This window comes from Bradyrhizobium sp. LVM 105 (assembly GCF_003957705.1).
GTDB lineage: Bacteria > Pseudomonadota > Alphaproteobacteria > Rhizobiales > Xanthobacteraceae > Bradyrhizobium > Bradyrhizobium frederickii.
Window position 1 is genome coordinate 1 of the sequence record NZ_QZMV01000021.1, and the last position, 55,527, is coordinate 55,527.

At 63.6% G+C, this 55,527-nt stretch carries 56 protein-coding genes and 1 pseudogene (1 of these 57 only partly in view); 30 read left to right on the top strand and 27 right to left on the bottom strand.

All coding sequences use genetic code 11. From position 1 onward, the window contains the following. Nucleotides 1-421 precede the first annotated feature (421 nt). Complete coding sequence (locus D6B98_RS34845; RefSeq protein WP_126261526.1) at nt 422-1,318, bottom strand: LysR substrate-binding domain-containing protein; 897 nt, start codon at nt 1,316-1,318, stop codon at nt 422-424. A 203-nt stretch (nt 1,319-1,521) separates the two neighbouring features. On the opposite strand from D6B98_RS34845, the gene D6B98_RS34850 reads away from it, so the two are divergent. Both D6B98_RS34850 and D6B98_RS34855 read left to right on the top strand, forming a co-directional pair. Beyond that, nucleotides 1,522-2,022 (top strand): ureidoglycolate lyase, encoded by a 501-nt coding sequence (locus D6B98_RS34850; RefSeq protein WP_126261527.1) that lies wholly within the window; start codon nt 1,522-1,524, stop codon nt 2,020-2,022. A gap of 34 nt (nt 2,023-2,056) precedes the next feature. Then, entirely contained in the window at nt 2,057-2,896 is an 840-nt protein-coding gene (locus D6B98_RS34855) for a bifunctional allantoicase/(S)-ureidoglycine aminohydrolase (protein ID WP_126261594.1), read from the top strand. Between the two features lie 34 nt (nt 2,897-2,930). Here D6B98_RS34855 and D6B98_RS34860 read toward each other — a convergent pair whose 3' ends face one another. The 5 genes from D6B98_RS34860 to D6B98_RS34880 form a co-directional block, all read right to left on the bottom strand. After that, nucleotides 2,931-3,485 carry a TIGR02281 family clan AA aspartic protease gene (locus D6B98_RS34860; protein ID WP_126261528.1) on the bottom strand — a complete coding sequence of 185 codons (555 nt, stop codon included), beginning with the start codon at nt 3,483-3,485 and terminating at the stop codon, nt 2,931-2,933. Nucleotides 3,486-3,513: 28 nt separating this feature from the next. Beyond that, nucleotides 3,514-3,717 (bottom strand): DUF1289 domain-containing protein, encoded by a 204-nt coding sequence (locus D6B98_RS34865; RefSeq protein ID WP_126261529.1) that lies wholly within the window; start codon nt 3,715-3,717, stop codon nt 3,514-3,516. A gap of 44 nt (nt 3,718-3,761) precedes the next feature. Beyond that, nucleotides 3,762-5,357: a sensor histidine kinase gene (locus D6B98_RS34870; protein ID WP_126261530.1), complete on the bottom strand. Its 1,596-nt coding sequence runs from the start codon at nt 5,355-5,357 to the stop codon at nt 3,762-3,764. Between the two features lie 165 nt (nt 5,358-5,522). Further along, entirely contained in the window at nt 5,523-6,953 is a 1,431-nt protein-coding gene (locus D6B98_RS34875) for a sodium:proton antiporter (RefSeq protein ID WP_245481521.1), read from the bottom strand. A 118-nt stretch (nt 6,954-7,071) separates the two neighbouring features. Next, complete coding sequence (locus tag D6B98_RS34880; protein WP_126261532.1) at nt 7,072-7,944, bottom strand: NAD(P)-dependent oxidoreductase; 873 nt, start codon at nt 7,942-7,944, stop codon at nt 7,072-7,074. Between the two features lie 198 nt (nt 7,945-8,142). On the opposite strand from D6B98_RS34880, the gene D6B98_RS34885 reads away from it, so the two are divergent. From D6B98_RS34885 to D6B98_RS34925, 9 genes and pseudogenes are all read left to right on the top strand, one after another. Further along, nucleotides 8,143-8,580, top strand: a complete 438-nt coding sequence (locus D6B98_RS34885; protein WP_126261533.1) for a VOC family protein — start codon at nt 8,143-8,145, stop codon at nt 8,578-8,580. 129 nt (nt 8,581-8,709) lie between these two features. Next, entirely contained in the window at nt 8,710-9,846 is a 1,137-nt protein-coding gene (locus tag D6B98_RS34890; RefSeq protein ID WP_126261534.1) for an Mrp/NBP35 family ATP-binding protein, read from the top strand. 214 nt (nt 9,847-10,060) lie between these two features. Then, nucleotides 10,061-11,149: a TRAP transporter substrate-binding protein gene (locus D6B98_RS34895; RefSeq protein WP_126261535.1), complete on the top strand. Its 1,089-nt coding sequence runs from the start codon at nt 10,061-10,063 to the stop codon at nt 11,147-11,149. A 166-nt stretch (nt 11,150-11,315) separates the two neighbouring features. Then, nucleotides 11,316-12,404 carry a TRAP transporter substrate-binding protein gene (locus tag D6B98_RS34900; RefSeq protein WP_126261536.1) on the top strand — a complete coding sequence of 363 codons (1,089 nt, stop codon included), beginning with the start codon at nt 11,316-11,318 and terminating at the stop codon, nt 12,402-12,404. Between the two features lie 288 nt (nt 12,405-12,692). Next, nucleotides 12,693-13,035: pseudogene (locus D6B98_RS42025) on the top strand (YunG family protein). A 46-nt stretch (nt 13,036-13,081) separates the two neighbouring features. Continuing rightward, entirely contained in the window at nt 13,082-13,459 is a 378-nt protein-coding gene (locus tag D6B98_RS34910) for a hypothetical protein (protein ID WP_126261537.1), read from the top strand. A 167-nt stretch (nt 13,460-13,626) separates the two neighbouring features. Next, nucleotides 13,627-14,688, top strand: coding sequence for a hypothetical protein (locus D6B98_RS34915; protein WP_126261538.1), 1,062 nt, complete (start codon nt 13,627-13,629; stop codon nt 14,686-14,688). Between the two features lie 216 nt (nt 14,689-14,904). Continuing rightward, nucleotides 14,905-15,579, top strand: coding sequence for a response regulator (locus D6B98_RS34920; RefSeq protein ID WP_126261539.1), 675 nt, complete (start codon nt 14,905-14,907; stop codon nt 15,577-15,579). 1 nt (nt 15,580) lies between these two features. Continuing rightward, entirely contained in the window at nt 15,581-16,999 is a 1,419-nt protein-coding gene (locus D6B98_RS34925) for a sensor histidine kinase (RefSeq protein ID WP_126261540.1), read from the top strand. Nucleotides 17,000-17,104: 105 nt separating this feature from the next. Here the strand turns inward: D6B98_RS34925 and D6B98_RS34930 are convergent, their stop codons facing one another. From D6B98_RS34930 to D6B98_RS34955, 6 genes are all read right to left on the bottom strand, one after another. Then, nucleotides 17,105-18,394 carry a M20/M25/M40 family metallo-hydrolase gene (locus D6B98_RS34930; protein ID WP_126261541.1) on the bottom strand — a complete coding sequence of 430 codons (1,290 nt, stop codon included), beginning with the start codon at nt 18,392-18,394 and terminating at the stop codon, nt 17,105-17,107. Nucleotides 18,395-18,513: 119 nt separating this feature from the next. Further along, nucleotides 18,514-20,169, bottom strand: a complete 1,656-nt coding sequence (locus tag D6B98_RS34935; protein WP_126261542.1) for a TRAP transporter large permease — start codon at nt 20,167-20,169, stop codon at nt 18,514-18,516. A gap of 27 nt (nt 20,170-20,196) precedes the next feature. Further along, nucleotides 20,197-20,778: a TRAP transporter small permease subunit gene (locus tag D6B98_RS34940; RefSeq protein ID WP_126261543.1), complete on the bottom strand. Its 582-nt coding sequence runs from the start codon at nt 20,776-20,778 to the stop codon at nt 20,197-20,199. 169 nt (nt 20,779-20,947) lie between these two features. Continuing rightward, nucleotides 20,948-21,967, bottom strand: coding sequence for a GTP 3',8-cyclase MoaA (moaA, locus tag D6B98_RS34945; protein ID WP_126261544.1), 1,020 nt, complete (start codon nt 21,965-21,967; stop codon nt 20,948-20,950). Nucleotides 21,968-22,076: 109 nt separating this feature from the next. Next, entirely contained in the window at nt 22,077-22,571 is a 495-nt protein-coding gene (locus D6B98_RS34950; RefSeq protein WP_164719068.1) for a hypothetical protein, read from the bottom strand. A gap of 138 nt (nt 22,572-22,709) precedes the next feature. Then, nucleotides 22,710-23,402 (bottom strand): HAD family hydrolase, encoded by a 693-nt coding sequence (locus tag D6B98_RS34955; protein WP_126261546.1) that lies wholly within the window; start codon nt 23,400-23,402, stop codon nt 22,710-22,712. Between the two features lie 155 nt (nt 23,403-23,557). Between D6B98_RS34955 and rpiA the strand changes: the two genes are divergently transcribed. The 3 genes from rpiA (at nt 23,558) to gor (ending at nt 26,348) form a co-directional block, all read left to right on the top strand. After that, entirely contained in the window at nt 23,558-24,271 is a 714-nt protein-coding gene (rpiA, locus tag D6B98_RS34960) for a ribose-5-phosphate isomerase RpiA (RefSeq protein WP_126261547.1), read from the top strand. A 2-nt stretch (nt 24,272-24,273) separates the two neighbouring features. Next, nucleotides 24,274-24,813 (top strand): DUF2059 domain-containing protein, encoded by a 540-nt coding sequence (locus tag D6B98_RS34965; protein ID WP_126261548.1) that lies wholly within the window; start codon nt 24,274-24,276, stop codon nt 24,811-24,813. Nucleotides 24,814-24,959: 146 nt separating this feature from the next. Beyond that, on the top strand, nt 24,960-26,348 hold the full coding sequence (gor, locus tag D6B98_RS34970) for a glutathione-disulfide reductase (RefSeq protein WP_126261549.1): 1,389 nt from the start codon (nt 24,960-24,962) through the stop codon (nt 26,346-26,348). A 291-nt stretch (nt 26,349-26,639) separates the two neighbouring features. On the opposite strand, the gene D6B98_RS40280 is transcribed toward gor, so the two are convergent. Continuing rightward, nucleotides 26,640-26,945: a hypothetical protein gene (locus D6B98_RS40280; RefSeq protein ID WP_164719070.1), complete on the bottom strand. Its 306-nt coding sequence runs from the start codon at nt 26,943-26,945 to the stop codon at nt 26,640-26,642. A 533-nt stretch (nt 26,946-27,478) separates the two neighbouring features. Further along, on the bottom strand, nt 27,479-27,913 hold the full coding sequence (locus D6B98_RS41055) for a hypothetical protein (RefSeq protein WP_126261551.1): 435 nt from the start codon (nt 27,911-27,913) through the stop codon (nt 27,479-27,481). Nucleotides 27,914-28,073: 160 nt separating this feature from the next. Here D6B98_RS41055 and D6B98_RS34985 point away from each other — a divergent pair, with 160 nt between their 5' ends. Then, the gene (locus D6B98_RS34985) at nt 28,074-28,325 is read left to right on the top strand and encodes a hypothetical protein (protein WP_245481522.1); all 252 of its coding nucleotides are present in this window, start codon (nt 28,074-28,076) and stop codon (nt 28,323-28,325) included. Nucleotides 28,326-29,464: 1,139 nt separating this feature from the next. On the opposite strand, the gene D6B98_RS35000 is transcribed toward D6B98_RS34985, so the two are convergent. Beyond that, entirely contained in the window at nt 29,465-30,604 is a 1,140-nt protein-coding gene (locus D6B98_RS35000; RefSeq protein WP_126261555.1) for a hypothetical protein, read from the bottom strand. Nucleotides 30,605-30,980: 376 nt separating this feature from the next. Between D6B98_RS35000 and D6B98_RS35005 the strand changes: the two genes are divergently transcribed. Continuing rightward, on the top strand, nt 30,981-31,289 hold the full coding sequence (locus tag D6B98_RS35005) for a hypothetical protein (RefSeq protein WP_245481523.1): 309 nt from the start codon (nt 30,981-30,983) through the stop codon (nt 31,287-31,289). Between the two features lie 13 nt (nt 31,290-31,302). Here the strand turns inward: D6B98_RS35005 and D6B98_RS35010 are convergent, their stop codons facing one another. From D6B98_RS35010 to D6B98_RS35020, 3 genes are all read right to left on the bottom strand, one after another. Further along, nucleotides 31,303-31,488: a hypothetical protein gene (locus D6B98_RS35010; protein WP_126261556.1), complete on the bottom strand. Its 186-nt coding sequence runs from the start codon at nt 31,486-31,488 to the stop codon at nt 31,303-31,305. 64 nt (nt 31,489-31,552) lie between these two features. Further along, nucleotides 31,553-32,782 (bottom strand): carboxylate-amine ligase, encoded by a 1,230-nt coding sequence (locus D6B98_RS35015; protein ID WP_126261557.1) that lies wholly within the window; start codon nt 32,780-32,782, stop codon nt 31,553-31,555. A gap of 16 nt (nt 32,783-32,798) precedes the next feature. Next, nucleotides 32,799-33,626, bottom strand: a complete 828-nt coding sequence (locus D6B98_RS35020; protein ID WP_126261558.1) for a class II glutamine amidotransferase — start codon at nt 33,624-33,626, stop codon at nt 32,799-32,801. Between the two features lie 527 nt (nt 33,627-34,153). On the opposite strand from D6B98_RS35020, the gene D6B98_RS35025 reads away from it, so the two are divergent. From D6B98_RS35025 to D6B98_RS35050, 6 genes are all read left to right on the top strand, one after another. Then, nucleotides 34,154-34,927, top strand: coding sequence for a cobalamin B12-binding domain-containing protein (locus D6B98_RS35025; protein WP_164719071.1), 774 nt, complete (start codon nt 34,154-34,156; stop codon nt 34,925-34,927). A gap of 488 nt (nt 34,928-35,415) precedes the next feature. Further along, on the top strand, nt 35,416-35,889 hold the full coding sequence (locus D6B98_RS35030; RefSeq protein ID WP_126261560.1) for a tellurite resistance TerB family protein: 474 nt from the start codon (nt 35,416-35,418) through the stop codon (nt 35,887-35,889). Nucleotides 35,890-35,891: 2 nt separating this feature from the next. Further along, on the top strand, nt 35,892-36,254 hold the full coding sequence (locus D6B98_RS35035) for a hypothetical protein (RefSeq protein ID WP_126261561.1): 363 nt from the start codon (nt 35,892-35,894) through the stop codon (nt 36,252-36,254). Further along, nucleotides 36,251-36,886: a TerC family protein gene (locus D6B98_RS35040; RefSeq protein WP_126261562.1), complete on the top strand. Its 636-nt coding sequence runs from the start codon at nt 36,251-36,253 to the stop codon at nt 36,884-36,886. Before D6B98_RS35035 ends, D6B98_RS35040 begins: the two co-directional genes overlap by 4 nt. A 32-nt stretch (nt 36,887-36,918) precedes the next feature. Next, nucleotides 36,919-37,494: a TIGR00645 family protein gene (locus D6B98_RS35045; RefSeq protein WP_126261563.1), complete on the top strand. Its 576-nt coding sequence runs from the start codon at nt 36,919-36,921 to the stop codon at nt 37,492-37,494. A gap of 206 nt (nt 37,495-37,700) precedes the next feature. Then, the gene (locus tag D6B98_RS35050) at nt 37,701-37,964 is read left to right on the top strand and encodes a hypothetical protein (protein WP_126261564.1); all 264 of its coding nucleotides are present in this window, start codon (nt 37,701-37,703) and stop codon (nt 37,962-37,964) included. A 7-nt stretch (nt 37,965-37,971) separates the two neighbouring features. Here the strand turns inward: D6B98_RS35050 and D6B98_RS35055 are convergent, their stop codons facing one another. After that, nucleotides 37,972-38,868: an alpha/beta hydrolase family protein gene (locus D6B98_RS35055; protein ID WP_126261565.1), complete on the bottom strand. Its 897-nt coding sequence runs from the start codon at nt 38,866-38,868 to the stop codon at nt 37,972-37,974. A gap of 181 nt (nt 38,869-39,049) precedes the next feature. Between D6B98_RS35055 and D6B98_RS35060 the strand changes: the two genes are divergently transcribed. From D6B98_RS35060 to D6B98_RS35070, 3 genes are read left to right on the top strand one after another with little or no spacing between them, the layout of a single operon-like run. Then, nucleotides 39,050-40,438 (top strand): class II 3-deoxy-7-phosphoheptulonate synthase, encoded by a 1,389-nt coding sequence (locus tag D6B98_RS35060; RefSeq protein WP_126261566.1) that lies wholly within the window; start codon nt 39,050-39,052, stop codon nt 40,436-40,438. Between the two features lie 4 nt (nt 40,439-40,442). Then, nucleotides 40,443-40,796 (top strand): diacylglycerol kinase, encoded by a 354-nt coding sequence (locus D6B98_RS35065; protein WP_126261567.1) that lies wholly within the window; start codon nt 40,443-40,445, stop codon nt 40,794-40,796. A 23-nt stretch (nt 40,797-40,819) separates the two neighbouring features. Then, a complete protein-coding gene (locus D6B98_RS35070; protein WP_126261568.1) occupies nt 40,820-42,577 on the top strand; it encodes an NAD+ synthase in 1,758 nt (585 codons plus the stop codon). Between the two features lie 195 nt (nt 42,578-42,772). Here the strand turns inward: D6B98_RS35070 and D6B98_RS35075 are convergent, their stop codons facing one another. The 5 genes from D6B98_RS35075 to D6B98_RS35095 all read right to left on the bottom strand — a co-directional run bounded on the left by D6B98_RS35075 (nt 42,773) and on the right by D6B98_RS35095 (nt 47,302). Further along, nucleotides 42,773-43,165 carry a cytochrome C oxidase subunit IV family protein gene (locus D6B98_RS35075; RefSeq protein ID WP_164719072.1) on the bottom strand — a complete coding sequence of 131 codons (393 nt, stop codon included), beginning with the start codon at nt 43,163-43,165 and terminating at the stop codon, nt 42,773-42,775. A 9-nt stretch (nt 43,166-43,174) separates the two neighbouring features. Then, nucleotides 43,175-43,897 (bottom strand): heme-copper oxidase subunit III family protein, encoded by a 723-nt coding sequence (locus D6B98_RS35080; RefSeq protein ID WP_126261570.1) that lies wholly within the window; start codon nt 43,895-43,897, stop codon nt 43,175-43,177. 14 nt (nt 43,898-43,911) lie between these two features. Continuing rightward, nucleotides 43,912-44,616, bottom strand: a complete 705-nt coding sequence (locus D6B98_RS35085) for a cytochrome c oxidase subunit 3 (RefSeq protein WP_126261571.1) — start codon at nt 44,614-44,616, stop codon at nt 43,912-43,914. Further along, nucleotides 44,613-46,391 carry a cbb3-type cytochrome c oxidase subunit I gene (locus D6B98_RS35090; protein ID WP_126261572.1) on the bottom strand — a complete coding sequence of 593 codons (1,779 nt, stop codon included), beginning with the start codon at nt 46,389-46,391 and terminating at the stop codon, nt 44,613-44,615. Before D6B98_RS35090 ends, D6B98_RS35085 begins: the two co-directional genes overlap by 4 nt. A gap of 77 nt (nt 46,392-46,468) precedes the next feature. Beyond that, nucleotides 46,469-47,302 (bottom strand): cytochrome c oxidase subunit II, encoded by an 834-nt coding sequence (locus D6B98_RS35095; RefSeq protein WP_126261573.1) that lies wholly within the window; start codon nt 47,300-47,302, stop codon nt 46,469-46,471. A gap of 554 nt (nt 47,303-47,856) precedes the next feature. Here D6B98_RS35095 and D6B98_RS35100 point away from each other — a divergent pair. After that, a complete protein-coding gene (locus D6B98_RS35100; RefSeq protein WP_164719073.1) occupies nt 47,857-48,762 on the top strand; it encodes a DUF2189 domain-containing protein in 906 nt (301 codons plus the stop codon). A gap of 177 nt (nt 48,763-48,939) precedes the next feature. Here D6B98_RS35100 and D6B98_RS35105 read toward each other — a convergent pair whose 3' ends face one another. Further along, complete coding sequence (locus tag D6B98_RS35105; protein WP_126261574.1) at nt 48,940-50,121, bottom strand: DUF2865 domain-containing protein; 1,182 nt, start codon at nt 50,119-50,121, stop codon at nt 48,940-48,942. Between the two features lie 156 nt (nt 50,122-50,277). Beyond that, nucleotides 50,278-50,583: a hypothetical protein gene (locus D6B98_RS35110; RefSeq protein WP_126261575.1), complete on the bottom strand. Its 306-nt coding sequence runs from the start codon at nt 50,581-50,583 to the stop codon at nt 50,278-50,280. 285 nt (nt 50,584-50,868) lie between these two features. On the opposite strand from D6B98_RS35110, the gene cysS reads away from it, so the two are divergent. The 4 genes from cysS (at nt 50,869) to D6B98_RS35130 (ending at nt 54,931) form a co-directional block, all read left to right on the top strand. Beyond that, nucleotides 50,869-52,251, top strand: coding sequence for a cysteine--tRNA ligase (gene cysS / locus D6B98_RS35115; protein WP_126261576.1), 1,383 nt, complete (start codon nt 50,869-50,871; stop codon nt 52,249-52,251). A gap of 115 nt (nt 52,252-52,366) precedes the next feature. Continuing rightward, the gene (locus D6B98_RS35120; protein ID WP_164719074.1) at nt 52,367-52,858 is read left to right on the top strand and encodes a GNAT family N-acetyltransferase; all 492 of its coding nucleotides are present in this window, start codon (nt 52,367-52,369) and stop codon (nt 52,856-52,858) included. Next, entirely contained in the window at nt 52,855-54,453 is a 1,599-nt protein-coding gene (cimA, locus tag D6B98_RS35125; RefSeq protein WP_126261578.1) for a citramalate synthase, read from the top strand. Before D6B98_RS35120 ends, cimA begins: the two co-directional genes overlap by 4 nt. A gap of 100 nt (nt 54,454-54,553) precedes the next feature. After that, complete coding sequence (locus D6B98_RS35130) at nt 54,554-54,931, top strand: VOC family protein (protein WP_126261579.1); 378 nt, start codon at nt 54,554-54,556, stop codon at nt 54,929-54,931. A gap of 109 nt (nt 54,932-55,040) precedes the next feature. Here D6B98_RS35130 and D6B98_RS35135 read toward each other — a convergent pair whose 3' ends face one another. Continuing rightward, nucleotides 55,041-55,527: the 3' portion of an LOG family protein gene (locus D6B98_RS35135; RefSeq protein WP_164719075.1), read on the bottom strand. It continues 119 nt past the right edge of the window; 487 of the gene's 606 nt are visible here — the last part of the coding sequence; the start codon falls outside the window, past its right edge — the gene reads right to left on this strand; it ends in the stop codon at nt 55,041-55,043.

The following is a 55,527-nucleotide window of genomic DNA, read 5'->3' on the forward strand; positions in this document are numbered from 1 at the left end:
CTCCGTCATTGCGAGCGCAGCGACTTGTCCGCCGAAGCCTTGGCGAAGGCGGAAGCAATCCAGAAATGTGTCCGCAGAAATAGTCTGGATTGCTTCGTCGCAAGGGCTCCTCGCAATGACGGGGAGAGAGCATGTGCGCCACACTCCGCTCTCGTGCCCCGGACGCAGCGCAGCGCCGCTTTGGCGGTGCGCTGCTGAGCCGGGGCCCATGTCGCGGCATTGGACCGTGCCACCCTGGGTCCCGGCTCTGCGCCGCAACGCTTGCGCGTTGTTGCTTGTCCGGGACACGAGCGTGCGGAAGAGGTGCCGACTCACTTGCGTGGATCTCGCAATGACGTGGAGGAGAGTGGGTGCATCCCATTGCCCGGACACGTCGCAGCATCCCAGCGATGCGGAGGAGGCGGGGCCGGCGCCGGCAGCATCAACCCACACCCTTGCGGTAATTCAGGTATCGAAGCGCGAGCTTGATGAAATTGTGCACCACCATCGACGTCTCGTCCGCTCTGAAGACCAGAAACACGTCGGCCGTGGGCGGCGAGGGCCGGATCGGACGGAAGACGATGTCGGCGGTGGTGAAGCGCGCGATCGACTGCGGCACGAGTGCCACGCCGAAACCCGCGGCGATCAGGCTTGGGATCGACTGGGCGTCGACGACCTGCTGGGACACCTTTGGCAGGAAGCCGGCATCGACACAGCAGGTCTGCACGTATCGTGCGAAATCGGAGCTATCGGGATCGAGGACGACGTGGTCCTCGGACGCGAGCTCACCGAGCGCGATGCGCTTGCGGCGCGCCAGCTGATGGGTGCGCGTCATTGCGATGACGACCTCCTCCCGCCACGCGAGCTTGCTGGTCAGGTCGCGCTCGGCGGGAATTCCGCGAATGAGACAGATGTTGGTCGTGCGGCTGAGGAGCGCCGCGATCTGCAGTGCCGGCGCCTGCTCATGCACCGTCATCCTGACCCGCGGAGCGACCTTCCGGTAGGCCGCGAGCAGCTCTGCGAGACGGCCGCGCAGGATCGAGCCGGTCGCCCCGACATCCAGCGTTCCGATCAGGCCGGCTCCGATCGACCGCGCCTCGTCTTCCGCGGCTTTGACCTGTTGCAGGATGGCGCGTCCCCGCACCAGCATGGCCTCACCCGCCTGCGTCAGCTCGACCCTGCGGCTGGTCCTGTAGAGCAGCTGGGTCCCGAGCTCTGCCTCGAGGGCCTGGATATGTTGGCTGAGCGGCGGCTGCGAGAGGTTCAGCCGCCGGGCGGCGAGGGTGAAGCTGCGCTCTTCGGCAACCGCGATGAAGTACCGGAGCTGGCGGAGATCCATAGCGAAAACCTATCAATCGTGTCGTTCTATATATTGGACTTGATGTCGCAGCCGGTCAACGAATGACCGATGGAGCCTTCCGAGCGTCCTGTCGCGGCGAGACGCTCCGCACGCAGTGGACAATCTGCGGGTCGATCCAGCCGGTGCCGATGCTCCCGTCGCGGGCCTGCAGACCCTTTGAACGCGGAGCGCTTGAGTTGGCAATGGTGACACTCTCGATCGAGCCTTTGACGAAGCAGGCGTTCGCTCCGTTCGGAGACGTCGTCGAAACGGAAGGCAACACGCCGCTATCGATCAACCAGGGCTACGCTCAGCGCTTCAACGGGCTTGCCAATATCGACGTTGCCGCGGAAGGCGGACAGGTCAACATCAGCTGGTTTGTCGCCTCGGTGCGGCCCGCGCCGATCGCGATCCGCCTGATGGAGCGCCATCCGCTTGGGAGCCAGATGTTCATGCCTCTGAACGGCGCCGACTGGCTGGTCGTCGTCTGCATGGACCCCGCCATCTCCGCGAGCTATCGGGCGTTCGCGGCAAGAGGCCACCAAGGCGTGAATTATGCCCGGAATTGCTGGCACCATCCGCTCCTGGTTCTCAAGGACGCAAGCGCGTTCCTCGTTGTCGACCGCAAGGGGGATGGCGCCAATCTCGAAGAACATTGGCTGAGCGAGCAGCTGCAGCTGGGTGTCCAGTCGGCTGCAAGCTGATAGGTTCCCATAGGTAACTTCACGAGGCTTCATGATGTCATCGCGCACCTATCACGTACCGCAGGGCGGCCTTCCGTCGCAGACGGACCTGCTGAGCGGCCGCGCGGTCTTTACGAACGCATACGCCGTCATTCCCAGCGGTGTGCAACGCGATATCGTCGTCAGCCACCTGCCGCACTGGGACAACACGCGCCTGTGGGTGTTGGCGCGACCGCTGTCCGGCTTCGCCGAGACCTTCTCCCATTACCTCATGGAGATCGCGCCGGCCGGAGGAAGTGACATGCCCGAGCCGGACAAGGATGCCGAAGGGGCGTTGTTCGTCGCAGGCGGCACGTTGATTCTCAGCTTGGCAGAAGGTGAACGTGAGCTGAGGCCCGGCAGCTTCGCCTATCTGCCGCCCGGCTGCGCCTGGAGCGTTCGCAACCGCGGCCCTGGCCCTGCACAGGTTCACTGGATCCGCAAGCTGTACCAGCGCGTGCCGGGCTTGGCCGAGCCCGAGGCAATCGTGGCCAACGAAGATTCCATCGAGCCGGTCGCGATGCCGGGCACGGAGGGGAGGTGGGCCACGACCCGCTTCATCGATCCGGCCGATATGCGCCATGACATGCACATCAACATCGTGACGTTCGAGCCGGGGGCGACGATCCCCTTTGCCGAGACGCATGTCATGGAGCACGGATTGTACGTGCTCGAAGGCAAGGCGGTCTACCGTCTCAATCAGGACTGGGTGGAGGTCGAGGCCGGCGACTACATGTGGCTGCGCGCCTTCTGCCCGCAGGCGTGCTACGCCGGAGGCCCCGGCCGCTTCCGCTATCTTCTCTACAAGGACGTCAACCGGCACATGAATTTGCGGCAGGGCCCGCCGCTGCTCTAGCCCCCGGCGGTGGCCGCGCGCGCGCCGTTGCGATCTAGTCGATCGCGGTGCGCGAGCGGCGGGGGCTGCTCTGAAGCTCGGGATAGCCGGTCAGCATCAGCTTGTCGGCGCGGACGCCCCAGCTCTCCAGGCGGTCGAGAAAGCTCATGCCGAGCAGGTTGGTCTTCATCTGCCCGCGTTGGACGACGAGGGCCGGAACCGATTTTTCGACGAGATGGCCGACGGAAAGACGGTCGAGCGTGAGGCGGGCCGCCTTGGTATGGCCGCCCGCGGTTTCGAGATCGACATCGTATTCGAGCATCTCGAGCGGCAGGCCGATGGCTTTCGCGGTTTCCCAGGTCAGCACTACCGACGTCGCACCGGTATCGATCACCATCGGCGCTGCGACCCCGTTGATTTTCGCACGCAGTGCAAATTCGCCGCTCTGGCCGCGCGGGATCTGCACCGCGGGGGCGGGCGCCACCGTCTGCGCGCGAAAGATGTGCGAGACCTTGTGGCTGGCGCGCGCGATCTGTTCCGGATCGCCATAGGCGACGACCGCGCCTGCCGTGCCGGCGAGCATGGCGAGAACGAGCAGGAAGCGGATCATCGCGCGCCTCCGCAGGCGCGCACGCCGGTCAGGCGCGCTTGGGCGATGCCGCGATCGGCGCAAGTCCGGCTTCCGCCATCCGTCCCGGCAATACGGCCATGACGGCGTGCCGTTCCGCACTTTCCATGGCGTGCCAGCGCGCGATCTCGGGCAAGGTCCGGCCGCAGCCGAAGCACAGCTTGGTCCTGGGATCGATCATGCAGACGGCGACGCACGGCGTTTCTTTGCTCATTCGGACATAGTGGAGGATTGTCGGCCATCTCTGCAAGCTTCTGGTTAAGAGCCCGTGCCGGCGCTCATGATCGGCTTGTGGCGCGGCCGGCGCTTCTCGTCGGGCAGCACGGAACCCTCGGGCTGGAGCGGTGGAGAATCATCCGACAGCGGTGCAAGCGCGCTCATCACGCGCTCCGGCGGGAAGGTGACGATCACCTCGGTGCCGATGCGCAGCTTCGATTTCAGCGTGAACGTGCCGCCGTGCAGGTCGATCAGATTCTTGGCGATCGGCAGGCCGAGGCCTGCGCCCTGTTCGGCCGACTTGATCGAGTTGGAGCCCTGGCCGAACGAGGCGAGCACGATCGGGATCTCGTCCTCGGGAATGCCGGAACCGGTATCCCTCACCGAGAGATATTGTCCGCCCGAAGCGGTCCAGCCGGCCTTGAGCCAGATCTCGCCGCCCTGCGGCGTGAACTTGATCGAGTTGGAGATCAGGTTGAGCACGACCTGGCGGATGGCGCGCTCGTCGGCCCAGAGCCGCGGCATGGCCTGCTCGAACACTTCGTGGATGGTGATGCCCCGGCTCGAGGCGCGCAGCTTCATCAGGTGGTGGCAGTCGGCGACGACGCCGACCAGCGACACCGCTTCCTCGTTGAGCTCGTAGCGGCCGGCCTCGATCCGCGACAGGTCGAGGATCTCGTTGATGAGGTTGAGCAGGTGGACGCCGGAATTATGGATGTCGGCCGAATATTCCTTGTAGACCGGCACCGCATGGGCGCCGAAGATCTCGCTCTTCATCACCTCGGAAAAACCGAGGATGGCGTTCAGCGGCGTGCGCAGCTCGTGGCTCATCTGCGCCAGGAAGCGCGACTTGGCGACGTTGGCGGATTCGGCGCGGTGGCGCGCTTCGTCCGAGATCGCCTTGGCCTGTTCGAGCTCGCCGATCAGCGCGTCCTTCTCGGCGCGCGCCTCCAGCGTCGCGAAGGTGGAGGAGTGCAGGCGATGCGCCAGCAGCACGAAATAGCCTTCGGCGGCGAGCGCGAGCGCGGCCAGGATGTAATTGTCCAGCGAGCCGGTGATCGCAAAGCTCAGCGCCATGGCGACCGCGACGGGCGCGGTGGCGGCAAGGGCTGCGATCGGCAAGTTCGCGGCGACCATGCTCGATACCGCGATCACCAGCAGCATCAGGAACATCATCAGCGTTTCCGTGACCATGTCGACCACGGGATGGATCAGGATCGCCATCCAGCACAGGCCATAGAGCAGATCGAGCACGACGAAGCGCGTCCGCCATGCGCGCGTCGCCGCGGGCGAGGCGGGCTCGGTCAGGAAGCGGCGGCAGCTGCGGATCATCGCCGCATGGATACAGAGCATGCCGACGGTCCAGGCGGCGGCGGGGATCGGCTGCATCCACAGCCCGAACAGCAATCCGGTCGCGACCACCAGTAGCATCACGACATAGGAAGCCGACAGCCGGGTCTGGGCGTATTGCCGCAGCATCTCGGCGTCGAAGGCCGGTCGGGTTCCGCTGGTCGAGGTTAACTTGTCGCGCGCCTCGCGCACCCGCTGCGCCGCAGCCCTTCGGCTGCTCGCCGATGGAGCGCTCACCGGCTCGGCCGGAAGCTGCACAACCTCAGGCTTTTCAGCGGGGTTACTCATCAAGCAACAACGATTCCTGCCCACGCCGGACGCGGGCCTTCTGCATTGTCTATCTCTGGCAAGAAATCCTTAAGAGGTGACTTAAGGAGCTAAAGAATTACGTTAACGGGGCGTTAACTCGCACCTGGTCCCGGCGCCAGTTGGCGGAGAGGCGCGGGGCCGTTTTCACCTGAAGAAGAGCAGTGTGACCAATGCGAACACAGGCAGCAGCAGGACGGAGGTCCAGGCCATGTATCCGAAGAAGCCCGGCATTGCGACGCCGCTCCCTCGCGCGATCGCGTACACCATGAAGTTGGGCGCGTTACCGATGTAAGAGTTTGCGCCCATGAACACGGCACCCGCCGAGATCGCGGCGAGGGTCACTGCGCCATTCGTCATCAGATGCTTGGCGTCGCCTCCAGCAAGCTCAAAGAAGACCAGATAGGTCGGCGCATTGTCGAGAAAGGATGAGAGCAAGCCGCTCAGCCAGAAATAGGCGGCATTGTTCGGCGTACCGTCGGCGTTGGTGACCATGTTTACGACGAAGGCAAACGCGCCGGATTTGCCGGCGTTGAGGATCGCAAGCACGGGAATGATGGTGATGAAGATGGCGGCGAACAGCTTGGCCACTTCGATCATGGGGCCCCAAGAGAAGCCGTTCGCGTCGTGGTCCTCCTTCGGCGTGACGGCAAGAGAAGCGAACACGACGCCGATCATCACGGCATCGCGCAGAAGATTCTGCAGCTGGAGATGCGTGCCGAGAACCTCAAATCCACCGAGGTCGAGCTTGGCGCTCAAGAGGATCGCAGCAATGATCACTCCCATTAGAGCGAAGTTGAGGCCGCCGCTGATCCGCAAGGGATTGTCCGGAGTCGGGTCCGGTTTGACGCGGCCTTCCTTGCGATAAAGATAAGTATCGATGCAAAAGAACAGGGCGAGCAGAATCCAGGCCACGAACGTGGTCTGGGGGAACAGGTGCGTCGTGGTCCAGAAGAAGTCCACGCCGCGCAGGAATCCCAGAAACAGCGGCGGATCTCCCAGGGGCGAAAGCGAGCCGCCGATGTTGGACACCAGAAAGATGAAGAAGATGACGACGTGCGCGTTGTGCCGCCGGTCGTCATTGGCGCGGATGACCGGCCGGATCATGACCATCGACGCGCCGGTCGTGCCGATGACGCTCGCGATCAGAGTGCCCAGAGCGAGCAACAGCGTATTCAGAACCGGGGAGCCGTGAAGATTGCCGCGCACCACGATTCCGCCGGCCACAGTGAACAGAGCAAGGAGCAGCAGAATGAATGGGATGTATTCGAGCAGCGCGGTATGAACGAGAGCCTGGATGGTTGGAAGCGGGCCGTACCAGAAGGCAAGCGGTAGCACGATCAGGGCACCCCACATCGCAGCGATCTTGCCCTGGTGGTGCTCCCAGAAGTGAGGCGCTGCGAGCGGAAATATCGCGATCGACAGCAGCATGCCGGCGAAGGGGAGCGCCCATTGCGGGCCGATGCTGGCGCCATCGAGCGATGCGGCGAGCGCCTGCGAAGGTGATGCCAGCGCGAACACGAGCGCGACCGAGAGCAGGCGCGCAACGACAAGGATGGCGGCGATCACGTTAGGCAAGGCTTCCCCCCGGAAGTCCATGATTGGTTCGGTTGGTACGCTTCACAGAACTCCGTCGCGGCCGAGATCGCGACGAAGCTCGGATGCTGCACGACCCGAACGATGCCGCAACAGCGCGTCAGCGTTGCAGGCGCGCGAGCAGGCTCGACGTGTCCCAGCGCTTGCCGCCCATCTTCTCGACCTCGGAATAGAACTGGTCGACCAGCGCCGTCACAGGCAGGTTGGCGCCGTTGCGGCGGGCTTCGGCGATCGCGATCGAGAGGTCCTTGCGCATCCATTCGACCGCGAAGCCGAAATCGTACTTGTCCTCGTTCATGGTCTTGTAGCGATTTTCCATCTGCCAGGACTGCGCGGCCCCTTTCGAGATGGTCTCGATCACTGCGGCGACGTCGAGGCCGCTCTTCTTGGCGAAGTGGATACCCTCGGAGAGACCCTGCACCAGACCGGCGATGCAGATCTGGTTGACCATCTTCGTCAGCTGGCCGCTTCCGGCGGGCCCGAGCAGCTTGCACATCCGCGCATAGGCGCCCGTGATGATCGGCTCGGCGCCGGAATAGGCATCGGGCGCACCGCCGCACATCACCGTCAGCACGCCATTCTCGGCGCCGGCCTGGCCGCCGGAGACCGGCGCGTCGACGAATTTGAAGCCCGCCTTGGCGGCGGCTGCGTCCAGCTCACGCGCGACCTCGGCAGATGCGGTGGTGTGATCGACGAAGGTCGCACCCTTCTTCATGCCGGCGAAGGCGCCGTCGGCGCCGATCGTGACCGCGCGCAGATCGTTGTCGTTGCCGACGCAGCACATCACGAAATCCTGACCTTCGGCGGCCGCCTTCGGGGTCGCCGCGGTCTTGCCGCCGAACTTGTCCGCCCATTCCTTCGCCTTGGCCGCGGTGCGGTTGTAGACGGTGACCTCATGGCCCCCTTTTTTCACGAGGTGTCCGGCCATGGGGAAGCCCATGACGCCGAGACCGAGGAAAGCGACTTTAGCCATGTGTGGTACCTTGTCCGTAGTTTTGAGTTTTACGGTTGTATCCGGGCGAGGGCGCCGGGCGGCACCCTCGAAGTTCCGCTGCGAGGGCGGATCGGAGGCGCACCATAAACCGTTAAGCCGGGAGGGCAACGGCTTCGTTTGGCGGCCCCCTGTGCTAGGATGGCGGGACCCAAGAACTTCGAAAAAGGGAGCGAGAGCATGGGCGGTGTGAGCGTTGGCGTCCTCGATCATTTCAACATCCGGACCCGGAATCTGGCCGAGACTGTCCGCTTCTACGAGGACGTGCTGGGCCTGGAAAAAGGCGCCCGGCCGAATTTCGCCTTCCCCGGCGCCTGGATGTACAGCGATGGCCGGGCGGTGGTGCACCTGGTCGATATTTCCGCGACGGCGGAGCCGCAGAAGCCGGATTCCGGCGTCGTCCATCATGTCGCCTTCGTCAGCCGCGGCTTCGACGGCATGAAGCAGCGGCTGGCCTCCAAGGGGATGAAGTTCGACTCCCGCCAGGTGCCCGGCGGCGACCTCTGGCAGATCTTCGTTCACGACCCCAACGGGGTCATGATCGAGCTGAATTACGAGGCCGCCAAGGAGCAGGGGGCGGCGCCCGCCGAGATGGCTGACGATATCGGCAGGCAGTAGCCTTTTGGGCGTTTCCGCTCTAATGGGGCATCCTAAAGTCTCGAGCCTGACCTTGCCGGAAAGCCGCTTCCCGCTTTGCGCTGGCGCGGCCCTCCGGGTCCGGATCAGGCTCCGTTCAGGAGATGCGCTTTGAGCGTGACGCAGCAACAGGTTCTCGACAGCCTCGCCAGGATCAAGTCGCCCCGCGGGGTCGCGCTTACCAATTCCAATGTGCTGAGCGCGATCAGCGCGTCCGACGGCAAGGTGTTCTTCTCGATCAATGTCGACGCCGCCGAGGCCAGGGCCTGGGAATCCATCCGGGCCGAGGCCGAGGCCGCCGTGCGTAGCATCCCCGGCGTCACTACCGTCATGGTGGCACTGACCGCCGAGCGCAAGCCGGGCTCCGCACCGCCGCCGCCTCCGCAACCCAGTCGCGGCGCGCCGGGCGTGCAGCCGGCCCATGCCCACAAGCCGCCGCAGGGAGGCGGCTCGCCCATGGCGCGGCAGTCGGAGATCCCGGGCGTCGCCGCCGTGATCGCGGTCGCGTCCGGCAAGGGCGGCGTCGGCAAGTCGACCACCGCGCTGAATCTGGCGCTCGGCCTGCGCGATCTCGGCCTCAAGGTCGGGCTGCTCGATGCCGACATCTACGGCCCCTCGGTGCCGCGCCTGACCGGCCTGCGCGACAAGCCGGAGCTGAACGACGAGCGCAAGATGATTCCGCTTCGGCGCTTCGGCCTCGCCATCATGTCGATCGGTTTCCTGGTCGAGGAAGAGACCGCGATGATCTGGCGCGGTCCCATGGTGATGTCGGCGGTGACGCAGATGCTGCGCGACGTCGAATGGGGCAAGCTCGACGTTCTCGTGGTCGACATGCCGCCGGGTACCGGCGATGCCCAGCTTACCCTGGCGCAGAACGTGCCGCTCAAGGGGGCGGTGATCGTCTCGACCCCGCAGGACCTGTCCCTGATCGACGCGCGGCGCGGACTTGCCATGTTCAAGAAGGTCAACGTGCCCGTGCTCGGCATCGTCGAGAACATGAGCTATTTCCAGTGCCCGCATTGCGGCACGCGGTCGGACATTTTCGGCCATGGCGGTGCGCGGCACGAGGCCGAGAAGCTCGAGGTGCCGTTCCTCGGCGAGATCCCGCTGCACATGGCGATTCGCGCCACTTCGGACGCCGGCAACCCCGTCGTCGACAGCGAGCCGGATGGTCCCCATGCGGCCATCTACCGCGCCATTGCAGGGCAGGTCCGGGACCAGCTCAAGGGCGTCATCGCGGCAGCCTGAGCGTCGCCGGAGCGCCTCCTCGTCCCTTTGGGGGACATGCGACTTTCGTAGACCCCCGTCATGCCATTGTCGCGTTCCGAAAACGGGCCTTCCGTGTTAAAGGCCCACCGCAGTCAAGCCCCTTCGGTTCGACGCGGCCCTGTCGCGTCGCTGGAATCAGCGGCGGCAAAAGAGAAGTTCAAGGGGAAACGCCCCAGCAAGGAGAGACCTGAAGATGAAGCGTCGTGATTTTCTGAAAGTGTCGGCAGCAGGCGCGGCGGCGACCGCAGTGGCCTCACCGGCGATCGCGCAGTCCTCGCCCGAGGTGAAGTGGCGCCTGACTTCGAGCTTCCCGAAGTCGCTCGATACCATCTACGGCGGTGCCGAGCAGGTGTCGAAGTACGTCGCCGAGATGACCGACAACAAATTCCAGATCCAGGTGTTCGCCGCCGGTGAGCTCGTTCCCGGCCTGCAGGCGCTCGATGCGACCTCCAGCGCCACGGTCGAAATGTGCCACACGGTGTCCTACTACTACGTCGGCAAGGACCCGACCTTCGCGATCTTCGCCTCGGTGCCGTTCGGCCTCAATGCGCGCCAGCAGAATTCGTGGCTCTTCCAGGGCGGCGGCAACGAGCTCGCCAACGAGTTCTTCAAGAAGTCGAACGTGATCGGCTTCCCCTGCGGCAACACCGGCGCGCAGATGGGAGGCTGGTTCCGCAAGGAGATCAAGACCGTCGCCGACCTCTCCGGCCTCAAGATGCGCATCGGCGGCATCGCCGGCCAGGTGTTTCAGAAGGTCGGCGTGGTGCCGCAGCAGCTCGCCGGCGGCGACATCTATCCGGCGCTGGAAAAAGGCACCATCGACGCCGCCGAGTGGGTCGGCCCCTACGATGACGAGAAGCTCGGCTTCGCCAAGGTCGCCAAGTACTACTATTATCCGGGCTTCTGGGAAGGCGGTCCCACCGTCCACGCCTTCGCCAACCTGGAGAAGTTCAACGCGCTGCCGAAGAGCTACCAGGCCATCCTCGCCAACGCGACCACCCACGCCAATACCTGGATGGCCGCGCGCTACGACATGCAGAACCCGGCGGCGCTGAAGCGCCTGGTTGCCGGCGGCACCCAGCTTCGCCCCTTCACCAACGAAGTGCTGGAAGCCTGCCTCAAGGCGACCAACGAGCTCTGGGCCGAGGTCTCGGCCAAGAACGCCGACTTCAAGAAGGTGATTGACGCCATGCAGGCCTACCGCTCCGACGAATATCTGTGGTGGCAGGTTGCCGAATATACCTACGACAGCTTCATGATCCGCTCGCGCACGCGCGGCTGATCTGCGGCTTGAGTCGCAGGACCAAATTGCCCGGCCTCGCTCGCGAGGCCGGGCTTTTTCTTTGCCGCAGTGCGATCGGGATGGCATTCGGCCGCGGCTTGCGTCATGCTGGCCCCAAGCCTCGACAAGAAGGCCCACAATCACTGGTACATCAGGGCAGGAAATCATGAAGAGAAGAGACTTCATCAAGGTCACAGGACTTGGCGCGGCCGGCGCCGCCACGCTCGCGGCTCCCGCGATCGCGCAATCGATGCCGGAAATCAAATGGCGTATGCCGACGAGCTGGCCGAAGTCGCTCGACACGCTGTTTGGCGGGGCCGAGATGATGTGCAAGATGGTCGCTGAGGCGACCGACAACAAATTCCAGATCCAGATCTTCGCGGCCGGCGAGATCGTCCCCGGCCTCCAGGTGCTCGACGCCGTGCAGAACGGCACCTGCGAAATCGGCCACACCGCCTCCTACTATTATTTCGGCAAGGATCCGACCTTCACCTTCGGTTCGGCCGTGCCGTTCGGCCCCAACATGCGCATCAACCAGGCCTGGTACATGCTGGGCGGCGGCCGCGACGTGCTCAACGAATTCTACAAGAGCTACAACGTCGTCTCGCTGCTCGCGGGCAACACCGGCTGCCAGATGGGCGGCTGGTTCAGGAAAGAGGTCAACACGCCCGACGATCTCAGGGGCATGAAATTCCGCATTGGTGGTTTCACCGGCCGCGTGCTCCAGAAGCTCGGTGTGGTGCCGCAGCAGCTCGCCGGCGGCGACATCTATCCCGCGCTGGAGAAGGGCACCATCGACGCCGCCGAATGGGTCGGCCCCTATGACGACGAGAAGCTCGGCTTCTACAAGATCGCGCCGCACTACTACTATCCCGGCTGGTGGGAAGGCGGACCGATGCTGATGGCCTTCGTCAACCTCGACAAGTGGAACGCGCTGCCGAAATATTACCAGAGCGTGCTGGAGCAGGCCGGCCACTACGCCAACAACTACATGATGGCACGCTATGACAATGCCAATCCGCTGGCGTTGAAGAAGCTGCTCGCGGGCGGCACCAAGCTGCATGCTTTCTCGCCGTCGATCATGGATGCCTGCTACAAGGCCGCCAAGGAGCTGCACGCCGAAGTCGCTGCGACCAACCCCAACTTCAAGAAGGTGCACGACTCGCTCGCCAAGTTCACGAGCGACGGCTACTCATGGTTCCAGGTCGCCGAGGTCGGCTACGACATCTTCATGGCGCGGCGCTCGCAGAGCTGATCACGCCATCTCTCGCAGGCAGCGCCCCGGTGCGAAAGCTCCGGGGCGCTGTCGTTTCGGCGTTCGAAGGACGTCCAAACAAAACCTGCAAAACAACCCCATGCACAGTAGACGGGACAGGTTCATCAATGACTTGGCGGCGCAGCGCGAGCCTTTGCGGAATTACCGAACTAACTTGATGCGTCGGGCAAAACAGTGGTAGAAGCTTGATCGCAAAATCCGAATTGCGGCTCGGCTGTCAGACCCAAGGGATCGGATGAGCTTCGATCCCGATCGAGTCCAAAGCGCATGCGCAAGGCATGGTCGCTGGCGACGGCCAATCAATGGACAGCGGACAATCCTGCGGCCGGGCAGTGCAACGTCACGGCTGCTCATTCACGAACTCTTCGGCGGTGACTTGCTGAAGACGCCTCTGCCGGCCGGAGACCATTTCTACAATCGGATCGGCGGGCGGAGATACGACTTCACGGCGAGCCAGGGATGGGTTCGACTGGCAGGTCGCGGTCAATCGCCTGCCAGTGGCGACAGTTGGGAAACAAGTCCTCTTCGAAGCAAACGCGCGTCAGCGCCGAATGTTGTCGTCCGTGACACCAAAATGACCTGGCAAGCAAAATCTCTGGTAGCAGGCTGACCCGGAGATCGCGTATGCTATGGATTTACAACCTGAGGACGAATTCATGTCGAGCCTTTCAGAGCACGAGCTGGCGGTGAGAGAATTGCTTCTGCAGACGCGGCCGGATGCTGCAGCGTTGAGTGATGCGACGATCAACGATCTCGTCAAAGGAAACAAACCGACGTCAGGTAGCGGCGGTCCTGCACTGGAGCTGAACTTGTGGCCTCTGGTGGAAGAAGTAGTGAGATGGCTACCCATCGTTTCGGCAGTCGTATCAGTCGTAAGCAATATGCTGAATATCAAGAAGGCGTTGACTCCCGAGAAGAAGCCAAGCGTTACGGAGATTGCCGATGCAGTCGTGGAGCGCCTCGTTCAAGAGAACATAGTCGTGACATACGATCGCGCTGCGATTGAGAACGCGGTCAAGCTTGCTCTGCCTTAGCAATGTCGCTCCGGCGCGTTCTTCAATCGATCAATGGTCGAGCATACCAGGTCCTGAATTGGATTCGACCGCTGGTCAGGCAGCCGGCGCTGCTGATCCTTCTGCCAGCCGCAGCTCTCGACGCTCAATGGAGCTTGGCGGCGCTCGTTGCAGTGTCCTGCGTTTGCATGTGGTTGCTCGTTCGCGAGACCGCGAACGCGAGCGCTGCATATCACCTCGTAAATTGGTTGATCGGGCGGATTGAGCGCGAGCCCCAAATTCGGGTGTGTGAACCGACGGACTATTTTCCCGGATCGCAGACAGAGGATATCTGGTCGAACGGCGAGTCGGTCTCGGTATCGCTCATCGTCGTCCCCACACTGGGCGTGCCGGTTGCCGTGCCGGTGAGGAAAGATCGCGCGATCATAGCATTCCATTCCGGCCCCGATCAAATGCTCGGGAATCCATATCGGTACTACCCATTGCTGCATGAATTCGGTCATGTCGGCGGCCTTCACACGCGAGCAATTGCGTTCGCTCCCCGTAATTCCTTCGGTTACATCTCGACCGCCGCCCTGGTGGTGGCGTTCGCGCATCCGGTGCACTGGCTGCTTTTGCCGTTGATCATCGCATTCGCCTGTTGGGCCTCAATGTTCTGCTATCATGAGGAAACCCTTCAAGCCGAAGTCGCAGCCGATCATTTCGCCCTGGAGGCAACGCACGACCTGGCCAGGGCCGGCTTCTTCCGAACTGCCGACAATGTCGGGCCGGTCTACGACGACGGTCCCTTGCAGGGCCTGGACAATGCGTTGCCCAAGCACCTTCAAGAAACGAGAAGTATGATTTTCGGCTTGATGCGCGCCGACGTCAGGACCAAGGGGGTCGCCGATCTCGATTACTATACGACCTTGGCGATCAGACACCACGGAATGCAGGTTGAGGGCCTGATCGTTTCGGGCTTCGCCTTGGCCTTGGTGGCGTGCTCGATATTCCTTGTTCAGGACGTCTCGTGGCCAAGTCCTCTGGCGCTGATTGTCCCGGCGATGTTGGCGATCTTTTATGCTCTGGTGTCCGAACGATACACCGAGCTGGGCAAGCGATTGCTGAAGATCCTGATGGAATCTGACCCGGAGGGTGCTGAGCGTTCGCTCCAGGCCGTCCTGGAGTGGTCGGCCAAAAGCCGACCGCGGACGCTGGCGATGTGGGGATGGTTGGAACGGCTCGACCAATGGCTAGACCGGAGAAGGTAGCGCGACCGGGAGCACGGACAACAGCCAGCCGGTCACCGCGCCTGCCTTGACCAGGCGCCGACATTTTTCGACGGCGACCCGATTGGCTTACATGAATCTTACAGGGCAGAGCGACCAGGGCCGCGCTTTTTCGCTGGCCGAGGCGGCCGGAATGGGGGAAGAGAGCGAAGATGCCGCGCGAGCCGTGCGGTGACTTGAGTATTCGGCGGATATGCGATGCGCCTTCTGATCGTCGAGGACAATGCCGAGCTGTCGCGGCTCGTCGCGGGCGGGCTGGCGGCGGCCGGCTACCAGAGCGACATCGTGGGCAGCGCGGCCGAGGCGCGCGAGGCGGTGAGCAGCGTCAGCTATGCCGCGATGATCCTCGACCTCGGGCTGCCCGACGGCGACGGTCTGTCGGTGTTGCGCGAGCTGCGGGTCAAGATGGAGCCACTCCCCGTGCTGGTGCTGACCGCACGCGGCGGCCTGCAGGACCGCGTCAGCGGCCTGCGCAGCGGCGCCGACGACTATCTCGCAAAACCCTTCGCGATGGAGGAACTGGTGGCGCGGCTGGAGGCGATCCTGCGCCGGCCCGGCCAGCTGCTCGGCCGCTCGCTCAGTCTCGCCAACCTGGTCTACGACACCGAGAGCCGCCAGATCTTCGTCGACGACCAGCCACGGATCATCTCCGCGCGCGAGGCCTCGGTGCTCGAGATCCTGCTGCGCCGGCAGGGGCGGGTGGTGCCGAAGAAGAACGTCGAGGACCATATCTTCGGGCTGGACGGCGAGGTCGCCTCCAACGCGGTCGAGGTTTACGTCTCGCGGCTGCGCAAGCAGCTCGCCGAACACGGCGCCAAGGTCGCGATCCACACCATCCGCGGCGTCGGCTATCTCATGGACGTGGAGAAATAGCGTGGCCCAGATCGGGTCAGAGGCCGGGTCCTATGGCCGGTCGCCGACGTTCAAATCGCTGATCTGGCGCATCGTGTTCCTGCACATCCTGGCGGTCGCGGTGGTCGCGATCTTCCTGCCGCTGGTGCTGTTCTGGCTGCTCAATTCCGAGATCGACCAGCTGCATCGCGATGCCATGCGCGCCCAGGCCGAAGTGCTGGCGGAGCGGATCGTGGCGCAGCCGGGCGGCCAGTTGACGTTCAATCTGCCCGACAGTCTCAAGGGCCTCTATTCGGACGCGTATGGCCGTTATCAATACGACATTCGCGACGCCGACGGCCGCTTGCTGTTCTCCTCGCACCGGCGCTCCGCGGCCGCCGCAACGCGCCCGCCCGAGAGCATTTCCGGCGCCACGGTCGCCCGGGACATCGACGGCAAGACGGTGCGCATCCAGGTCGCCGAGGACCTCGCGCACCGCGACGTCATCATCGACGACATCGTCTCGAACTTCTTCCGGCGTGTCGGATGGATCACGATCCCGATCCTGCTGATCCTGCTCACCACCGACATCATCATCTTTCGCCGGGCGATCGCGCCGCTGTGGAAGGCCTCCGAGAAGGCCAGCAATATCGGCCCGGCGCGCACCGACATCCGCCTGCCGACGGAACAGATTCCGCGCGAGATCCTGCCGCTCGTCACCGCGGTCAACCAGGCGCTCGACCGGCTCGAAGGCGGCTTTCGGGTGCAGCGGCAGTTCACGGCGGACGCAGCGCATCAATTGCGCACGCCGCTCGCGATCCTGCGCACCCGGATCGAGACGCTTGACGATCGCGCGGCGCGGCAGGCGCTGCATGCCGACATCGAAACCATGAGCCGCCTCGTCGCCCAGCTGCTGGAGATCGCCGAGCTCGACACCCTGGTGCTCGATCCCGGCGAGACCGCGGATTTGCGCGCCGTCAGCGCCGAGGTGGTCGCCGCGATCGCCCCGTTCGCGATCGCGCAGCACAAGGACATCGCGCTCAAGGGCACCGATGCGCCGGTGCTGATCCACGGCAATGCGCAGATGCTGCAGCGGGCGATCTTCAACCTCGCCGAAAACGCCATCAAGTTCACGGCAAAGGACAGCACCGTCGACGTCGAGGTGAGCGAGGACGGCTCGGTGCGCGTGCGCGATTCCGGTCCGGGGATCGCGGAGGCCGAGCGCGAGCTGATCTTCCAGCGCTTCTGGCGCGCCGACCGCCGCCGCAGCGACGGTGCGGGCCTCGGACTCTCGATCGTGCGCGCCGTGGCGGACGATCACGCGGCGACGGTTGCGGTGGAGAATCTTCCCGGCGGCGGAGCCGAGTTCACGCTGCGGTTTCGGTTGGTCGACGGGGCTGCTTCTTTCCCCTCTCCCCTTGTGGGAGAGGGTGGCTCGCCGCGACAGCGGCGAGACGGGTGAGGGGTCTCTCAGTGAGGCCCACTCTCAATTGAGCGCGTGGAGAGAACCCCTCATCCGGCGCTTCGCGCCACCTTCTCCCACAAGGGGAGAAGGGAGAAAGAGCCGCTATTTCAGCTTGCCGCTCGACAGGTCCATGATCATGCGTGTCGCCAGATACAGCCGCGGCACGATGCTGCCCAGCTGCACATATTCGGCATCGTTGGAATGTGCACCGAACCCTGACAGACCCATGCCTTCGACCACGGCGCCGCTGGTCTTGAGCGCGGCAAACGCGGCGTCGGTGCCGCCGCCGGTCGCCTTCTCGTCGACCTTGAGGGCCATTCCGAGCTCCTGATAGATGGTCTTGCCGTGGGCGGCCACGCGGCGCGAGGCCTCGTTGGCTTCCAGCGGCGGGCGGCGCACCTCGAACCTCAGGTTGACCTTGGAATCGGGGAGCAGGCGATTCTTGATCTTGTCCTGCAGCTCCTGCTCCAGGCCGTCGAAATCGGACACCTTGAGCGCACGCGCATCGGCCTGGGCCGTGGCGTTCGCAGGAATCACGTTACGGTTGGTGCCGGATTGCGAGACGGTCCAGTTCAGCTTCAGGCCCCGCTCGGGCTTGGACAGGTCCTTCATCTGCAGCACCTGATGCGAGAGCTCATACAGCGCATTCACGCCGCCCTCGGGCCTTGCGCCGGCATGTGACGACTTGCCCTGCACGGTGAGATAGGCCGAGCCGATGCCGCTGGTGGCGAGGCGCAGCGTGCCGTCGGTCCCGCCGCCTTCGAACGAGAACACCGCGTCCTGATCCGAGGCGAGGCGGGTGATGGTGCTGCGCCAGCCGGGCGAGGAAATCTCCTCGTCGCCGTTGGTGAGCACCGTGAGCGTGCCGTAGTCCCTGAAGCCCAACTTCTGCAGCAGGGCCACGGTGTGAAGAATGAGCGCAACCCCCTGCTTGTCGTCGGCGATGCCGAGGCCGTAGGCCTTGTCGCCGTCGATGCGGAACGGTTGGTCCTTCAGCATGCCCTTCAGGTACACCGTGTCCATGTGGGCGATCAGCATGATCTTCCTGGTTCCCGTGCCCTTGAACATTGCGTGCACGGCCGGTCCGATCTTCTCGGGGGTGTCGTCGAGGCGATAGATGTCGGTGGGTTGCAGGATCTCCACCGTGCCGCCGAGCTGCTTGAGCTGACCGGCAACGCGCTCGGCGATCTGGTTCAGGCCTTCGATGTCCTTGCTGCCGGATTCGATGTTGACGAGATCGCGCAGCGTGTCGAGTAGCGGCTGCTGCTCCTGTTGCGCCAGCACATGGACGGCGGCGATCGGCTCGGCCTGCACCGTCGCTGCGGCACATGTCAGCCAGAGCGAGGCGATCAACCGGCCAACGAGCGATGGAGCAGGGTGCAATCGGAGCATGGGCGGCCATCCCTAGGGTTGAGGATGGCCCGGTATGCCTCCGTTTTCGGTGCTTGTCACGCGCGCCGTCGCGCATCATGCCCCGCTTGCGCGGAGCACGACGGCGCGTGTCGGCCCCCCTACTTCGACGGCGGACCGAGATCCAGCGGCGGCAGCTCGATCTGCGGCACCTCGATCTTGATGGTGCTGGGATCGATGGTCGATAGCACGCCCTTGTAGTGCATCACCATCGCGGGGAAGGCGATGACCAGGCCGACCATGATCAGCTGGATGACCACGAAAGGCACCGCGCCCCAATAGATCTGGCCCGTGGTGACGGGTTCCATCCGCTTGCCGGTGAGGCGATCGGTGTAGCGTTCCTTCGGCGCGACCGAGCGGAGATAGAACAGCGCGAAGCCGAATGGCGGATGCATGAACGAGGTCTGCATGTTGACGCCGAGAATGACGCCGAACCAGATCAGGTCGATGCCGAGATGCTCGGCGGCAGGCCCGAGCAGCGGGATCACGATGAAGGCCAGCTCGAAGAAGTCGAGGAAGAAGGCCAGCACGAACACGAGGGCGTTGACGAAGATCAGGAAGCCGACCTGACCGCCGGGCAATGAGGTGAGCAGGTGCTCGACCCAGACGTGCCCGTTGACGCCATAGAAGGTCAGCGAGAAGATGCGGGCGCCGACCAGGATGAACACGACGAAAGCCGACAGCTTGGCCGTCGATTCCGTGGCTTGCCGGATGAGGTCCCAGCTGAGCCGGCGCTTCACAGCGCCCAGGATGAGGGCACCGGCCGCGCCCATCGCGCCGCCTTCGGTCGGGGTTGCGATGCCGATGAAGATGGTGCCCAGCACGAGGAAGATCAGGAACAGCGGCGGCACCATGACGAAGGTGGTCTGCTGCGCCATCTTGGACAGGAAGCGGAAGCCGGTCAGCTTGTCGATCGCCCAGTTCACCACGGCGACGGCGAACGCGAAGACGATGCCGTAGAACATGCTGAGCACGACGTAATCGGCGCCATGCGTGCTCGAATTGCGCATCATGAACCATCCGAACACGCAGCTCGCCAGGAACAGCATGCCGAGCGAGACCAGGCCGCGGTCGCCATTGTCTTCGCGGAAACCGATGGCGTCCTTGGGCAGGCCGGGTGCTGCTGCCGGGAAGATCATGCTGACGAGGAAGGCGTAGAGGGCGTAGAGGCCCGCGAGCACGAGGCCGGGGATGAAGGCACCCTCGTACATGTCGCCGACGGACTTGCCGAGCTGGTCGGCCATCACGATCAGAACGAGCGAGGGCGGGATGATCTGGGCGAGCGTGCCGGAGGCAGCGATGACGCCGGCTGCCACCCGGCGGTCATAGCCGTAGCGCAGCATGATCGGCAGCGAGATCAGACCCATCGAGATCACGGAAGCCGCCACCACGCCCGTGGTCGCGGCGAGCAACGCGCCGACGAAGATCACGGCGTAGGCGAGGCCACCGCGGATGGTGCCGAACAATTGGCCGATGGTGTCGAGCAGGTCCTCGGCCATGCCCGACCGCTCCAGCACCAGTCCCATGAAGGTGAAGAACGGGATGGCGAGCAGCGTGTCGTTGTTCATCACGCCGTAGACGCGCTCGGGAAGGGCCTGGAGGAAGTCGGGGTGGAACTGGCCGAGCTGGACGCCGATCACGGCATAGAACAGGCCGACGGCGCCGAGCGAGAATGCCGCGGGATAGCCGAGCAGCAGCATGACGACCAGCGACACGAACATGATGGGCGCCATATTGGCGATGATGAATGCGGTCATGATTTCCCCCTACACCGTCGCCAACGGCTACTTCTTCTCGATCGCTTCGACGAGATGCTCGACTTCCGCCTCCAGCGCCGACACCTGCGATTCATGGGGATCCGGAATCAATCCGCGCATGACCGCAATCCGCTTGATCAGCTCGGAGATGCCTTGAACGAGCAGGAACGCGAATGCGATCATGATCAGGGCTTTGGCCGGCCATTGCGGCAGTCCGCCGGCGTTGCCGGATTGCTCGTTGATGTGGAAGGAGCGCTGGAAGAACGGCACCCCGGTGATGATCATGACGATGCAAATCGGAAACAGGAAGAATACGTGGCCGACGACATCGATTACGTTGCGCGTCTTCTTCGACAGCGTGTTGTTCACGATGTCGATGCGGATGTGCTCGTTGTCGAGCAGCGTCCAGGGGGCACAGAGCAGGAAGACGATGCTGAACAGCACCCATTGCAGCTCGAGCCATGAATTCGAGGAGGTGTCGAACGTCTTGCGGATGATGGCGTTGACGGCCGAGATGATCACGGCGAGCACGATCAGCCACGCCACGCGCTTGCCTGTCCAGCGCGTGAACGCATCAATCCTACTGCTCAGCTTAAGGAGCGCTTGCAACGATAGGTCCTCCCCCGATTGTGCCCTGGCCGTCTTGACTGCGCCGAAGGGGCGCGTGGCTTGTCTCGCCGCGCAGGCATGAGGCCGCCGCACCAAACCAGCGGGCGTGCCGCCAGTCAATCGGAAGTTTGTTGATAGTTAAGGGGAAAAAGGCCGTAATCCGCCGGTGTCAGCCGCCGGTGACGCTCATGTGCCTGCTGACGCTGGGGCGGTCGTGGCGGCGGTCGATGATGAAATCGTGGCCCTTGGGCTTCAGGCCGATGGCGCGGTCGATCGCATCCGCAAGCAGCATGTCGTCATCGGATGCACGCAGAGGTTTGCGCAAGTCCGAGGCGTCCTCGTGGCCGAGGCAGGTGTGCAGCGTTCCGGTGCAGGTAATCCGAACCCGGTTGCAGGATTCGCAGAAATTGTGCGTCATCGGCGTGATGAAGCCGAGCTTGCCGCCGGTCTCGGCGACGCTGACATAGCGGGCCGGACCTCCGGTGCTCTCGGCGAGGTCGGTCAGCGTGAATTGCTGGGCAAGGCGCGCACGCACCAGCGACAGCGGCAGATATTGGTCGATGCGGCCCGAGCCGATCTCGCCCATCGGCATGACCTCGATCAGCGTCAGGCCCATGCCCTTGCCGTGGGCCCAGCGCATCAGCTCGGGAAGCTCGTCCTCGTTGAGATTCTTCAGCGCCACCGCGTTGATCTTGACGGCAAGTCCCGCGGCGCGCGCGGCCTCGATGCCTTCCAGCACCTTGTCGATCTCGCCCCAGCGGGTGATCTCGCGGAACTTGCTGGGATCGAGCGTGTCGAGCGAGACGTTGATGCGTCGGACGCCGCAATCGGCGAGCTCGCTTGCGTGTTTCGCCAGCTGGGTGCCGTTGGTGGTCAGCGTCAGCTCGTTGAGGGCGCCGCTCGACAGATGCCGCGACAGCGAGCGCACCAGCGTCATCACGTTGCGCCGGACCAGCGGCTCGCCTCCGGTGAGGCGCAGCTTCTTGACGCCCTTGGCGATGAAGGCCGAGCAGAGCCGGTCTAGTTCCTCCAGCGTCAACAGGTTCGCCTTGGGCAGGAACGTCATGTCTTCCGACATGCAATAGAAGCAGCGCAGGTCGCAGCGGTCGGTCACGGACACGCGCAAATAGCTGATGGTCCGCCCGAACGGATCGGTCATCGGGTTCGACAGCGCGGCGGATCCGTTCATGCGAGAGGCCTTGTCACTTATGGCGACGGGCGCACCTTGGCTTCAGGCGGTGCTCGGGACGCAATCTAAGCATCGGACGCGGCGAGGACAATCGGGTGGTATACTTAGATCAGCGCCGGCCGGCGTTCAGATCGGGGAACGGCGAGGCCGCGGCCGGAATCGCTTGAACCGGTGCCGCAGCAGGCGCCGCTGCGGCTGGTTTCGGTTTCCTGGGCCGGTGCGGCTTGCGAACCGGTTTGGGCGGGGTCGCGGGCTGCAGTTCCGCAAACACCGGATCCGGGTCCGTGGTCACTGAGGCCGGGGTGGTGAAATCCCCGGGATTCCTGATCAGATTCACCGGGACGCTTGCCGGCTGGTACTTCGGCAGCGCGAAAGCGACCGTGAAGGGGACGTCGGGAGCTGGAACCGAGACGGAGCAGGGGGTCTTGCAGCCCGGGCCGAGCGATGTCGTGGCGTCCGCGCCCGGGGGATTGGATTCGAGCCGGACCTGGACCGTCGGCGGGGTCGATTTGAACACGTCAAAGGACATCGAGGAGCAGCCGCCAAGGCTGGCCGCTCCCAACAGACTCGCTCCCGCTAGCGCAATCGCGATGACACGACGCATGAACCATCCACTTCTACTGCGACGAACCGCCACATCCCCGGGGCGACCTTAGGAGTGTCGTTTGGGGCAGGCAATTGGCGCGCGGTGCATGGATAATTGATGGTTAACGCAGGGCGTCGCGAGAATAAACGAGTTGTATCAGCCGGTTGCGATGGGTGAAGCCGTCATCAGGCTGCTCGCGGCAGCCGGCAGGTCGCGCATGTGATGGATCAGCCGGTCCGGCTTCAACTCGGCGATCGGCACGTCGGTGTAGCCGAAGCTGACCCCGATCACGGGCACCCCGGCCCGCCTGGCCACCCCGACATCGGTTCCGGCATCACCGACCATGATGCTGGCTTTGACCGCGCCGCCGGCCCGCGCCACCGTTTCCCGGAAGATGGTCGGATCGGGCTTCTGGACGCCAAAAGTGTCGGCGCCGCAGATCGCCGCGAAGCGGCGGCTGAGGTCGAGCTGGTCCAGCAGCCGCTTGGATAGCCATTCCAGCTTGTTGGTGCAGACCGCGAGGCGATGGCCTTGAGCCGAAAACTGGTCGAGCGCGGCCTCGAGCCCCTCGAAGGGGCGGGATTCGACTGCGATATGATCGGCATAATAGGCGATGAAATCGGCGGTCATCCGGTCCATGTCGGCGGGGGTGACGGCGCGGCCCTCCGCTTCCAGCCCCCGCTCGATCAGCTTGCGGGCGCCGGCGCCGATCATGTTGCGGGCCGAGGCCATCGGCACCGGCGGCAGCCCTTCGCGGTCGAGCACGTAGTTCAGCGCGGTGATCAGGTCGGGCGCCGTATCCACAAGCGTGCCGTCGAGATCGAAGACGATAGTGTGAGGGGAGATCATGATCCAAGCGCTACCGGCCCGGTCGCGTCCACGCAAGGGGAGGGCCCATAAGATCACCTTATAGGCCTGTTCCCGCGGGAAAAACGAGGCTACATAGGCCGCCGAAAGCGGCCATGATCGGCGGCACCTTCGAGACTTCAGAGGCAGGCGCAAACGTGAATATGGATCAGTTGAAGCGACAGGCTGCTGCCCGCGCGCTCGAGGAGGTGCGGGACGGCATGCAGCTCGGGCTCGGCACCGGCTCGACCGCCAAGCATTTCGTCGAGCTGCTCGGCGAGCGCGTCGCCGCCGGGCTGAAAGTGATCGGCGTGCCGACCTCCGAGGCGACGCGCCTCGACGCGACGCGTTGCGGCGTGCCGCTGACCACGCTCGATGAGATCGACCATCTCGACATCACGGTCGACGGCGCCGACGAGATCGATCCCGCGCTCAACCTGATCAAGGGCGGCGGCGGGGCGCTGCTGCGCGAGAAGATCGTGGCGGCGGCCTCGGACCGCATGATCGTGATTGCCGACGACAGCAAATGGGTGCCGACCCTCGGCAAGTTTCCGCTGCCGGTCGAGGTCATCCCGTTCGGCCTCGGCGCGACGCGCCGCGCGATCGAGAAGGCATTTGCCGAATGCGGCGTTTCCGGGCAAATGGCGGTCCGCAAGGGCAAGGACGGCCACGTTTTCGTCACCGACGGCGGCCACTGGATCGTCGATGCCCAGCTCGGACGGATCGAGGATCCTGCCAGCCTCGCCAGAGCGTTGAGCGCGATCCCCGGCGTGGTCGAGCATGGATTGTTCATCGGCTTGGCCAGCTCTGCCGTTCTGGCGGGTGGCGAGGGAATCCGCGTGATTGAACGGCGCAAGCCGAAAGGAGACTAGGAATGAAGAGCTTTTTGAAATTCTTGCCAGCCGCGACCCTCGCTGCGGGCCTGGCGCTGGCGGCCGTCCCGGCCGTGGCGCAGCAGGCCCAGAAGGCTCCGGCTGCGCCGGCCCAGCCGAAGGCCTCGCCCGCAGCCGTTGCCGCAGCCAGGGAGATCCTGCAGATCAAGAACGCCAGCGGGATGTATGCCGGCGCCGTGCCCGGCCTCGTCGAGAAGACCAAGAATGCGCTGATCCAGCAGAACCTCAACTACCAGAAGGACCTCAACGAGGTCGCGCCGATCGTGGCCCAGCAGCTCAACGGCCGCCAGAGCGAGATCGGCGAAGGCATGGCGCAGATCTATGCCAGCGAGTTCACCGAGCAGGAGCTGAAGGATCTCGTCACCTTCTACAAGTCGCCGCTGGGCAAGAAGCTGATCGACGCCGAGCCGCGCGCCATCGGGCTCAGCATGAACTTCATGAACTCCTGGGCCCAGACCTTCTCCGAGACCGTGATGGGGGCCTTCCGCGCCGAGATGCGCAAGCGTGGCAAGGACATCTGACAGACACTATCTGACAGGGAATTCCTGAAGCGCGTCATCGCGCTTCAGGTTGTTATTTGAGCATGGGCTTCTCGGAAAACCGCTGCACACTTTGCGCTGGCGCAGCCCTCCGGGTCCGGACCATGCTTTAGAGGTCGGAGTGGACAATGGCTGAATTCGACGTCGACCTCTTCGTCATCGGTGGCGGTTCGGGCGGCGTGCGGGCCGCCCGCATCGCGGCCGGTCACGGCGCGCGCGTGATGATCGCGGAGGAGTACCGCATGGGCGGGACCTGCGTGATCCGCGGCTGCGTGCCGAAGAAGCTGTTCGTGATCGGCTCGCATGTCCGTCACGAGCTCGAGGACGCCGCCGGTTTCGGCTGGACCGTTCCGCCCGCCAGCTTCGACTGGGCGACGCTGATCGCCAACAAGGACAAGGAGATCGCGCGGCTGGAGGCGGCCTACACGGCCAATGTCGAGAAGTCCGGCGCGCAGATCGTCAAGAGCCGCGCGGTGATCGAGGACAAGCACACCGTCCGTCTGCTCGAGAACGACCGCAAGATCACCGCAAGATACATCCTGATCGCCACAGGCGGCGCGCCCAACCACGGTACCGCGATCCCCGGCATCGAGCACGTGATCTCCTCCAACGAGGCGTTCCATCTCGAGAAGCTGCCGAAGCGGATCGTGATCCAGGGCGGCGGCTATATCGCGCTGGAATTCGCCGGCATCTTCGCCGGCTTCGGCTCCGACGTCACCGTGGTCTATCGCGGCGACAACATCCTTCGCGGTTTCGACGAGGATGTCCGCGCCCATGTCCGAGCCGAGATGGAGAAGCAGGGCATCACCATCCTCACCGGCTGCACGGTGGCGAAGGTCGACCGTCACGGCGAGGAGTTCACCACGCATCTGTCGAACGGATCGAGCCTTGCTTCCGACCAGGTGATGTTCGCGATCGGCCGCCATCCGGCGGTGGCCAATCTCGGGCTGGAGAAGGCCGGCGTCGCCATCAATCCTGCGAATGGCGGCATCGCGGTCGACCATTTCTCGAAGAGCTCGGTCGACAGCATCTATGCGATCGGCGACGTCACCCATCGCTTCAACCTGACGCCGGTCGCGATCCGCGAGGGCCATGCCTTCGCCGATACCGTGTTCGGCAAGCGCGAGGTCAGGGTCGATCACGCCAACATCCCGACCGCGGTGTTCTCGCAGCCGGAGGTCGGCACGGTGGGTCTGACCGAAACCGAAGCGCGCGCGCAATTCAGCCACGTCGACATCTACAAGACGACGTTCCGCCCGATCAAGGCGACGATGTCGGGCCGCGACACCCGCGTGCTGATGAAGCTCGTGGTCGACGGCGCGACCGATCGCGTGCTCGGCTGCCACATCGTCGGCGACGCCGCCGCCGAGATCACGCAAGCCGTCGCGATCGCTGTGAAGATGAAGGCGACCAAGGCCGATTTCGACGCGACGATCGCGCTGCATCCGACCGCGGCCGAGGAGCTCGTCACCATGCGCACCCCGACCGCGCGGCACGTCCGCCAGGCGGCGGAGTAGGGGCGCGAGCGGCTCTTGCTTACTCTCCCTTGCGGGGAGGGTGGTTTTGCGGAACGCGAAGCCGGGTGAGGGGTCTCTATCCTCACAGCCCGCAAGCAAAGGCGACGACTACAAGGAAGCCATCGGCCAAGCAACAGCGTCGCTCCGCGAGGAGGCGGGCAAGCATGCCCATGCTTCGCGATGCTGCGGTTCCGTACCTTCGTCCACTCGTCCTGAGGTCATGCGGAGCGCGGTAGTTCCTGATGGGAACATACACACCGATTGAGTGCGGCCTTGCTCAATTGATTTAAATCAAGCGCGCAAGATGAAGGAAGAGAACTGATTGCCACCGGTGCCGCTGGCGAAGCCTTCAGTTCTGAAGACAGCAATCGTCGGCACATTGCTACCCGGGAGGATGCTATGGTTCGATACGGTCTGATCGGTTTTGCGGCCGCGATCCTCGTCGCTGCCAGCCTTGTTCCTGATGATGCATTTGCACGCCGCGGTGGAGGTGGCGGCTTTGGCGGTGGGGCAGGATTTCACGGCGGCGGCATGCGCGCGGGAGGCTTTCATGGCGGCGGGATGAGAGCAGCTCACATTCGGGGCGGCGCCGCTCACGCGGGACGCATTCACGGCGGTCGCGGCTATCGCGTGGCCGGAGGTTCTCGGCCTTCGCATCCAATAGCAGGTCGACCGGGTTATCCAGGTCGTCCAATCGCCGGCCGTCCAGGACGACCGATCGCGGGTTACCCCGGATACGGTGGCGGCTACTATAGACCGGGTTGGGGCTACGGCGCTGCGGCTGCAGGCGCCGCTGCGGCGGCGGGAGCCTACGGATACTACAACAACTACAACAATGGTTGCTACTACAATGCCTACGGCAACTATGTCTGCCCAGGTCAATATCCGTATCAGTATTGAGCCAGGCGAGAGAGCGGGGACGGCGGCGTCCCTCGCTCTCTCGGCGACCGGTCCGGATAAGGTGTAAACGTCTTCGGGGCGCCTTCAAGCTGCTCTTGCGATCGAATTTGCAATCTTTCAATCAGCCTTTGGCGCCGCAGTCCGATTTGATCTGTTCTGCCGCCGATCTCGATCGCGATTTACCCGTCAGTCTTGCCCTGGGCCAGACGACTAAGAAGTTTCTCGCTGGCTCAGGCTGGGCACGAGCGATACATGGCCTGTAGCGGGCTTCCACTAAGAAATATCGTTCGCCGCGTTAACCCGCCACTTTGGTCGATCCAGCGACGCACCGGCCCCGGATACATCGAGTAGATCATGCGGGTCGCGCCGGGGTTTGCCACGGGCCGCCCACGATGCCCAATGTCCCAAGCGGCGTGAAACGCTAACTCTGCACGTGAAGTGACGCAAATCCTGTTGGAGGGCAAGGTCGCCAAGACAATCGTGCAGGCAGATGCGCAGAAACCGTCGATAATTACGTTCTGGCCTGAGGCGCGCAGTCGCTCATACCTATAGATATATTTCCCGATCCGTCCACCGGGATCGTATGCGATCCGCACGGCCGCCTCGCTTGCGCATGATCCAATTAACATGAGCATTGTGATGAGAAGCCCCATCCAGCGTTTCATACCTATCGCCCCAAAGGTCGACTGTTTCCTGTGGTCCATTTTGACAATCGGAACCGCAGGAAATTGATCTACATCAACTAGCAGTAGGACATGAGCGGCTCAGGTCGAGGGGCCAGCTAGCGGTGCTCATCACGTGCGGAGCAAGAGGATGTGGGTCCTGATGTACGTCTTCTCCTACTCAGTCAGCCCGGCCGCCACCAGTGACAAGGCGGAATGGAGGCTCCTCCCAACAGTCGTGTTTCAGGAGTTCACGAGTGAAGAGCGATGCCGGAAGGCCAAGACTACACTTGAAGGCAGCTTGGGTGAGGCAGGAGCCAAGCTTAGAAGCGGTTTGGAAGATTTGAAGAGCCTCGGGAAAGCCGATCCGACGCAGATCATCATTGCATACAACGTCGAATGTCTCCCGAAGTAAACTTCGGCCATGACCGGCCGTCGCAACAGCGAGAGGTGCGAAAGCATTCGGAAAAGCACCGTGTGAGTGTGCCTTGATGCAGCTGAGCGCGGCCACGTGATGGCGTTCGGAAAGAGCCGCCTGGTTAGGAATGGCGGAGGCAACCTTGCGCATGCAGCGCCAGGGCATCAGCAGATGGCATCCGGAACCCGCGCGAATGCGAGCGGATCGATGCTCAGCGAGCGCGAGCCAGCTCTACCTCATGAGGCCGAACGTTCACTTTTGAACTGTTGCCCGCTAAGGTTAGATGTAAGCTTATCGGCGGCCGGGGATGTAATCCGTGCGAGACCGCGTTCACCTAGCGCTCGCCATGTCAGCCGGCATATTCACAATCGCGGCCTTTTCTCTTCTCGCCCTTGGCTTTTGATTTCCAATGGGCGCATCTAAGCCGAACCGGCCGCCCCTTTTGGACGCGATCATTATGCTTTCGAGAGCGATCGATCTCAGTCCGCCAAAATGGGCTTACACTTGGCCTGGGAGAGTGACCCATGCAGACCGCCGAGGAGTGCCGGAAGCTCGCGAGCGACTATCGAAGAACGGCCGAGGAAAATGGAGTGTCACCAAGAAAGGCGAACCTCCTCAGAAACATCGCGAACAGCCTAAGCGGCCTCGCGAGTCAATTCGAACTTCTGACCGCTGTCGCGGCGGAGGAGTCACGAGACACGACACGAGGCAAATGACCGACATTTTGCTCAGCCCTCACTAGAAGCGCTTTCTCAGGCGCTTGGCCGCCGGGAAAACAGACGCGGAGATCGCTGTACGGCTTGGAGGCAGCCGCAAGCAAATCGCCGAACAGCGAGCGCGATTATTGGCGAAGCTCGGAATCACGGCTCAGAGGAGATCGCCGGCACAGCGAAGCGACTTGCGAACTGGAGCACCTACAGAGGCGTTACATAACGCGGGGCATAAAGTATTCTTGTCAAACGGACTGCTGTTGGTCTCCAAGTACTTCAGCGCCAAACGTGCGTGATGCTGGGTCTCTTTGTTGGCGGCTCGAGCAATCTCCTCGATGGCCCAGACCAACGACTGAATAGCCGCTCTCAAATGAGAGCTGCCCGATTCTTGCGTCATAAGACCTCGGGCGTCTAGCTGCGAACTGCCTATCCGTACAGATACCCGACCGGCTTGCCTTCGGTGCGCAGCGGACGGACGTCCTTGTGCGTGATGATCTGACCGGCGAGTGCGTCGATCTCGTCGCGTTGCGTCGGCGTCCAGCTGCGCAGCTCGTTCATGCCCTTGAGCAGGCCGAGGCGGAGCACCTGGGTGTTTTCGCCGACGCCAACGAGGCTGATCGAATCCTTGCCCGCCGTCACTACGTCGCCGGCGGCAAGCTCGAAGCTCTCGCCGGCTCTCTTCCTGAACTCGGCCGTGCCGCGAATGACGCGGTAGATCACGACCTCGCCCTTCGCAAAGCAGGTCGCATCGGCGGCGATCGACGTGCTCTTCGGCAGCAGCGACTGGCCGCGCGGATCGGTTGCGATGATGTGGCCGGTGACGAGATGGCCACTCGGGCCCTCGATGCCGATATCGCGCAGATAAACCGGCATGGCCGATTTGACGGAACCATCGGTGAGCGGCTTGAACAGCGCATCCAGCGCCAGCGGATCCTGCAGCCAGAAGCCGGCACCGGCCGGCCGGTCGTGCAGCTTGTGGCTCCAGGCCACGCGCGGCGTCTCGGCCTCGTCGATCTGGTCCGGACCCACGATAGTCGGATTCGGAAAGGTGGTGGGATCGGTGATGAAGGCTTCGAGGAATTTGCCCGAATAGCCCATCGAGATCGGGTCGGGCACCACTGTCTGCGGCGTCTTCAGGTTCTCTTCGGTCGACAGGCCCGACCAGGTGTAGAACAGCTGGCGATGCACGATCGCGCTTTGCAGCATCACCGCGCCAGGGCCGACATTATAGAAACGCCCGTCATAGTCGAAGGTGAAGGCGCCCGAGGTGACCAGCACGAGCTGAAAGCCGCCGGGCGGAAGATGCAGATGGAAATCGGTGGGACCGGTGTCGGGACGGTAGATCGGCAGATTGGTCGCGACTTCGTGCAGCAGGAAGGTTTCGTTGTTGGCGTGAAAGCCTTCGTTGGCGCGATTGTAGAGCGCTTGCGGACGATACGTCGCCTCGAACTTCGCATTCCGGTCGCGATCGATTGCGACGAAGTCCTGCATGTTGAGGCGAAGCGGCGCGCCATTCGGATGGGTGAGGCCGATCGTCTTGAGACCGCCCGCAGCATGCACGTTCATGACGTTCTCCGCTCTGCGCCGTTGCTTCGCTCGCAACGTCACTGCGAATTTTGGGCCAGTTGGTTGGCGAAGCAGCAAGCGAGCCCGGCGCCGCGATGCGCGCGTACTCGCGCAGGAGAAAATCCGATGGTTGCACGGGACGTTAGATCGATGGCCTGGTCTGATCGTCAGGCGCGGTGCGAGGGGCGCGTGCTTGCGGGGTAGCGAGGGGACCTGTCTAATTTGTCGGCAAGCCTCGCCAGTGCGTGCAGCGGCGTCGGGGGAGAAGCGGCGCGATGCCGGCCTCGGGATGATGAGCGAACGTCGCGACCGGGGAGGCGGCGATTGACAGATTGTTCATGTTTTGTTCTTATGCTGCACCGAGATGGAGGCAGCCATGGACAACCGTATCAGCGAACTTCGCAGAACCATCAGAGCGCTTCGCGTCAGCATGCGCGAAGCCGAGGCGATCATGCACGAGCAGATCAACCGCGCCGAGGACTGCAGCTTCGTGGCGCAGGAAGTGATCAAGATGCGCTCGGTCATGGGCCTGCTCGCAAAGGAGCGGATCGCGCTCGGCGATCACGAGCCGATCCTCGTGAACAATGTCTTCATCCCGCGGCGCCGCCCGGCGCGGAAGCCGGTCGCGGCGCCTTCCCCGGCCGCCGGGTCCGTGTTCCGTCCGCGCCTGGTGGCGAGGGCTTGACGCGGAGGGCGCCTCAATCGAAGGCGCGAGGCGCGGCCCGATCCGGCTTGCCGGCCGGGCTGTCCGCCCACTTTGCCATCTCCATGGTCCGCGCGTCGACGCCCTCGCACCAGAAGCAGCTTGGCCGCGCGCGGCCGTTCTCGGACAGGATCGGAACCAGGCTGTGGCCGCAACCGGCGCACCAGGCGATGTCAGTCATGCATTCCCCCACGGCGTACCAAATTCAGAAATGACGTTTCTCGTCCGCGAAGCTTGTGCGGGCGCTATGACGGCGCTGGAGTCCTGCGCCCGATCGGTGCGCTCGTTCCCGAGATCGTCGATGTAGCGATCCATCGTGACACGGCTGCGATGTCGTCGCCGTTTTCGCGATAGGCGCGAAGCTGGAATTCGGCCGAGCTGCCGCGGTCCACAATGACGCGGCAATGCTCGATCTCGGCGGCGCACCCCAGGAGGTCCGCGTCCTCGGCCGTGGCGTCGATGATTCGGGAGAGCAGCTCCGAGATCGTGACCGGTCCGTCCCGGGAGGCAAAGATGCAATCGGTTCCGTAGCGCTGCGCCCGCCATTTATTCTCCACCGCGATGGCACGCTCGACCGCCGTGACCTCCTTGGACAAATGAGGCCGCAGATAGAGGTGGCGCGTCAGGCAGCGATAGAGCGAGGCGATGGCAACAGCATCGTCGACGAAGGTGCAGGTGTCGGGCGCACGAAGCTCGAGCGTCGGGTGCCGCATCGAAGGACGCATCGCCCACCAGATGTGGCTCTCGTCGGGAATGACGCCGGAGCGCTGCAAGGCGCCGAGATATTCGTCGTAGTCCCGCCGGCTCTCGAACAGTTCGGGCAGGCCGGTGCGCGGCAGCTCGGAATAGGCGGCGAGGCGGTAGCCTTTCAGCCCGGTCTTGTGCGAATCCCAGAACGGAGAGGATGCCGACAACGCGATGAACAGCGGCAGGTGCGGCAGCATCGCCCGCATCACCGCCATGCGCCTCTCGGGATCCGGCAACTGAACATGCACGTGCATGCCGCACATCATGTTGCGATGGCCGATGCTGCGCAGATCCTCGATCATCTCCTCGTAGCGCGGCTTCGGGCTCGGCTGCGACATGCGCCAGACCGCCGTCGGGTGGGTGCCGCAGGCCATGATCACGAAGCCATATTGCGCGGCGACGTTCGCCACTTCGCGCCGCAGGAAGCGCAGCTCTTCGCGGGCGTCGTTGACGTCGACGTGAACGTTGGTGGCGACCTCGAGCTGGGATTGCAGCATCTCCCGCATGGCCTGACCGCCGGTCGACCAGTTTGCCGATTCGAACAGTTCGTTGGGAGTCTGGATCGCGACCTCGAAGCTGCGGCGGTCGGCCAGGAAATACTCCTCCTCGATGCCGAAGGAATATTCCGCCGCCTTGCCGCCGCCGCCAGCGGAACGAATGACGAGGTGCTGCTTGTCGTCGGAGGAATCCAGTCGAAGAAGTTTTACAACGTCTGAAGCAAAGGTCATGTCCCACCCGGCAGTGTCACCTCCGGGAACTAATCCTTCTGGCAGGGGCGGGTTCCGTCTCGGCTCCACTGCAAATTGTCGCGTCGAAGGGAACAATCTTCACGCTCTCCGATGCACGCGCGATCAGCGCGTGGTTTGGCGGCACTTCGCTCCAGTCCGCTTCCTTGTCGAACGGCTCGGAGACGACGATGACCTGGCCGCCGTCCTCACGGAAATAGAGTGTGTTCGCGGCGTCGTTGACCGCGACGCGGAAGGCGTAGAGATCCTTGCCGTTGGCGATCGCACTGGTGAAGCGCAACCGTTCGCGCAAGTGGCCTTCATTGACGAGGCCGACGAGAGCCTGCAGCACGCGCTGCGTCGCGCGGAGCGGATCGCTGTCGAGGCCGGCGCCCATCATCGCCAGGAACACGGCTTCCGAATCGGTCGTGCCGAGTCGCGAAGGGTAATAGTCGTTGGGAATCAGCGCCTCGACCTTGCGCCGCAGCCGATTCCAGCTTCCGACGAATCCGTTGTGCATGAACATCCAGTGGCCGCAGGCAAAGGGATGGCAATTCTGTCGCGTCACCGCCGTGCCGGTGGCGGCGCGCACATGGGCAAAGAACAAGTGCGAGCGCAGATGCCGGCAGAGGTAGCGCAAATTTTCGTCCGACCACGCCGGGCGCGTCTCGCGATAGAGCCCGGGCTCGGGATGCTCGCCGTACCAGCCGAGACCAAAGCCGTCGCCGTTCGAGCCCGCCGTCGATTGCAGCGAGCGGATGCTCTGCGCGACCAAGGAATGCTCGGGTTCGGTGACATAGGGCTCGAACGACGTCGTCTCGCCCCGGTATGCGATCCAGCGGCACATGGGTGTATCCTGTCGGGAGATGCCGTGATGTGCGGTAACTCATTGGCCTGCATGATAGTTCCTGGCCGCAGCTGGTCGTCGTGTTCGGAAAGGACGCGCATTTCGCGTGGCATCTTGAGCGTTCATTCACCCTGCGGAGTTGCAACACGCATACGCGGGCGCGGATTCATGAACGTCGGCTCAATGCAAGGCGGAAGGCCGCGACTTGAGCGTGATCTGCGGCTTGTGACCCGAAGCGGTCATCTCAGTTCCGGATTCATCCAGCAGTCTGAGGTCACCCTTGGCTAGGTCCTATCGAGAGGGGCTGGTGCGTCGGTCGATTCCCGCTCAACTACAAGGAGCGCAAAAAGCGCAAGGGATCCGGGTGTTCACTTTTGAACTTGCCGGGGGTTGCCGAGGTGATTTGAATTAGTCTTTGACTGAGACGTCACGAAGAAAGATGCTGCGGATTAAAAAAAGGAATTGCCCGAGCCAAATCAGCCCGAAACCATCGCAGCCACTAGCAAAGTTGGGAGGTGCTAACGCTAATGCTGAAGTGGTGCTCCTACTGTCAGAAATTTCAAGGCGAAACCTTTCCCTTTGAAGATTTGTCCGTCACTTACGGACTCTGCCGGAGGTGCGAGTCAGAGCACCCGGATATATTCGCAAGCGATGTCGTCCAGCACTCCGAGCTTCTCCGCCGTGTTTACAATTCGCTCTACGAGGCAGGGCGACGGAATGATATTCGTTTGGCTCAGCAGCTTGTTGAGGAAGCGATCGCCGCTAACTTCAAGCCCGTTGATATCGTCCTCGGAGTTTTGGCCCCGCTGCTCTACAAGATCGGCGAACAGTGGCATTCCGGCACCATCACCGTCGCCGACGAACACGAGTTCACTGCCTTTAGCGAGCGCGTCATCGAATTGATCGAAGGAAGCATGCAACGGGGTAGGACACGACGTCGAAAAGGCGCACCCCGGTACTTTCTCATGAATGCGCCCGGCAATACTCATACTCTGGCCGTCCGCATTCTTGCTCTTTGGTTGGAAAGTCACAGCATCTGTACACCAACTGTCGTCGACCATCTCGATTTGCATGAACTAGCTCAGCAAATCATCGCAGTTGCCCCCAAAGCGCTGTTGATTTCGATGGCTTTGCCCCAACAACTCACCGGTGTGACGGCTATCTCCGCTCTTGTCAGAGAATTGCCGGGCGGCGCTCGTCCGAAGGTCATAGTCGGCGGATATGCGATCAAATCAGGCCTGGTGAGGTTTGTGCCTGGCGCTGAGCTGGCTACCGACATCAACTTGCTGAGCACTTCCTGATTAGAGGACTTCCGCTTCTGGCCCTTAACGGACAGCCGGGACGAACCGGTCATGTCCGGTCTTGAAGGTTCCACGGACCCTACCTCCGCGCCGGCTGATCGGATTTGTGAGTCCGTCGATCGCCGAGTAGTCATTCTTCGAGGCTCGGATTGCGATGCCAATGCATCGCAGACCTGACGCCTCGGCTGACGGGTTTGGAAAAGTGTCGTTCGCCTCGGCCCGTTCCCAAAGAGATGGAACCGATGCGGCGGCTGGTCGCAGTCATCTTGCCTTGATTCCGACAGAGCCACCTATATTTCTGGTACGAACAAGAATCCGGGCCCCTCTGGCGAGGACGCCGACAATGTCGGCAAACCTCGTGATGTCGGATGACCTGTCCCGCGCGAATGCGATGGATTGGCCGATCGTCGGGCCCTTGATGTTCTCTCCGACTCCATCGTCCCCATCGCAGCTCCGTGCGGCCATTTCGCAAGACTAAGGGAGCAACGATGTCTGACGCCAAGCATTCAAATCCCATCGAGATCGAGATCGCGGAGCCGTCCAGCCTGAACGAGCAGGCCGCGGCCGCACTGGTGATTGCCGGCGCGCTCGTCGCCGTGGCCGACCGGCGGGTTTCGCCGGTCGAGCGCGACGAGGTGATCCGGTTCATCAGGGATCGCGGCCTGGCGCCGCATCTCGACGACGACAGGCTGTTTGCAATGTTCGACGCACTTGCCGAGCGGCTGGAGGAGCCGGATTTCGCCAATGTCGTGATCGACACGCTGCGGCCGGTCTCGGACATGCCGTTGTCGTCACATTTGATGGAACTGTCGCAGCGGGTTGCGGCCGCCGACCAGGACGTCCATCCCCACGAAGTGCAGGCGATCAAATTGTTGCGCTTGCTGACGCTGGCGCTGCCGCGCGCGAAGCCGATCCCGTCGGGTCGGGGGCGCACCGAACCGCAATTGGCCACAGAGGAGTAAGCATGAGCGCTGCATCGAGCGAGCGTACGCGTGAGGCCGCGGGTCCCGCCAGCGAGCTGGCGGGCGGTGACCCGCGCCTCGACAAGCTCGTCGATCGACTGCCGCCGCGCATGGGTGATGCCGTCACCTATCTGCTCAAACCGTCGAGCCGCTGGGTCAGAATCCCCTCGGGCGCGCTGCTCGTTGCTGGCGGTGTGCTATCCGTCCTGCCGTTGCTCGGCATCTGGATGTTGCCGCTGGGACTCGCGCTGCTTGCCGAGGACGTGCCTGCGCTGCGCTCCTCCCGTTCGAAGGTCTTCGACTGGATCGAACGCCGCAAGCCACACTGGCTCGATCCGTCCATAGCGAAGAATGATCAATCATGATTGAATTCATCACGCCCGAGGCGCTGACTGCGCTCTTTCAAGTTGTCCTGATCGACCTCGTTCTCGCCGGCGACAACGCCGTCGTCATTGGCCTCGCCGCGGCGGGACTGCCGACCGAGCAGCGCCGCCGCGCCATCATCGTCGGCATCGCTGCCGCCACTGTACTGCGCATCGCCTTTGCCGGCGTCGCCACCCAGCTGTTGCAGGTCATCGGCCTGTTGCTTGCCGGCGGCGTGCTGCTGCTCTGGGTGTGCTGGAAGATGTGGCGCGAACTGCGCGAGCAGTCGCATGCGGGGCAACTCGCGTTCAATCATGGCGGCGGCGCCGACGCCGAGCCCGCACAGCGAAAGACCTTCGGCCAGGCCGCGGTGCAGATCGTCGCGGCCGACGTCTCGATGTCGCTCGACAACGTGCTCGCGGTCGCGGGCGCCGCGCGCGAGCACCCCTACATCCTCATTTTCGGCCTGTTGCTCTCGGTCGCGATGATGGGCGTCGCCGCCGATCTGCTCGGCCGCGTGCTCCAGAAGCATCGCTGGGTCGCCTATGTCGGCCTTGCCATCATCATTTACGTCGCCTTCGAGATGATCTATCGGGGTTCGCTCGAGCTCGCGCCTGTCGTCGCGAATCTCTGAGACGCAGGCCCGTTCGCAATCCGGAGTGATCAATGACGTCCGAACCCAAAGCACCTTCGGCGCCGCTGCCGCCGGTCGGGCTGCTTCCGAAGCTGATCTTCGGCTCACGCTGGCTGCAATTGCCGCTCTATGTCGGCCTCATCGTCGCCCAGGCCGTCTATGTGCTGCTGTTCCTGAAGGAGCTCTGGCACCTGGTCCTGCACTCGTTTGACGCCAGCGAGCAGCAGATCATGCTGGTCGTGCTCGGGCTGATCGACGTGGTCATGATCTCGAACCTGCTGATCATGGTGATCGTCGGCGGCTACGAGACCTTCGTCTCCCGCCTGAACCTGAGCGGGCATCCGGACGAGCCGGAATGGCTCGGTCACGTCAATGCCAGCGTGCTCAAGATCAAGCTGGCGATGGCGATCATCGGCATTTCCTCGATCTCGCTGCTCAGAACCTTCATCGAAGCCGGCAATCTCGGCACCACGCGCAGCAACTTCACCGAGACCGGCGTGATGTGGCAGGTGCTGATCCACCTGACCTTCATCATCTCCGCGATCGGCATCGCCTGGGTCGATCGTCTCAGCGAGAGCGGCCATCGCGAGAAGGCCGCCCACGACTGACGGACCTGGCCGCCTGAAGCCTCCCGAGCGGCCAGTCAAGGCGCCCGCCTGATCGTCCGATCCGGCGGGCTCTTTGTTGCAAGATCGATAAAATCGTCTGCAATCCGTTCAGCGGCGGCAAACCCTGCGGACAACAAGCCCGGCGCTTTAAACCAGGTCTTTGGAACCGATCTGCATCCTGCCTGCAAAAGGGCAGGGCTATCGGCATGTCAATTCTCAGGGAGATCGTCGCAGCCGTCGCGGGAGTCTACGCGCTCCTGCTGGTCTGTGACGCATTGTTCGGGGTCGGCGAGGCGCGCTTCGACGAGGCTTATTATCGCGCCAGCTTCTACGCGCCGCGGCCGAAGGAGTTTCGGTTCGCGAGCGACACGCCGCCGGCGGTCCGCGTCAACGAAGCGTTCGCGCAATTCGCGCCGGGCGATGCAAAACCGAACAGGCGTTACTCGTCTCTCACGACCATCATTCGCTGACGCCGTCTCACTCCCCCTGGACCCATTCCGCGACGCCGCGCCACAGCGTGTCGCGGTGTTCGGGGCGAAAGAAGCCGAAATGGCCGATGGCCTTGGCGCCGACCTCGGACGGCTTCACCGTCAGCACCTCCGGCTTGATCGCGGAGAACCCGCTCGTGAGCAGCTCGACCGCGGGCCGTGTCGCCCAGGGATCGTCGGAAAAGCACAGCGCCCGCAGCTCGCCCTTGAACCTGGTGAAATTGTCCAGCGCCGGCAGCTTGGAATCGAAGAGATAACGGGGGCTCGAGACCCACTCGGCCCATTGCAGGAAGACCCCCTTGGGCAGATCCTCGCCGATTCCGGCCCAGCCCGGCGCATAGCCGAGCGCGTGGACCAGCGGTACGCCGACGAGGTTCATGAACGCGAAGACGCGGTACTTCTCGGGTGAGGTCATCAGCCGCCAGGTCGCGGCCTGCGAGGCCACCAAGGCTGCGCGCGAGACGTCGGTATTGTTCGCGATCAGCCCGAGCGCCTGGCCGCCGAAGGAATGGCCGATATAGGCGAGCGGCAGCGTATTATACCGCTCGCGCATCCAGCGCACGGCGGCGGTGACGTCGAGCGCGGCCCAGTCCGACATCGAGGCCTTGAAGCCGACCAGCGACTTTGGCCGGTTGTAGCCGACCATCGCCGGCAGCCGGGAATCGCCGATGCCGCGATAGTCGTAAGTGAGCACCGCGCAGCCGCGATGGGCGAGGTAGGAAGCAAAGCCGCGATAGATCTTGCGCGGGACCGCGGTCGCCGAGTTGATCAGCACGGCATGGCGCTTGGCGCCCCGCGGCAGGAACAGGGTGCCGGTGAGCCCATACCCGTCGGTCGCCGGGAAGCTGATCTCGTCGATGAAAACGTCGTCCAATGCCGCGCCCATGGCCGGAAGCTATTTCGCCAGTTTCCTCAAGCTTTCCCAGCAAATGCGAATTTGGCTTTCCCCGCAAGGGCTTGCGATGCCAAACGGATTTACAACTGGCGGGGCGGAGCGAGCCTGTGTATAAGGCGGCCCTCACAACCCCCAGATCAGGTTGTGCTTTTTGCTTCACGGAGAGATTGCGATGTCCGAGCGGTGGACGCCCGAGTCCTGGCGCAGCAAGCCGGTGCTACAGGTGCCCGACTACCCCGACGCCAAGGCCCTGGCCGACGTCGAGGCGCAGCTTGCGACCTTTCCGCCGCTGGTGTTCGCGGGCGAGGCGCGCAACCTGAAGAAGGCGCTGGCGCGCGTTGCGGCCGGCGAAGCCTTCCTGCTTCAGGGCGGCGACTGCGCCGAGAGCTTTGCCGAGCACGGCGCCAACAACATCCGCGACTTCTTCCGCGTGCTGCTGCAGATGGCGGTGGTCTTGACCTATGCCGGCGCGGTGCCGGTGGTGAAGGTCGGCCGCATCGCCGGGCAGTTCGCCAAGCCGCGCTCGTCGCCGACCGAGAAGGTGAATGGCGTCGAGCTGCCGAGCTATCGCGGCGACATCGTCAACGACATCGCCTTCACCAGGGAAGCGCGCGTCCCCGATCCGCAGCGCCAGCTGATGGCCTATCGCCAGTCGGCCGCAACGCTGAACCTGCTGCGCGCCTTCGCCACCGGCGGCTTCGCCAATCTCGGCAGCGTGCATCAATGGATGCTGGGCTTCCTCAAGGATTCCCCGCAGTCCCGCCGCTACAAGGAGCTGGCCGACCGCATCTCTGACGCGCTCAACTTCATGCGCGCCTGCGGCCTCGATCTCGAGAGCCACCCGGAGCTGCGCGCCACCGATTTCTACACCAGCCACGAGGCATTGCTGCTCGGCTACGAGCAGGCCATGACCCGCGTCGATTCCACCACGGGGGACTGGTACGCGACCTCGGGCCACATGATCTGGATCGGCGACCGCACCCGCCAGCTCGACCACGGCCATATCGAATATTTCCGCGGCATCAAGAACCCGATCGGGCTGAAGTGCGGCCCATCGCTGAAGCCCGACGAGCTCCTGAAGCTGATCGACGTGCTCAACCCCGACAACGAGCCGGGCCGGTTGACGCTGATCGGCCGCTTCGGCTCGGACAAGGTCGGAGAGCACCTGCCGAACATGATCCGCGCCGTGAAGCGCGAGGGCCGGGTGGTGGTCTGGTCCTGCGATCCCATGCACGGCAACACGATCACCTCGACGTCGGGCTACAAGACGCGCCCCTTCGACCGCATCCTGTCCGAGGTGAAATCGTTCTTCGCGATCCATGCCGCCGAAGGCACCCATGCCGGCGGCGTGCATCTGGAAATGACGGGCCAGGACGTCACCGAATGCCTCGGCGGCGCCCGCGCGATCACGGACGAGGACCTCAACGACCGCTATCATACGGTCTGCGATCCCCGCCTCAACGCCGAGCAATCCATCGACATGGCTTTCCTGATCGCAGAACTGCTCAAGCAGGAGCGTGCCGGCAAGGCCCAGCCGATGCCGGTCGCAGCGGGGCTCTAAAACCTTGCTGCGGATCTGGAAGGCCACGATCAATTCCCGTAACGGTCTGGCCTTTGCGATTAGATCGGAGCAGGCCGTCCGCGAGGAGATTTTTGCGCTCCTGCTGTCGGTGCCGCTCGCCTGGCTGATCGGCGCGACCGCGATGCGGGCCGTCGAGCTGGTCTGCGCCGTCGCCTTCGTGCTGGTCGTCGAGCTCCTCAACACCGCGATCGAGAAGCTCGCCGACCGCCTGACCCTGGACCACGACAAGCAGATCGGCCGGGTCAAGGACATGGGCTCGGCCGCGGTCGGCGTGGCGCTGCTGATGGCTGGTGCGTTCTGGATCTTCGCCATCGTCGAGCGGTTGGGTTTCGTCTAACGAGGAACGGATAAGGGCGCCCGATGACCGAACGTCTCGCCGCATTCGCGGTCACGCTCGCCCAGCTCAATCCGACCATGGGCGACATCGCGGGCAATGCCGCCAAGGCGCGGGCGGCGCGCGCGCAGGCGATCGCCGACGGCGCCGATCTCGTGCTGTTTCCGGAATTGTTCATCGCCGGCTATCCGCCGGAAGACCTCGTGCTGAAGCCGTCTTTCCAGGCCGCCTGCCGCGCCGCGATCGAAGCACTGGCGCGCGAGACCGCCGATGGCGGGCCGGCCATGCTGGTCGGCACGCCCTGGGTCGAGGAGGGCAAGCTCTACAATGCCTGCGCGCTGCTCGACGGCGGCCGCATCGCGAGCTTGCGCTTCAAATGCAATCTGCCGAATTACGGCGTGTTCGACGAGAAGCGGCTGTTTTCGCGGGGGCCCGCCGCTGGTCCGGTGACCGTGCGCGGCGTACGCATCGGCGTGCCGATCTGCGAGGACATCTGGCTGGAAGAGTCCGAGGACTACGAGAACGTGGTCGAGACGCTGGCCGAGACCGGCGCGGAGATCATCCTGGTTCCGAACGGCTCGCCTTACGCCCGCGACAAGAACGACGTGCGCCTGTCGGTCGCGGTCGCGCGCGTCACCGAGAGCGGACTGCCGCTGGTCTATCTCAACCAGGTCGGCGGCCAGGACGAGCTGGTGTTCGACGGCGCCTCCTTCGCGCTCAACGGCGATCTCTCGCTGGCGGCGCAACTGCCGGCATTCGAGGAAAGCATCGTCACGCTGCGCTTCACCCGCAACGGCGACGATTGGCGCTGCGCGGGGCCGATCGCGACGCTGCCCGAGGGCGACAAGGCCGATTACGCCGCCTGCGTGCTGGGCCTGCGCGACTATGTCGGCAAGAACGGCTTTCCCGGCGTGCTGCTCGGCATTTCCGGCGGCATCGATTCCGCGCTGTGCGCGGCCATCGCGGTCGATGCGCTCGGTGTCGATCAGGTGCATGGCGTGATGCTGCCGTATCGCTACACCGCGGCACACTCGATTGCGGATGCCGGCGAGCTCGCCGGCCATCTCGGCATCCGCTACGAGGTGCTGCCGATCGCGGAGGCCGTCAGCGGGTTCGAGACCATCCTCTCAGGTCTCTTCAAGAATCTGCCGCCAGATATCACCGAGGAGAATCTCCAGGCCCGCACCCGCGGCACGCTCCTGATGGCGATCTCCAACAAGACCGGCCTGATGGTGGTGACGACAGGCAACAAGTCCGAAATGTCGGTCGGCTACGCCACGCTCTATGGCGACATGAACGGCGGCTTCAATCCGATCAAGGATATCTACAAGACGCAGGTGTTTCGCCTGGCAAGCTTGCGCAACAGCTGGAAGCCCGACGGCGCGCTCGGACCCGCCGGCGAGGTGATCCCGCCCGACATCATCACGCGGCCGCCGACCGCGGAGCTGCGCGAGAACCAGACTGACCAGGATTCGCTGCCGCCTTACGACGTGCTCGATGCCATCCTGGAGCGTCTGGTCGAGCGCGAACAGCCGCTGGACCAGATCATTGCCGCCGGCTTCGATCGCGAGATCGTCACCCGCATCGACCATCTGCTCAACGTCGCCGAATACAAGCGCCGCCAGGCCGCGCCCGGCGTGAAGGTCACGCCCCGGAACTTCGGCCGCGACCGCCGCTATCCCATCACCAACCGCTTTCGCGACAAGGGTGAGAAGCTGCCGGCGATCGACGAGACGCTGCTATCGCGCGCGAGCAAGGCCTCGATCGACGCGTTCGAGGGGTAGGGCACTCAAAGATGCGGCAGCGTGAGGCAGGCGATCTCGCTACTCATTCCGCTGTCATCATCCGCCTTGTGCGCACTTGCGCACTGGGGCGGATGATCCAGTACTCCGCGGCGGACGTCGTGAAAACCAACTTCCGCCGCGGAGTACTGGATGCCCCGCCTGCGCGGGGCATGACAGTGGGAACCTCGCGTTCTGCTACGGCGGGGCTGCGAAGAACAAGACTCGAAGCAAGTGCGTGTATTCGGATTCGAGCACCATGATCGACACAAATACCAATACCACGATCGGCGGCAGCAGGATGGCATAGGTCAAAGCCAGTCGCTCCCAGGCCATGTGCATGAAGACGGCGACGATCAGGCCGGCCTTCAACACCATGAACAGCAGGATCAGCGACCACCTCAGATAGCCATGTAGGCCAAAGTAGTCGACGAGATAGGAGCACGTGCTGAGGACGAACAACCAGCCCCAGACCACGAGATAGAGCTTGATCGGGTGCTGTTGACCCTTGGCGTGAACGGCTCCCGTTGCGACCGCGCCATGCGCCGGAGCGTGGAGCTGTCCTTCCATGTGTACCGCCGCGTTTGTCATGCGCCGACCTCACCAAAGATAGAAGAATGCGAAGATGAACACCCACACGAGATCGACGAAGTGCCAGTACAGGCCCATGATCTCGACGATCTCGTAATGCCCCTTGCGGCTCGTGAAGAAGCCGCGCCTCTCGACGTCGAAATCGCCGCGAAAGACCTTCCGCGCAATGGCGATCAGGAAGATCACACCGATCGTCACATGGGTACCGTGGAAGCCGGTGATCATGAAGAAGCTCGCACCAAACTGCGGCGCACCCCATGGATTGCCCCAGGGCCGGACGCCCTCCATGATCAGCTTGGTCCATTCGAAGGCCTGCATTCCGACGAAGGTTGCGCCGAAGGCCGCAGTGACCAGCATCAGGATTGCGGTTCTCGCGCGATCGCGGCGGTAGCCGAAATTGACGGCCATCGCCATTGTTCCGCTGCTGCTGATCAGTACAAAGGTCATGATGGCGATCAGGATCAGGGGCATGTGGTTGCCCCCGATATTGAGGGCGAAGACTTCGCTGGGATTCGGCCACGGCACGGTCGTCGACATGCGCGCCGTCATGTAGGAGAGCAGGAAGCAACTGAAGATGAAGGTGTCGCTGAGGAGGAAGATCCACATCATGGCCTTGCCCCAGGACACGTTCTTGAAGGCGCGTTGATCGGACGCCCAGTCGGCGGCGATGCCGCGCCAGCCTTCAAGCCGCGCAGGCGATTGGCCCGGATTTGTCAGCACGGTCTCAGCCATCTGGTCTCGCCTCCCTAGCTCAGCAATTGGCGGCAGATGTTGACGAAATCATCGGTCCAGCCGGTGAGGAGACCGAGCAGGACAAGCCAGACCAACAGCAGGAAGTGCCAGTAGATGGCGCACAGTTCCACGCTCAAGCGCATGTCGGCGATCTCGGCGCCGCGCCACATCTTGGCTGAGGTTCGGCCCAAGGCCACCAGACCGCCCGTCAGATGCAGCCCGTGCACTGCGGTCAACACGTAGAAGAACGAATTCGCCGGATTGGACGCCACGAGATATCCGGCAGTCGCGAGCCGCTGCCAGGCCAGGAGCTGTCCGGCGAGGAAGATCACGGCAGATGCCCCGCCAGCAAGTAGGCCGATCGTGATGCCTTCAGCATCGTGTCGGCGCGCGGCCAGGTAAGACCATTGCAGCGCGACACTGCTCAGGACCAGGACGCCCGTGTTGACCCACAGCAGCCGTGGTACCGGCAGCGGCCGCCAGTCCGCCATGCTCATGCGCATCGAGTAGGCGCTGATGAAGAGGACGAATAATGCGCTCGCGACAGCGAGAAACACGCCAAGTCCGAGCTTCGCTGCCGGCCAGGTCATGGCATCGCCGCCGGGGAAGTCACCGGCCGGGCCTTCCTCCAGCCAGGGCTTGGCTGTCAGCCGCTGCTGCGACAGCCACCATCCGGCGATCACCACAAGCACAGCCAGGAACAGGATGACGGCGCTCACGAAGCGGCTCCCTGAATGAGCTGCGTCGCGCGTGGCGGCTGGTTCTGCGGAATGAAGTCTTCCGCGGCGCCGGGCACACTGTAATCATAGGCCCAGCGGTATACGACAGGGAGCTCCTTGCCCCAGTTGCCGTGCCCCGGGGGCGTCTCCGGCGTCTGCCACTCCAGCGTCGTCGCCCGCCACGGATTGCCGCCCGAGGCCTCACCCTTGAACAAGCTCCAGGCAAGGTTGAACAGGAACACCATCTGGCTGAAGCCGACAGTCAAGGCCACCACGGAGATGAAGGCGTTTAGTGAATGGGCCGAGGACGGGATGAACGTCGTATCTCCGAGTTCGAAATACCGGCGCGGGACCCCGAGCAGTCCAAGATAGTGCATGGGGAAGAAGATCAGGTAGGCGCCGAGGAAGGTGACCCAGAAGTGAAACTTGCCCAGGGCGTCGTTCAGCATCCGCCCCGTGACCTTTGGATACCAATGATAGATCGCGCCGAGCACGACCATGATCGGCGCCACGCCCATCACCATGTGGAAATGCGCGACCACGAACATGGTATCCGAGAGGGGCACGTCCACGACAACGTTGCCGAGGAAGAGGCCGGTGAGCCCGCCGTTCACGAAGGTGATGATGAAGCCGAGGGCGAACAGCATCGGCACCGTGAGATGAATGTCGCCGCGCCACAGGGTCAGCACCCAGTTGTAGACCTTGATCGCGGTGGGGATTGCGATGATGAGCGTCGTGGTGGCGAAGAAGTACCCGAATTGCGGGAACATGCCGCTCACATACATGTGGTGCGCCCATACGATGAAGCTGAGCGCTCCGATGGCCACGATCGCCCAGACCATCATGCGATAGCCAAAGATGTTCTTGCGCGCATGCGTGCTGATCAGATCGGAGACGATGCCGAAGGCGGGCAGGGCGACGATGTAGACCTCGGGGTGGCCGAAGAACCAGAACAGGTGCTGGAAGAGCAGCGGGCTGCCACCACCATATTTCGAAAGCGTGCCCATCTCGACGAGGGCGGGCATGAAGAAGCTGGTTCCCAAGAGACGGTCTAGCAGCATCATGACCGAGGCAACGAAGAGTGCAGGGAATGCCAACAGCGCCATGACGGTCGCCGTGAAGATGCCCCACACCGTCAGGGGCAGGCGCATCAAGGTCATGCCGCGGGTGCGCGCCTGCAGCACCGTCACCACATAATTCAGCCCGCCCATGGTGAAGCCGATGATGAACAGGATCAGGGACGACAACATGAGAATGATGCCCCAATCCTGCCCGGGCGTTCCGGAGAGGATTGCTTGCGGCGGGTATAGCGTCCAGCCGGCGCCGGTGGGGCCGCCGGGCACGAAGAATGTCGAGGCAAGCACCAGGACTGCGAGCAGGTAGACCCAGTAGCTCAGCATGTTCACATAAGGGAAGACCATGTCCCGGGCGCCCACCATCAGCGGGATCAGGTAGTTGCCGAAGCCGCCCAGGAACAACGCGGTGAGCAGATAGATCACCATGATCATGCCGTGCATGGTGATGAACTGGAGGTACTGGTTGGCATCGATGAAAGAGAAGGTGCCGGGGAATCCCAGTTGCAGCCGCATCAGCCACGACAGCACCAGGGCCACCAGCCCGATGGCCGAGGCCGTCAGCGAATACTGAATGGCGATCACCTTGGCGTCCTGCGAGAAGACATACCGTGTCCACCAGCTCCGCGGATGGTAGAGCTCGACATCAGGTACTTCCGGAGGCGGGATGCTGCGGATCCCTTCATATGGAATATCGACCATAGAAACCTCGTCGATCGTTTCCATCGGGGTGAGGCGTTGGCCTCGTGCACCCGATCAATCTTCGCGGCGGCAGCTTGCTACTTGCCGCCGGATTGGTACGTCGTCTTCACGACGGCTCTTGCCGGCGATAATTCTGCGAACGTCTTTTGTTGCTCCAGCCAGGCGTGATATTCACGCTCTTCGTCGACGATGACCTTGGCCCGCATCTGATAATGAGCAGCGCCACAGAGCTCCGCACAGAGAACATCGAACGTTCCGGTTCGGATCGGCGTTATCCAGAAATAGGTCACCATGCCTGGGACCATGTCCATCTTGGCCCGGAATTCGGGCACGTAGAAATCGTGCAGGACATCAACCGAGCGGAGGAGGACCTTGACCGGCTTTCCCACTTGAAGGTGCAAGTCGCCGTTCTCGATCACGACGTCGTCCTGCGCATGCGAGTCGTCACGGTTCAGCCCCATCGGATTGTCGGAAGCGATGTTGCGAACATCGGATGTGCCCAATTTCCCATCCTTGCCGGGAAGCCGGAAGCTCCATTGCCATTGCTGGCCCATGACCTCGACCTCGGTGGCATCCGCAGGCACCGTCACGAACTGGTGCCAGACCACGAGGCCAGGTGCCAGCATGGCTGCGACGCCGACGCCGGTCCCGACGCTCAACCACCATTCGAGCCTCTTGTTTTCCGGATTGTAGTCGGCCCGTCTTCCCTCTTTGTGGTGAAAGCGGAAGACGCAATAAGCCATGAAGGCGATGACGGCGACGAACACAAAGCCCGTGATCCAGAACGTGATGCTGATGGTGTGGTCGATATAGGCCCAGTTCGTGGCGATCGGCGTCCACCACCACGGGCTGTAGAGGTGAAACAGCACGGAGCCGATCGCGACCAGAAGCAATATCAGTGCGACAGCCATCCTGATCCATCCTTTGCCACTGAAGGCTACGGATACGAATCCAGGGCGGAGCTCATGTCTGTCGCGATGGCTGGCCTTTCTTGGTTGGCATACATGCCATCGCCGGCCTCTTGCCTCGCCCATTCCACTGGTCGCGAAATCAGGAGAAAGCCCGCGACCATCAATCTCATCGGAGCTAAGGGCGTCTGCGTCTAAAATGGTACCAGCCTAATCCGGCGTCAATCCTAATCCGGCGTCAATAGAGCAGATAGGCGTCCCGACGTGGGTGTTGCCGTCGCTCGGCAAGTCGACACAAAGCATCAGCGCATTTCAGCGTCCTGGGTGATGCAACGCACAAATCGGGCGCATAGTTCACCCAACCGTGAGTGCAGCCGTGCCCCGCACGCGCTAAGCTTCCAGGGTAGGTCGCGACGGGTTCCGTCCGGCCAGGCTCGTTAGATGAACCTGGGTTGCCGTACTCAACCCATCGCGTTTCCTGCTCGTTCGGCGGACACGCGTGGACTGGAAAGCGCGTGTTATCGAAACCGCGATTTTCAGCAGGGGAGGGTCTGCTCATGGCCACTCTGTACCCCCACCACATCACCAGGCGGCACGCATTCGGCGAAGCGGCCTCCTATCCCATTCGCAAGATCAGCTTGTCCGATCTGACCGAGGCCTTGCGCCTGGGTTGGGAGGATTTCCAGGCGATGCCGAGCCACGCGATCGTCGTGTGCCTGATTTATCCCGTCCTCGGTCTCGTCCTGTTCAGGATGGTTCTCGGCTATTCGGTGCTGCCGCTACTGTTTCCGCTGGCCGCCGGCTTTGCCTTGATCGGTCCTTTTGCCGCGATCGGTCTCTACGAACTCAGCCGGCGTCGCGAGCGCGGCGACGAGGTCGATGCATGGGATGCGATCAAGGTGGTGCGCGCACCGTCGTTCGGCGCCATGGTCGAGCTCGGCGTGCTCCTGCTGGTCCTGTTCGGGGCCTGGATCGGTGTCGCGAACGCGATCTATGTCTCAATCTTCGGTCATGCGGCGGCCGCAAGCATTCCCGACTTCGCAACGCGCGTGCTGACGACACCGGAAGGCTGGTCGCTCATCATCGTCGGTTGCTGTGTCGGCTTCCTGTTTGCGGTTGTGGCGTTGTGCGTCAGCGTCGTGTCATTTCCGTTGATGCTCGACCGGCATGCGACTGCGATCGACGCGATCCGCACGTCGCTCCGAGCGGTGGCGGCGAATCCGGTTGCGATGGCCGGATGGGGCCTCATCGTGGCGGCGCTGCTCGTGATCGGCTCGCTGCCGCTCTTCGTCGGTCTCGCTGTCGTCTTGCCGGTGCTCGGTCATGCCACCTGGCACCTCTATCGGCGGGTGGTTGAGCCGAATCCGAACCCACCGGACGCTCCGCCGCCGCCCCCGAAGGGAAGGCGCTACGCAGCAGACTTTCCGGCCAATCTCATCCCGTGGAGCCGCGAGGGCGAGTAGTAGCGCGCGTTTGAGAGATAACTGTTGCGAGTGAGGCGGGCGATTGTGCCCCTGGACTGCTGTCATCATCCGCGAAAGCGGATGATCCAGTACCCTGCGGCGCTGCTCGTGTGCACGGCTGGCGTCACGGAGTACGTGCCCCGCCCTCGCTGGGCATGACAGTAAAAGCAGGGCTGCCTACTTCTGCTGTTGCGGCAGGAACGTGGGCCCGACCGAACGGATCGGCTTGTTCTCCGACGAGGTCGCGGGGGCAGCATCCGCCGGCGGCGGTGCGGTGGCCGTCGTCGGCGCGGGAGCTGGGCCCTTCTTGGCGTTCACAGGCGTGCCCTTGTTGAGCCGCTGCTGCTGCATCTTCTTGGCGCTCTCCTCGGTGACGATGATGTCGCCCTGCTGCTCGGCCGCCGCCTTGTCGTCGGCAGATTTCAGCGCGTCAGCCCAGGTCTGTCCCGCGGCCTTGCAGGAGCATGACGGGTTGAACTCGCTGCGGAATTTGAACGCGGTCGGCAGCGCCGTGTAGGGCTGGCCGCTGATCGAGACCGCCGCATTCATGTCTTCGCCGGGGTTGCGATGGGTGTAGAGCACGGCTTCCGCGGCCGGGCAGAGCGCCTTGCAGGTCTTCTCGTCGTCGGGGAAGCGCGCCGGCACCGTCGCAAACGAGACCGGGAAATAGGCGCCGTCGCAGGTGCGCACGCACACGGTACGGTAGGTGCCGGATTGCGGTCCGAGATCGGAGGGCGGCACGCCTTGCGGATTGTTCGGATTGTTGCCGCCGCCGAACAGATTGGTCAGGAAGTTGCCGCCGCCTTGCGACTGCGCGGCGTTGGCATATTGCGGGCCGCAATTGTTCTGCGCCAGCGCCGCCAGCACCGAGCGGCGCTGGTTGTCGCGTTCCGGGCTGAAGCCGCCGGGGCCGCCGCCGCGCAGGCGTTCGAGATTGCCGGTGATCTGGTCCAGATTGGCGCGCATCTGCTGGATCTGGGTGTTGACCGGGCCGCATTGCGCCGACTGGCCGTTGAATAGCGAGAAGAAGCCGGAGGAATCGCAGCCCATGCGCTTGGCCTGCATGGTGACGCGGTCGAGCTCGGCCTGCTGGCGGGTCTGGGAATCCTGGTAGCGGCGGATCTGCTCCTCACGCGCGGGGTCGCCACCGCCGCCGCGGTCCAGCGCGGCGAGCTGGCCCTCCAGGCGCACGCACATCGGATTCGGCCCGAGGCCGTTCTGTCCGGGTTGAGGCGGCGGTCCGGGCGGACCGGCCTGCGCGAAAGCGCCGGTGACGAGCACGGCCGTGCTCAACAGCACGGTGCAGGCAAGGAGAAGGCGAGCACGGGAGAGAGACAGGAATTCAGGCATATCCGCCATTCTAGCGATGTCACGGCCCGATGTGACTTTCCACGTGACTTTCCAACTTGACTTGGAGGGGCCAAAGCGCGCCCTCCCAATAGCCGCTTCCTGCGGCATCGTCACGTCGTTTCGGGAGCCAAGGACCGGCCTAAGCTGCGCCAGCTCCGAGCAAATTCAGCGCTGGCACGTGATTGCGACATATTCGTCGCAATGGCCATGGGAGCAATTTGTGCCGGATTTGGGGACAGAGCCGGTAATTTCGTCGGGATCGACCCGGCGATAGGCTGACGCCTGGGCAAAATCTCGTGACTGGCAATAGGTGCGCGCGGCGGAGGCGCCGCATTTGTCACCCCTGGCCAGGCACTGGTCGACGCCGTAGCCGTTCGCCTGATTGGCGATGATGAAGACGCGGCTCTCGGCCAAGGCGCTGGAGGCCGCAAAGACGAAGGCGCTGGAAATAAGCGCTGGCAGGAATCGCATGAAAATGCACCGGGGGCAAAAGGGAACTGCCGGTTCCAGAATGGGCTCAAATGGTTAGGAGATCGTGAACCTTCGTGATGGGCGCGCCTCGCGGGGCACAAAACGGCGTTTTCGCGGCTCTCTTGACGCAGGGGCGCCTGATGGCCCATATGTTCCGCATGAACGGTCTCCTCGCCATTTGCGCCATTTGCCGCGAGATTACGAGCTAGCGATTCGCTGGCTGGAGCCGTCTTTTCTCAAACACGTTGAGAGCCTTGGACGCCCGGCCGCAAGGGATGGGTTGTCATGGAATTGCGCCTCTACGATACGCTGAGCCGGGAAAAGCGCGCCTTTGTGCCGCTCGATGCGAAAAACGTCCGCATGTATGTCTGCGGACCGACCGTCTATGACTTCGCCCATATCGGCAATGCGCGGCCGGTGATCGTGTTCGACGTGCTGTTTCGGCTGCTGCGTCACCTCTACGGCGAAGCGCATGTCAAATATGTCCGCAACATCACCGACGTCGACGACAAGATCAACGACCGCGCCGCGCGCGATTTCCCCGGCCTGCCGCTGAACGAGGCGATCCGCAAGGTGACGGAGGAGACGGGCCGGCAGTTTCATGCCGATGTCGATGCACTCGGCGCATTGCGGCCGAGCGTCGAGCCGCGTGCGACCGAGCATATCGCCGAGATGCGCGAGATCATCGAACGGCTGGTCAAAGGCGGCTTTGCCTATGTCGCCGAGGATCACGTCCTGTTCTCGCCGCAGGCGATGAACGCCGCCAACGCCTCGCTGCCGCGCTACGGCGCATTGTCCAATCGCTCGCTCGACGAGATGGTGGCCGGTGCCCGCGTCGATGTCGCGCCCTACAAGAAGGGCAACACCGACTTCGTGCTGTGGAAGCCGTCCAAGCCGGGCGAGCCGTCATGGCCGTCGCCGGCCGGCATCGAGGCCGAGGGCCGTCCGGGCTGGCACATCGAGTGCTCGGCGATGGCCTGGAAGCATCTCGGCGAGCATTTCGACATCCACGGCGGCGGCATCGATCTCGTGTTTCCGCATCACGAGAACGAGGTCGCGCAGACCTGCTGCGCCTTCCACCGCGAGCGCATGGCGAACTACTGGATGCACAACGGCTTCCTCCAGGTCGAGAGCGAGAAGATGTCGAAGTCGCTCGGCAACTTCATCACGATCCACGAGCTGCTTAAGGACTGGCCGGGCGAGGTGCTGCGCCTGAACATGCTCAAGACGCATTACCGTTCGCCGATCGACTGGACCATGAAGTCGCTGGAGGAGAGCGCCAAGACGCTCGACGACTGGTATCGCGTCGCGGCGGACGTCGAACCCGGCAAGCCGGCAGCGTCCGTTGTCGAGCCGCTGCTCGACGATCTCAACACGCCGCTGGCGATCGCCGCACTGCATGGGCTGCGCGGCGGAGACGTGAGCGCCCTGGCGGGCTCGCTGCGGCTGCTCGGATTCCTGTCCGAGAGCGCTGCGCAGTGGGAAGGCCGCAAGCAGCAGGCGAGCGGCGTCGATGCCAAAGAGGTCGAGCGCCTGATCGCGGAGCGGACGGCGGCCCGTAGCCGCAAGGACTTTGGGGAATCCGACCGCATTCGTGATCTGCTCGCCGCCATGGGCGTTGCGATAAAGGACTCCAAGGAAGGAACGACGTGGGAGATTGCGCGATGAAGCGGCCCGACACGCCTTTCCCGCGGCACTGGCTCTATTACATCGCGCTGAAGATCGCGCTGCTCGTGGGCGCCGTGCTGCTGGTGCTCAAGCTGTATGGGATGTGGTGAGGACGATGGGACAGACTTTGCCAAAGCCCGGCTTGCGGCCTTTCCTGCCCGATGACGTGCCGGTGCTCGCCGCGATCTTCACCGCCAGCATCGAGGAGCTGACCGGCGAGGACTATAGCGAGGCGCAGCAGCGGGCCTGGATGGAGATCGCGGAAGGCGAAGAGTTCGGCAAGCGGCTCGCGGCCGACCTGACGCTGATCGCGACGCTGGAGGGCTCGCCCGTCGGCTTTGCCTCGCTGCAAGGGGCCGACCACGTCCGCATGCTCTATGTGCATCCGGCCGTGAGCGGACAGGGCATCGCGACCATGCTGGTCGATGCGCTGGAAAAACTTGCCGGAGGCCGCGGCGCGAAAAGCCTCTCGGTCGATGCCAGCGACAACGCGCAGGGCTTCTTCGCCAAGCGCGGCTATGTCGCCATGCAGCGCAACAGCATCACCGTCAACGACGAGTGGCTCGCCAACACCACCATGAAGAAGACGCTCGGAGCACCGCAATGAGCAAAGAGCGCCTCTATCTGTTCGACACCACGCTGCGCGACGGCGCGCAGACCAACGGCGTCGACTTCACGCTGACCGACAAGCAGGTCATCGCCGCGATGCTCGATGACCTCGGCATCGACTATGTCGAGGGCGGCTATCCCGGCGCCAATCCGCTCGACAGCGAGTTCTTTGCCAGCAAGCCGAAGCTCAATCATGCTCGCTTCACCGCGTTCGGCATGACGCGCCGGGCCGGGCGCTCGGTCTCGAACGATCCCGGCGTGGCCGGGCTGCTGGAAGCGAAGGCGGATGCGATCTGCTTCGTTGCAAAGGCGTCGGCCTATCAGGTGCGCGTCGCGCTGGAGACGACGAAGGAAGAGAACCTCGCCTCCATCCGCGACAGCGTCGCGGCCGCGAAGGCCGCCGGCCGCGAGGTCATGCTCGACTGCGAGCATTTCTTCGACGGCTACAAGGAAGATTCCAGCTTCGCGCTCGCCTGCGCGAAAGCCGCCTTCGATGCGGGCGCGCGCTGGGTGGTGCTGTGCGACACCAATGGCGGCACCATGCCTGATGAGGTCGAGGCCATCGTCACCGAGGTGACGAAGCACATCCCCGGCGATCACGTCGGCATCCACGCCCATAACGACACCGAGCAGGCAGTGGCGAACTCGCTCGCCGCGGTGCGTGCCGGCGCGCGGCAGATCCAGGGCACCTTGAACGGTCTCGGCGAGCGCTGCGGCAACGCCAATCTCTGCTCGCTGATCCCGACGCTGAAGTTGAAGCAGGGCTTTGCCGACGCGTTCGAGATCGGCGTCACGACGGAGAAGCTAGCGACACTCGTCAAGGTCTCGCGCACGCTCGACGACATGCTCAACCGCGTCCCGAACCGGCATGCGCCTTACGTCGGCGAGAGCGCCTTCGTCACCAAGACCGGCATTCATGCCTCCGCGGTGCTGAAGGACCCGCAGACTTACGAGCACGTGCTGCCGGAGACGGTGGGCAATCACCGCAAGGTGCTGGTCTCGGACCAGGCCGGACGGTCCAACGTCATCGCCGAGCTCGACCGGGCCGGCATTCCCTACGAGAAGAGCGATCCCAAGCTGACGCGCCTCGTCGAGGAGCTGAAGGAGCGCGAGGCGGCCGGCTACGCCTATGAGTCCGCCAACGCGTCCTTCGAGCTCCTGGCGCGTCGCACGCTCGGCAAGGTGCCGCATTATTTCGAGGTCGAGCAGTTCGACGTCAATGTCGAGCAGCGCTACAACGCGCTCGGCGAGCGCGTCACCGTGGCGCTCGCGGTGGTGAAGGTCGACGTCGCCGGCGAGCATCTGATCTCGGCCGCCGAAGGCAACGGCCCCGTCAACGCGCTCGACGTTGCCATGCGCAAGGACCTCGGCAAGTACCAGAAATACATCGAGGGCTTGAAGCTGATCGACTACCGGGTGCGTATCCTCAACGGCGGCACCGGCGCGGTCACGCGCGTGCTGATCGAGAGCGAGGACGAGAACGGCGAGCGCTGGACCACGGTCGGCGTCTCCCCGAACATCATCGACGCCTCGTTCCAGGCGCTGATGGATTCGGTGATCTACAAGCTCGTGAAGTCGGGAGCGCCGGCGTAGCTAGAAGGAGTCATTCCGGGGCGGTCCGCAGGACCGAACCCGGAATCTCGAGATTCCGGGTTCACGCTTCGCATGCCCCGGAATGACTGAGGGAGGGCCAATGATCGACCACATTTCCGTCGGCGTCAGCGATCTCGAGCGCGCCGCAAGATTCTACGAGGCCACGCTCGCAGCCCTCGGCCTCACCCGCCTCGTCGCGCGGCCGCGGACGGTCGGCTTCGGCAAGGCCTATCCCGAGTTCTGGATCAATCTGCGCGAGAACATGGCGCCTGTAGCTTTGGAAAGCGGCGCGCACATCTGCCTGCGCGCCAAGACGACGGACGAGGTCGATGCGTTTCATGCCGCGGCTCTCGCCGCGGGCGGGACCTCCGACGGTGCGCCCGGCATCCGCCCACACGATCGCGTGCGCTACTACGCGGCCTTCGTCGTCGATCCCGACGGCAACCGCATCGAGGCGGTGACGTTTCCGCAGGGATAGCGGGCGGCCTAAAGCGCGATGCGATTAGGATGAATCGTCATCGCGCTTTAGGTTGTTGTTTAAGCATGATCTTTTCGGAAAACCGCTGCGCACTTTTCCGGATCATGCTTTAGAGCCGGCGCGCCACGTCGGGCGCGAGATCGCGCTGGTCGTCGGAAATCTGCGCAGCCGCGGCGCGCAGTCGCGGAACGATCTCCTCGACCTTGTCGGCCTTCAGGATATCGACGGTGAGACCGGCGCGGATGAACTCGGTTTGGCGCATGTGCGCCACCAGAGAGAACAGCGGCTCCCAGAAATTGTCGATATTGGCGAGCAGCACGGGCTTGGCATGACGGCCGAGCTGCTGCCAGGTCAGCTGCTCGACCAGCTCCTCGAGCGTGCCGAGCCCGCCGGGCAGGGCGACGAAGGCGTCGGAGCGCTCGAACATCAGCCGCTTGCGCTCGTGCATGTCGGGCGTGACGACCATCTCCTGCACGCGCGTCAGCGCATTCTCGCGCATCCGCAGGAAGTCGGGGATGATGCCGGTGACGGTGCCGCCGTGATCGAGCACGGAGGTTGCGACCGCCCCCATCAGCCCGAGCGAGCCGCCGCCATAA

What these genes read in the sequence shown, in the direction of transcription:
- D6B98_RS34860 (WP_126261528.1), bottom strand. Translation starts at nt 3,485, where the DNA reads ATGATCCGCTTCCTGCTCGTTCTCGCCATGCTCGCCGGCACGGCAGGC.
- D6B98_RS34850 (WP_126261527.1), top strand. Translation starts at nt 1,522, where the DNA reads ATGGTGACACTCTCGATCGAGCCTTTGACGAAGCAGGCGTTCGCTCCG.
- D6B98_RS34865 (WP_126261529.1), bottom strand. Translation starts at nt 3,717, where the DNA reads ATGAGCAAAGAAACGCCGTGCGTCGCCGTCTGCATGATCGATCCCAGG.
- D6B98_RS35000 (WP_126261555.1), bottom strand. Translation starts at nt 30,604, where the DNA reads ATGAACGTGCATGCTGCGGGCGGTCTCAAGACGATCGGCCTCACCCAT.
- D6B98_RS34885 (WP_126261533.1), top strand. Translation starts at nt 8,143, where the DNA reads ATGGGCGGTGTGAGCGTTGGCGTCCTCGATCATTTCAACATCCGGACC.
- D6B98_RS34965 (WP_126261548.1), top strand. Translation starts at nt 24,274, where the DNA reads ATGAAGAGCTTTTTGAAATTCTTGCCAGCCGCGACCCTCGCTGCGGGC.
- D6B98_RS34950 (WP_164719068.1), bottom strand. Translation starts at nt 22,571, where the DNA reads ATGCGTCGTGTCATCGCGATTGCGCTAGCGGGAGCGAGTCTGTTGGGA.
- moaA (WP_126261544.1), bottom strand. Translation starts at nt 21,967, where the DNA reads ATGAACGGATCCGCCGCGCTGTCGAACCCGATGACCGATCCGTTCGGG.
- D6B98_RS35010 (WP_126261556.1), bottom strand. Translation starts at nt 31,488, where the DNA reads ATGACTGACATCGCCTGGTGCGCCGGTTGCGGCCACAGCCTGGTTCCG.
- cysS (WP_126261576.1), top strand. Translation starts at nt 50,869, where the DNA reads ATGGAATTGCGCCTCTACGATACGCTGAGCCGGGAAAAGCGCGCCTTT.
- D6B98_RS35060 (WP_126261566.1), top strand. Translation starts at nt 39,050, where the DNA reads ATGTCCGAGCGGTGGACGCCCGAGTCCTGGCGCAGCAAGCCGGTGCTA.
- D6B98_RS34855 (WP_126261594.1), top strand. Translation starts at nt 2,057, where the DNA reads ATGTCATCGCGCACCTATCACGTACCGCAGGGCGGCCTTCCGTCGCAG.
- D6B98_RS35030 (WP_126261560.1), top strand. Translation starts at nt 35,416, where the DNA reads ATGTCTGACGCCAAGCATTCAAATCCCATCGAGATCGAGATCGCGGAG.
- D6B98_RS35105 (WP_126261574.1), bottom strand. Translation starts at nt 50,121, where the DNA reads ATGGCGGATATGCCTGAATTCCTGTCTCTCTCCCGTGCTCGCCTTCTC.
- D6B98_RS35025 (WP_164719071.1), top strand. Translation starts at nt 34,154, where the DNA reads ATGCTGAAGTGGTGCTCCTACTGTCAGAAATTTCAAGGCGAAACCTTT.
- D6B98_RS34985 (WP_245481522.1), top strand. Translation starts at nt 28,074, where the DNA reads ATGTACGTCTTCTCCTACTCAGTCAGCCCGGCCGCCACCAGTGACAAG.
- D6B98_RS35020 (WP_126261558.1), bottom strand. Translation starts at nt 33,626, where the DNA reads ATGTGCCGCTGGATCGCATACCGGGGCGAGACGACGTCGTTCGAGCCC.
- D6B98_RS34930 (WP_126261541.1), bottom strand. Translation starts at nt 18,394, where the DNA reads ATGCTCCGATTGCACCCTGCTCCATCGCTCGTTGGCCGGTTGATCGCC.
- D6B98_RS35110 (WP_126261575.1), bottom strand. Translation starts at nt 50,583, where the DNA reads ATGCGATTCCTGCCAGCGCTTATTTCCAGCGCCTTCGTCTTTGCGGCC.
- D6B98_RS35005 (WP_245481523.1), top strand. Translation starts at nt 30,981, where the DNA reads ATGGACAACCGTATCAGCGAACTTCGCAGAACCATCAGAGCGCTTCGC.
- D6B98_RS34895 (WP_126261535.1), top strand. Translation starts at nt 10,061, where the DNA reads ATGAAGCGTCGTGATTTTCTGAAAGTGTCGGCAGCAGGCGCGGCGGCG.
- D6B98_RS35100 (WP_164719073.1), top strand. Translation starts at nt 47,857, where the DNA reads ATGGCCACTCTGTACCCCCACCACATCACCAGGCGGCACGCATTCGGC.
- D6B98_RS35045 (WP_126261563.1), top strand. Translation starts at nt 36,919, where the DNA reads ATGACGTCCGAACCCAAAGCACCTTCGGCGCCGCTGCCGCCGGTCGGG.
- D6B98_RS35095 (WP_126261573.1), bottom strand. Translation starts at nt 47,302, where the DNA reads ATGGCTGTCGCACTGATATTGCTTCTGGTCGCGATCGGCTCCGTGCTG.
- D6B98_RS35075 (WP_164719072.1), bottom strand. Translation starts at nt 43,165, where the DNA reads ATGACAAACGCGGCGGTACACATGGAAGGACAGCTCCACGCTCCGGCG.
- D6B98_RS34900 (WP_126261536.1), top strand. Translation starts at nt 11,316, where the DNA reads ATGAAGAGAAGAGACTTCATCAAGGTCACAGGACTTGGCGCGGCCGGC.
- D6B98_RS35015 (WP_126261557.1), bottom strand. Translation starts at nt 32,782, where the DNA reads ATGACCTTTGCTTCAGACGTTGTAAAACTTCTTCGACTGGATTCCTCC.
- D6B98_RS35090 (WP_126261572.1), bottom strand. Translation starts at nt 46,391, where the DNA reads ATGGTCGATATTCCATATGAAGGGATCCGCAGCATCCCGCCTCCGGAA.
- D6B98_RS35070 (WP_126261568.1), top strand. Translation starts at nt 40,820, where the DNA reads ATGACCGAACGTCTCGCCGCATTCGCGGTCACGCTCGCCCAGCTCAAT.
- D6B98_RS35035 (WP_126261561.1), top strand. Translation starts at nt 35,892, where the DNA reads ATGAGCGCTGCATCGAGCGAGCGTACGCGTGAGGCCGCGGGTCCCGCC.
- D6B98_RS34955 (WP_126261546.1), bottom strand. Translation starts at nt 23,402, where the DNA reads ATGATCTCCCCTCACACTATCGTCTTCGATCTCGACGGCACGCTTGTG.
- D6B98_RS35050 (WP_126261564.1), top strand. Translation starts at nt 37,701, where the DNA reads ATGTCAATTCTCAGGGAGATCGTCGCAGCCGTCGCGGGAGTCTACGCG.
- D6B98_RS34845 (WP_126261526.1), bottom strand. Translation starts at nt 1,318, where the DNA reads ATGGATCTCCGCCAGCTCCGGTACTTCATCGCGGTTGCCGAAGAGCGC.
- D6B98_RS34870 (WP_126261530.1), bottom strand. Translation starts at nt 5,357, where the DNA reads ATGAGTAACCCCGCTGAAAAGCCTGAGGTTGTGCAGCTTCCGGCCGAG.
- D6B98_RS35120 (WP_164719074.1), top strand. Translation starts at nt 52,367, where the DNA reads ATGGGACAGACTTTGCCAAAGCCCGGCTTGCGGCCTTTCCTGCCCGAT.
- D6B98_RS35040 (WP_126261562.1), top strand. Translation starts at nt 36,251, where the DNA reads ATGATTGAATTCATCACGCCCGAGGCGCTGACTGCGCTCTTTCAAGTT.
- D6B98_RS34920 (WP_126261539.1), top strand. Translation starts at nt 14,905, where the DNA reads ATGCGCCTTCTGATCGTCGAGGACAATGCCGAGCTGTCGCGGCTCGTC.
- D6B98_RS41055 (WP_126261551.1), bottom strand. Translation starts at nt 27,913, where the DNA reads ATGAAACGCTGGATGGGGCTTCTCATCACAATGCTCATGTTAATTGGA.
- D6B98_RS34935 (WP_126261542.1), bottom strand. Translation starts at nt 20,169, where the DNA reads ATGACCGCATTCATCATCGCCAATATGGCGCCCATCATGTTCGTGTCG.
- cimA (WP_126261578.1), top strand. Translation starts at nt 52,855, where the DNA reads ATGAGCAAAGAGCGCCTCTATCTGTTCGACACCACGCTGCGCGACGGC.
- D6B98_RS34910 (WP_126261537.1), top strand. Translation starts at nt 13,082, where the DNA reads ATGTCGAGCCTTTCAGAGCACGAGCTGGCGGTGAGAGAATTGCTTCTG.
- gor (WP_126261549.1), top strand. Translation starts at nt 24,960, where the DNA reads ATGGCTGAATTCGACGTCGACCTCTTCGTCATCGGTGGCGGTTCGGGC.
- D6B98_RS35055 (WP_126261565.1), bottom strand. Translation starts at nt 38,868, where the DNA reads ATGGGCGCGGCATTGGACGACGTTTTCATCGACGAGATCAGCTTCCCG.
- D6B98_RS34915 (WP_126261538.1), top strand. Translation starts at nt 13,627, where the DNA reads ATGTGGTTGCTCGTTCGCGAGACCGCGAACGCGAGCGCTGCATATCAC.
- D6B98_RS34880 (WP_126261532.1), bottom strand. Translation starts at nt 7,944, where the DNA reads ATGGCTAAAGTCGCTTTCCTCGGTCTCGGCGTCATGGGCTTCCCCATG.
- D6B98_RS35130 (WP_126261579.1), top strand. Translation starts at nt 54,554, where the DNA reads ATGATCGACCACATTTCCGTCGGCGTCAGCGATCTCGAGCGCGCCGCA.
- D6B98_RS35080 (WP_126261570.1), bottom strand. Translation starts at nt 43,897, where the DNA reads ATGGCTGAGACCGTGCTGACAAATCCGGGCCAATCGCCTGCGCGGCTT.